The organism is Tenacibaculum sp. 1B UA (genome assembly GCF_033978845.1).
Taxonomy (GTDB): domain Bacteria; phylum Bacteroidota; class Bacteroidia; order Flavobacteriales; family Flavobacteriaceae; genus Polaribacter.
Map to the genome: position 1 here is coordinate 57672 of NZ_JAKVUA010000010.1, position 57671 is coordinate 115342.

At 31.5% G+C, this 57671-nt stretch carries 50 protein-coding genes and 2 pseudogenes (2 of these 52 cut by a window edge); 29 read left to right on the forward strand and 23 right to left on the reverse strand.

Going from position 1 to position 57671, the window contains the following annotated elements:
* The 7 genes from MK851_RS09275 to MK851_RS09305 form a co-directional block, all read left to right on the forward strand.
* Nucleotides 1-299 carry the final stretch of an ABC transporter ATP-binding protein gene (locus tag MK851_RS09275; protein ID WP_303506153.1) on the forward strand. The gene continues 598 nt to the left of window position 1, outside the view, so 299 of the gene's 897 nt are visible here — the last part of the coding sequence; the start codon falls outside the window, past its left edge; the stop codon is at nt 297-299.
* Nucleotides 300-311: 12 nt separating this feature from the next.
* A complete protein-coding gene (locus MK851_RS09280) occupies nt 312-1160 on the forward strand; it encodes an ABC transporter permease (protein ID WP_303506151.1) in 849 nt (282 codons plus the stop codon).
* A gap of 50 nt (nt 1161-1210) precedes the next feature.
* The gene (locus MK851_RS09285; protein WP_320243377.1) at nt 1211-4060 is read left to right on the forward strand and encodes a T9SS type B sorting domain-containing protein; all 2850 of its coding nucleotides are present in this window, start codon (nt 1211-1213) and stop codon (nt 4058-4060) included.
* Between the two features lie 10 nt (nt 4061-4070).
* The gene (locus MK851_RS09290; protein ID WP_320243379.1) at nt 4071-6683 is read left to right on the forward strand and encodes a T9SS type B sorting domain-containing protein; all 2613 of its coding nucleotides are present in this window, start codon (nt 4071-4073) and stop codon (nt 6681-6683) included.
* Nucleotides 6684-6766: 83 nt separating this feature from the next.
* On the forward strand, nt 6767-9496 hold the full coding sequence (locus tag MK851_RS09295) for a T9SS type B sorting domain-containing protein (RefSeq protein WP_320243381.1): 2730 nt from the start codon (nt 6767-6769) through the stop codon (nt 9494-9496).
* 37 nt (nt 9497-9533) lie between these two features.
* Nucleotides 9534-11522 (forward strand): excinuclease ABC subunit UvrB, encoded by a 1989-nt coding sequence (uvrB, locus tag MK851_RS09300; protein WP_320243383.1) that lies wholly within the window; start codon nt 9534-9536, stop codon nt 11520-11522.
* Between the two features lie 101 nt (nt 11523-11623).
* Nucleotides 11624-12196: a hypothetical protein gene (locus tag MK851_RS09305; protein WP_320243385.1), complete on the forward strand. Its 573-nt coding sequence runs from the start codon at nt 11624-11626 to the stop codon at nt 12194-12196.
* Here the strand turns inward: MK851_RS09305 and MK851_RS09310 are convergent.
* Entirely contained in the window at nt 12193-12756 is a 564-nt protein-coding gene (locus MK851_RS09310; protein ID WP_320243387.1) for a hypothetical protein, read from the reverse strand. The genes MK851_RS09305 and MK851_RS09310 overlap by 4 nt on opposite strands.
* Nucleotides 12757-12848: 92 nt before the next feature.
* Complete coding sequence (gene sucC, locus MK851_RS09315) at nt 12849-14045, reverse strand: ADP-forming succinate--CoA ligase subunit beta (RefSeq protein WP_303506141.1); 1197 nt, start codon at nt 14043-14045, stop codon at nt 12849-12851.
* 242 nt (nt 14046-14287) lie between these two features.
* Here sucC and MK851_RS09320 point away from each other — a divergent pair, with 242 nt between their 5' ends.
* The 7 genes and pseudogenes from MK851_RS09320 to MK851_RS09350 all read left to right on the forward strand — a co-directional run bounded on the left by MK851_RS09320 (nt 14288) and on the right by MK851_RS09350 (nt 20131).
* Nucleotides 14288-15034: a carbohydrate binding family 9 domain-containing protein gene (locus MK851_RS09320; RefSeq protein WP_320243389.1), complete on the forward strand. Its 747-nt coding sequence runs from the start codon at nt 14288-14290 to the stop codon at nt 15032-15034.
* Nucleotides 15035-15068: 34 nt separating this feature from the next.
* Nucleotides 15069-16820, forward strand: a complete 1752-nt coding sequence (locus MK851_RS09325; protein WP_320243391.1) for a DUF5916 domain-containing protein — start codon at nt 15069-15071, stop codon at nt 16818-16820.
* A gap of 89 nt (nt 16821-16909) precedes the next feature.
* A pseudogene (locus MK851_RS09330) lies at nt 16910-17566 on the forward strand (ABC transporter ATP-binding protein); the annotation flags it as partial.
* A 260-nt stretch (nt 17567-17826) separates the two neighbouring features.
* Complete coding sequence (locus MK851_RS09335) at nt 17827-18378, forward strand: CPBP family intramembrane glutamic endopeptidase (protein ID WP_320243393.1); 552 nt, start codon at nt 17827-17829, stop codon at nt 18376-18378.
* Between the two features lies 1 nt (nt 18379).
* Complete coding sequence (locus MK851_RS09340; RefSeq protein ID WP_320243395.1) at nt 18380-19144, forward strand: TIGR02757 family protein; 765 nt, start codon at nt 18380-18382, stop codon at nt 19142-19144.
* 31 nt (nt 19145-19175) lie between these two features.
* Nucleotides 19176-19736 carry a PAS domain-containing protein gene (locus tag MK851_RS09345; protein WP_320243397.1) on the forward strand — a complete coding sequence of 187 codons (561 nt, stop codon included), beginning with the start codon at nt 19176-19178 and terminating at the stop codon, nt 19734-19736.
* 11 nt (nt 19737-19747) lie between these two features.
* Nucleotides 19748-20131, forward strand: coding sequence for a DUF6122 family protein (locus MK851_RS09350; RefSeq protein WP_303506127.1), 384 nt, complete (start codon nt 19748-19750; stop codon nt 20129-20131).
* On the opposite strand, the gene MK851_RS09355 is transcribed toward MK851_RS09350, so the two are convergent.
* Both MK851_RS09355 and rimO read right to left on the reverse strand, forming a co-directional pair.
* Nucleotides 20120-20869 (reverse strand): diphthine--ammonia ligase, encoded by a 750-nt coding sequence (locus tag MK851_RS09355; RefSeq protein WP_320243399.1) that lies wholly within the window; start codon nt 20867-20869, stop codon nt 20120-20122. The two genes, MK851_RS09350 and MK851_RS09355, sit on opposite strands and share 12 nt — an antisense overlap.
* Nucleotides 20870-20968: 99 nt before the next feature.
* Entirely contained in the window at nt 20969-22321 is a 1353-nt protein-coding gene (gene rimO / locus MK851_RS09360) for a 30S ribosomal protein S12 methylthiotransferase RimO (protein WP_303506123.1), read from the reverse strand.
* Nucleotides 22322-22511: 190 nt separating this feature from the next.
* On the opposite strand from rimO, the gene MK851_RS09365 reads away from it, so the two are divergent.
* The 4 genes from MK851_RS09365 to MK851_RS09380 all read left to right on the forward strand — a co-directional run bounded on the left by MK851_RS09365 (nt 22512) and on the right by MK851_RS09380 (nt 25070).
* Nucleotides 22512-22745 (forward strand): hypothetical protein, encoded by a 234-nt coding sequence (locus tag MK851_RS09365; protein ID WP_320243402.1) that lies wholly within the window; start codon nt 22512-22514, stop codon nt 22743-22745.
* Complete coding sequence (locus MK851_RS09370) at nt 22745-23293, forward strand: hypothetical protein (protein WP_320243404.1); 549 nt, start codon at nt 22745-22747, stop codon at nt 23291-23293. Before MK851_RS09365 ends, MK851_RS09370 begins: the two co-directional genes overlap by 1 nt.
* Nucleotides 23294-23324: 31 nt before the next feature.
* Entirely contained in the window at nt 23325-23900 is a 576-nt protein-coding gene (locus tag MK851_RS09375; protein ID WP_320243406.1) for a Crp/Fnr family transcriptional regulator, read from the forward strand.
* A 66-nt stretch (nt 23901-23966) separates the two neighbouring features.
* Nucleotides 23967-25070, forward strand: coding sequence for an SMP-30/gluconolactonase/LRE family protein (locus tag MK851_RS09380; RefSeq protein WP_320243408.1), 1104 nt, complete (start codon nt 23967-23969; stop codon nt 25068-25070).
* An 84-nt stretch (nt 25071-25154) separates the two neighbouring features.
* On the opposite strand, the gene MK851_RS09385 is transcribed toward MK851_RS09380, so the two are convergent.
* On the reverse strand, nt 25155-26801 hold the full coding sequence (locus MK851_RS09385) for an amidase family protein (RefSeq protein ID WP_320243410.1): 1647 nt from the start codon (nt 26799-26801) through the stop codon (nt 25155-25157).
* A 111-nt stretch (nt 26802-26912) separates the two neighbouring features.
* Complete coding sequence (locus MK851_RS09390) at nt 26913-27269, reverse strand: winged helix-turn-helix transcriptional regulator (RefSeq protein ID WP_115902211.1); 357 nt, start codon at nt 27267-27269, stop codon at nt 26913-26915.
* 96 nt (nt 27270-27365) lie between these two features.
* Between MK851_RS09390 and MK851_RS09395 the strand changes: the two genes are divergently transcribed.
* Nucleotides 27366-27965 (forward strand): nitroreductase family protein, encoded by a 600-nt coding sequence (locus MK851_RS09395; protein ID WP_320243413.1) that lies wholly within the window; start codon nt 27366-27368, stop codon nt 27963-27965.
* A gap of 64 nt (nt 27966-28029) precedes the next feature.
* Here MK851_RS09395 and ftsY read toward each other — a convergent pair whose 3' ends face one another.
* From ftsY to MK851_RS09430, 7 genes are all read right to left on the reverse strand, one after another.
* Nucleotides 28030-28983: a signal recognition particle-docking protein FtsY gene (gene ftsY, locus MK851_RS09400; RefSeq protein WP_303506112.1), complete on the reverse strand. Its 954-nt coding sequence runs from the start codon at nt 28981-28983 to the stop codon at nt 28030-28032.
* A 237-nt stretch (nt 28984-29220) separates the two neighbouring features.
* The gene (locus MK851_RS09405) at nt 29221-29373 is read right to left on the reverse strand and encodes a DUF4295 domain-containing protein (protein ID WP_115902213.1); all 153 of its coding nucleotides are present in this window, start codon (nt 29371-29373) and stop codon (nt 29221-29223) included.
* A 28-nt stretch (nt 29374-29401) separates the two neighbouring features.
* Nucleotides 29402-29584, reverse strand: coding sequence for a 50S ribosomal protein L33 (rpmG, locus tag MK851_RS09410; RefSeq protein WP_093113661.1), 183 nt, complete (start codon nt 29582-29584; stop codon nt 29402-29404).
* Between the two features lie 27 nt (nt 29585-29611).
* Entirely contained in the window at nt 29612-29851 is a 240-nt protein-coding gene (gene rpmB, locus MK851_RS09415) for a 50S ribosomal protein L28 (RefSeq protein ID WP_115902236.1), read from the reverse strand.
* A 164-nt stretch (nt 29852-30015) separates the two neighbouring features.
* Complete coding sequence (locus tag MK851_RS09420; protein WP_320243419.1) at nt 30016-31260, reverse strand: competence/damage-inducible protein A; 1245 nt, start codon at nt 31258-31260, stop codon at nt 30016-30018.
* A gap of 41 nt (nt 31261-31301) precedes the next feature.
* Entirely contained in the window at nt 31302-31910 is a 609-nt protein-coding gene (locus tag MK851_RS09425; RefSeq protein WP_320243421.1) for a fumarylacetoacetate hydrolase family protein, read from the reverse strand.
* A 100-nt stretch (nt 31911-32010) separates the two neighbouring features.
* Nucleotides 32011-32850: a 1,4-dihydroxy-2-naphthoyl-CoA synthase gene (locus MK851_RS09430; protein ID WP_320243424.1), complete on the reverse strand. Its 840-nt coding sequence runs from the start codon at nt 32848-32850 to the stop codon at nt 32011-32013.
* A gap of 93 nt (nt 32851-32943) precedes the next feature.
* On the opposite strand from MK851_RS09430, the gene MK851_RS09435 reads away from it, so the two are divergent.
* Complete coding sequence (locus tag MK851_RS09435; RefSeq protein ID WP_320243426.1) at nt 32944-34185, forward strand: alpha/beta hydrolase; 1242 nt, start codon at nt 32944-32946, stop codon at nt 34183-34185.
* Nucleotide 34186: 1 nt separating this feature from the next.
* Here MK851_RS09435 and MK851_RS09440 read toward each other — a convergent pair whose 3' ends face one another.
* From MK851_RS09440 to MK851_RS09455, 4 genes are all read right to left on the reverse strand, one after another.
* Entirely contained in the window at nt 34187-34597 is a 411-nt protein-coding gene (locus tag MK851_RS09440) for a DNA-binding protein (RefSeq protein ID WP_320243428.1), read from the reverse strand.
* A 1-nt stretch (nt 34598) separates the two neighbouring features.
* Nucleotides 34599-36254 (reverse strand): 2-succinyl-5-enolpyruvyl-6-hydroxy-3-cyclohexene-1-carboxylic-acid synthase, encoded by a 1656-nt coding sequence (gene menD, locus MK851_RS09445; protein WP_320243430.1) that lies wholly within the window; start codon nt 36252-36254, stop codon nt 34599-34601.
* Between the two features lie 109 nt (nt 36255-36363).
* A complete protein-coding gene (fsa, locus tag MK851_RS09450; RefSeq protein WP_303506088.1) occupies nt 36364-37017 on the reverse strand; it encodes a fructose-6-phosphate aldolase in 654 nt (217 codons plus the stop codon).
* Nucleotides 37018-37131: 114 nt separating this feature from the next.
* Complete coding sequence (locus tag MK851_RS09455) at nt 37132-37932, reverse strand: SDR family oxidoreductase (protein WP_320243432.1); 801 nt, start codon at nt 37930-37932, stop codon at nt 37132-37134.
* A 92-nt stretch (nt 37933-38024) separates the two neighbouring features.
* On the opposite strand from MK851_RS09455, the gene MK851_RS09460 reads away from it, so the two are divergent.
* Both MK851_RS09460 and MK851_RS09465 read left to right on the forward strand, forming a co-directional pair.
* On the forward strand, nt 38025-39695 hold the full coding sequence (locus MK851_RS09460) for a M1 family metallopeptidase (RefSeq protein ID WP_320243434.1): 1671 nt from the start codon (nt 38025-38027) through the stop codon (nt 39693-39695).
* A 21-nt stretch (nt 39696-39716) separates the two neighbouring features.
* Entirely contained in the window at nt 39717-40124 is a 408-nt protein-coding gene (locus MK851_RS09465) for a hypothetical protein (RefSeq protein WP_320243436.1), read from the forward strand.
* 58 nt (nt 40125-40182) lie between these two features.
* Here the strand turns inward: MK851_RS09465 and MK851_RS09470 are convergent, their stop codons facing one another.
* The 5 genes from MK851_RS09470 to MK851_RS09490 all read right to left on the reverse strand — a co-directional run bounded on the left by MK851_RS09470 (nt 40183) and on the right by MK851_RS09490 (nt 49245).
* Complete coding sequence (locus MK851_RS09470; RefSeq protein ID WP_320243438.1) at nt 40183-42027, reverse strand: DUF349 domain-containing protein; 1845 nt, start codon at nt 42025-42027, stop codon at nt 40183-40185.
* 86 nt (nt 42028-42113) lie between these two features.
* On the reverse strand, nt 42114-42875 hold the full coding sequence (locus MK851_RS09475) for a shikimate dehydrogenase family protein (RefSeq protein ID WP_303506082.1): 762 nt from the start codon (nt 42873-42875) through the stop codon (nt 42114-42116).
* Nucleotides 42856-43863: a DUF368 domain-containing protein gene (locus MK851_RS09480; RefSeq protein ID WP_320243440.1), complete on the reverse strand. Its 1008-nt coding sequence runs from the start codon at nt 43861-43863 to the stop codon at nt 42856-42858. The genes MK851_RS09475 and MK851_RS09480 overlap by 20 nt, the downstream gene beginning before the upstream one ends.
* A 39-nt stretch (nt 43864-43902) precedes the next feature.
* Nucleotides 43903-44826 (reverse strand): DUF368 domain-containing protein, encoded by a 924-nt coding sequence (locus MK851_RS09485; protein WP_303506078.1) that lies wholly within the window; start codon nt 44824-44826, stop codon nt 43903-43905.
* 12 nt (nt 44827-44838) lie between these two features.
* Nucleotides 44839-49245 (reverse strand): translocation/assembly module TamB domain-containing protein, encoded by a 4407-nt coding sequence (locus tag MK851_RS09490; RefSeq protein WP_320243443.1) that lies wholly within the window; start codon nt 49243-49245, stop codon nt 44839-44841.
* A gap of 182 nt (nt 49246-49427) precedes the next feature.
* On the opposite strand from MK851_RS09490, the gene tsaD reads away from it, so the two are divergent.
* The 7 genes and pseudogenes from tsaD to MK851_RS09525 all read left to right on the forward strand — a co-directional run.
* On the forward strand, nt 49428-50456 hold the full coding sequence (gene tsaD / locus MK851_RS09495) for a tRNA (adenosine(37)-N6)-threonylcarbamoyltransferase complex transferase subunit TsaD (RefSeq protein ID WP_320243445.1): 1029 nt from the start codon (nt 49428-49430) through the stop codon (nt 50454-50456).
* A 65-nt stretch (nt 50457-50521) separates the two neighbouring features.
* On the forward strand, nt 50522-52327 hold the full coding sequence (locus MK851_RS09500) for an LTA synthase family protein (RefSeq protein ID WP_320243447.1): 1806 nt from the start codon (nt 50522-50524) through the stop codon (nt 52325-52327).
* A gap of 56 nt (nt 52328-52383) precedes the next feature.
* On the forward strand, nt 52384-53049 hold the full coding sequence (locus MK851_RS09505; RefSeq protein ID WP_320243449.1) for a M15 family metallopeptidase: 666 nt from the start codon (nt 52384-52386) through the stop codon (nt 53047-53049).
* 70 nt (nt 53050-53119) lie between these two features.
* Entirely contained in the window at nt 53120-53794 is a 675-nt protein-coding gene (locus tag MK851_RS09510) for a hypothetical protein (RefSeq protein ID WP_320243451.1), read from the forward strand.
* 143 nt (nt 53795-53937) lie between these two features.
* Nucleotides 53938-54933, forward strand: a complete 996-nt coding sequence (pdhA, locus tag MK851_RS09515) for a pyruvate dehydrogenase (acetyl-transferring) E1 component subunit alpha (RefSeq protein ID WP_303506065.1) — start codon at nt 53938-53940, stop codon at nt 54931-54933.
* Nucleotides 54934-54936: 3 nt separating this feature from the next.
* Complete coding sequence (locus tag MK851_RS09520; protein ID WP_320243453.1) at nt 54937-56568, forward strand: pyruvate dehydrogenase complex dihydrolipoamide acetyltransferase; 1632 nt, start codon at nt 54937-54939, stop codon at nt 56566-56568.
* Between the two features lie 386 nt (nt 56569-56954).
* Nucleotides 56955-57354 (forward strand): annotated as a pseudogene (locus MK851_RS09525) (TrmH family RNA methyltransferase); the annotation flags it as partial.
* Nucleotides 57355-57625: 271 nt separating this feature from the next.
* Here the strand turns inward: MK851_RS09525 and MK851_RS09530 are convergent.
* Nucleotides 57626-57671, reverse strand: partial view of an NAD(P)H-dependent oxidoreductase gene (locus tag MK851_RS09530; RefSeq protein ID WP_320243455.1) — the 3' portion only. Its footprint extends 551 nt past the window's final position; only the last 46 of its 597 coding nucleotides appear in the window; its start codon lies off the right edge, out of view; the stop codon is at nt 57626-57628.

Below are 57671 nucleotides of genomic sequence, written 5' to 3' on the forward strand. Positions count from 1 at the left end.
TAGTAATTAGAAATGGTGTAAAACTATATAGCGGTAGAGTTGATGAAATGAGTGCTTCAAATGGTTTTTTTGAGCTTCAAGCAGATAATCAAGATACACTTATTCAACTTTTAGAAAATCATCCAGCAATAGGAAAAATAAAAGAAGAAAATGGAATTTTAATAGCAAGTCTAGCATCAGAATTATCAGCATCAGAAATTAATACATTTTTATTTGATAAAGGTGTTTCTCTTTCTCATTTAGTAAAACGCAAACCTAGCTTAGAACAACAATTCTTAGACCTAACCAACAACCAATAAACCTACAACACCATGTTACGACTTTTAAATATAGAAATTCATAAATTAAAATATAACAGAGCTAGCAAAATTCTTTCTATTATATATTTCGCTTTATTGACCTCAATTGCTTTAATTGCAGCAATAAAATTTGATATAGGCCCTATTAAGTTTCATTTAGCTGAACAAGGAATTTTTAATTTTCCATATATCTGGCACTTTAACACCTATATGGCCGCTATTTTTAAATTCTTTTTATTACTAGTTATTGTTTCTATGATGGCTAACGAATACAGTTATAAAACTTTAAAACAAAATTTAATTGATGGATTAAGCAAAAAAGAATTTATTCTTTCAAAATTTTATACTGTTATAGCTTTTTCTCTTATTTCCACCGTTTTTGTTTTTGCTGTTTCATTAATTCTTGGTGCTATATATTCTGATTTTAATGAAATTTCTATCATATTTTCAGACTTGGGTTATTTATTTGCTTTTTTCATTAAACTTTTAGGCTTTTTCTCTTTTGGTTTGTTTTTAGGAGTCTTAATTAAACGATCTGCCTTTGCTGTAGCGGCTATGATTGTTTGGTTAATTGTAGAAAGTTTAATTAAAGGATATTTATATTGGACATTTAGAAATATAAAAACTGGTGTTGATGAAGCAGTCAACTCAATTATGCAGTTTTTTCCTCTAGAGTCAATGGCTAACTTAATTAAAGAACCTTTTACAAGATTAGGTGCAGTTAAATCAGTTGCAAATCAAATAGGAGAAAACTTCACGAAAGATTACTCTGTTAGTTTATTTAACATCGTAATTGTATTAATTTGGACAACTATTTTTATTTATTCATCATATGCTTTGTTAAAAAAACGAGATTTATAGAGGGTTTTATGTAGTTTAGTTGTTTTATTTATATAATTAATTCCATTTAAATGAAAAAACAACTACTTCTAGCACTTTTTTTTATAGTTTCTATTTCTTCATATAGCCAAAAAGAAGCAAATATTTGGTATTTTGGGAATAATGCAGGACTGGATTTCAACTCAGGAAATCCAGTAACATTAAATGATGGGCTACTAAAAACAGACGAAGGTTGTTCAACCATTTCAGACGAAAATGGTAACTTATTATTTTATTCAGATGGAATTAATGTTTGGACAAAAAACCACGAGTTAATGCATTATTCTAGTGGTGGTTTAGCAGATAACCTTCAAGGAAACCCATCAAGCTCACAATCAGGTTTAATTGTCCCTAACCCTGAAGATAAAAACCTTTATTACATATTTACCGTGGGTACCAACTTTATAGGAAACCTTCCCTACCCAGATAATCCTGGATTTAAATTTTATACTATAGATATTTCAAAAGGTAATGGTGGAGAAATTATTTCTGGCCCTACCAACCTATCTAATGGACAAGATAGAGAATGGTCTGAAAAAGTTACTGCTGTACAAGGAAAAGATTGTAAAGAAATATGGGTTTTATCTATAGTACAAAATACCTTTTACGCCTATAAAATTGATAAAAATGGAGTAGATTCAACAAACCCAATAATCTCAACTTCTTCATATTTTTTAAGAGATAAAAGAGGATACTTAAAAGTATCTCCCGATGGAACTAAGGTAGCATTAGCTGATTTTACTAATGACGGAAGTGGAAGATTAGTATTATACGATTTTGATAATGCCACGGGTAAAGTAGATTCTAATGGTCTAATTCTTACAGATGGCCCAATTGATGGGGCCCCTTATGGCGTTGAGTTTTCACAACAATCAACAAAACTATATACTTCTTTATATCATGAAAACAGTAATTCTTTTAGAATTTTTCAATATGATTTGTTAGACTCTAATATTCCACAAACTAAAACTCAAGTTCATCAAGAGCAAGGTTATAGAGGAGCCTTACAACTGGCCCCTAACGGAAAAATTTATGCTTCCATTCCTGAAAGAAATCATTTAGGAGCCATAGAAAACCCCGAAGACAATGCTACAGACATTCAGTTTACATCAAATGCTGTTAGTCTTGGCGGGGCAAGGTCTTCACAAGGTTTGCCTCCTTTTATCCAATCATTTTTTGCCCCTGTAAAGCTAATAAACCTTGCTAATAATGAAGTTTTAAACAATAGCAATCAAATTTTTTGCATTGGAGAAAGTTATCAAATTCAACCAGAAAAGAACAACCCTAGTGATACATATACATGGTTTAAAGATGGAACAGAAGTAGCTAATACAAGGGTTTTAACAATTGACAATATTAATTATGGCAGTGGTTTGTATGAAATACAAATAGAATCTAACTCTTATTGTAAAAAAACATATACCGGTAAAGTTCAAATTACATTTGAACCAAAGCCTACAATTAACACATTACCTCCATATATTCAATGTGATTTTGATAACAATACCATTGATGGATTTACAACTTTCAACCTAGAAATACTAGAAAAAGCATTAGTAAAAAACCTTTCTGAGGTTACAATAGATTTTTTTGAAACATCTGACACTAGTTTTTCAACACCTCTTAACAAAAATAACTATACTAATTTAGCAACCACAAATCATTCTATAACTGTAAGAGTTACAAACAATACTACACAATGTTACCAAACTGATGTTGTCAATTTACAGGTAAACCCTACAGGGTTAACTTCATACACCAATGAATACATTCATGAATTAGATCAAAACGCATCTAATCCTGATGCTAAATTTAGTGTTGGTACTAACAACGGTTTTTTTGATTTTTCTTTAAAAACTCAAAAAATAATTAATAGCTCTGGAGGAACATTGTCTGATACTACTCATGATTTCCAATATTATAGAACAGCAAAGGACGCATCATTACAAACAAATCAAATTGTACTTCCATACCAAGATGACTTATTTACCGATAATTCTGATGTATATGTTAGAATTTCAAACAAAGGAGCTACATCTTGTGAAGCCGTTGGGAGTTTTAAAATTTTTGTAGAAAAAATTCCTGTACCACAAGGAAACCTTAATGACTTAATTTTATGTGTCGATAATCCAAGAACAAACCCTCAACCAAAGAGAATTCATTTAAATGCTGATACAGGGAATCCAACCGACACCTATAAATGGTACTTAAATAGCAAATTAATTTCAGGTGAAACATCTCCTACTTACAATGCTAATGCTTCTGGAGAATATAAAGTCGAAGCTTATAGAAAACATCCTAATATTTCTACCTCATATCTAGGATACAACACATTTTTTGTAAAAGAGTCTAACCAAGCATTAGTTATAAACATTAAATCAGTAGACGATCGAGATAATCCAGAAAGCAATAAAATTGAAATCACTGTTGATGGAATTGGTGACTACGAATATGCTTTAAATAGCACAAATCTTAGCGACTTTGTTAAAGGAAATGAAAATCTAACATATACCTTTACTGATATTCCTCCTGGATTAAACTCAATTTCTATTAGAGATCGAAATGGATGTGGAATTACTACATCAAACCAAATTTCAACTATTTACTTCCAACGTCACTTTACACCAAACGGTGATGGGAATTTTGACACATGGAAAATATTAGGAGTAAACAATAACTATTACGATGTTGTAAAAGTCCAAATATTTAATCGTTACGGAAAACTCATTAATGAAATTACTGATAAAAATCACCCAGGTTGGGATGGTGTATACAATGGCACGACCTTACCTACAAATGATTATTGGTATAACGCTGAGCTAATTGATTCCAATGGAAAAATAAGAAAAAAGACTGGGCACTTCTCTCTACTTAGAAAATAAATCACACACTATGAAAAAATTAATTATCTTAAATTTATTGTTTACTTACGTATCTCTATTTTCTCAAAATGATTGTTCTGATGCTATTGTTGTTTGTGGTAATAGTGGTTTTCAAAACTTAAACGCGACAGGGGTAGGTATTCAAGAACTTTCAGGATCTAATACTTGTTCTAGTCAAGAGAATAATAGTTTATGGATTAAAATTAAAATTGATAAAGGAGGTACATTAAGCTTTACCCTAACCCCAACTAATGCTGACGGTAGTCATAATACTGACATTAACATCGATTTTGATTTTTTTATATTTGGTCCAAATGTAAATTGCGGAAACATAGGACAAGCCATTCGATGCTCTACAACAAATCCAGCTGCAAGTAACCAAGGAAATAACCTAACAGGTATTAGGAGTTCTGAAACTGACATTTCTGAAGGGCCTGGTTCTCTAGGTAATAGCTTTGTTAGTGCATTTGATGTAAATGATAATGATTCTTATTTTCTAGTTATTGATAGACCTATAGGTAACAGTAGCTTTAAAATTGATTGGACAGGTACAGCTACTTTTAACAAACCTCCTACAATCAATCCTCCAACAGTTGGTCAATCGTACGACTTGGAAGAATGTGATAGTGATGGTACTTTTGACAACAGTACAAATTTTGATTTGACTATCAATAGTAACTCAATACTAAATGGACAAACAGATCTAAAAATTAGCTACCATCTAAGTAATAATGATGCTCAAACCAACACAAACCCTATAGTAACTCCAAATGCTTTTAAAAACACAAGTAACCCTCAAAAAATATTTGTGAGGTTAACAAACATAAACTCTGAATGTTTCTCTGTAACCGATTATGATATTATTGTAAACAATAATATTAATATTACTCAACCATCAGATTATGTTGTATGTGATGATACTGATAGTGGAAATAATACTGATGGTTTGTATAGTTCATTTTTATTATCTTCTAAAGACAGTGAAATTTTAGGAACATTAGACCCCAGTGCACATATGGTGAGTTATCACCAAAATCTTTCTGATGCACAAGATGATTTAAACCCTATAAATAAAAACACTCTTTTTACTAATACAACAAAAGGCACTCAAACAATCTTTGTAAGAGTTGAGAATAATGTTGGTTGCTTAAATACTGCATCCAGCTTTAACCTAATTATAACACCTATTCCTGATTTTGTTACAATACCACCATATCAACAATGTGATTTTGATGCCAGCCCTACTGATGGTTTCACTACATTTAATTTAAAAATCAAAGAGGCTGAAATATCAAACAATGCTACAAATATAACAGTATTGTTTTTTGAAAATCAAACTGATTTTAATAACAACATACCTATAACATCGCCACAAAACTATATTAATACAACTCCATTTAGTCAAACACTACTTGTAAAAATTATAGATAACACAACACAATGTTTTAATACAGGAAGCCTAGGCCTAACTGTTAATTCCTCAGGCTTGAGTACATTTAATGATATGTATTCTTGTGAGTTAGACACTAATGCTTTAAACCTAAATGCTACTCAAAGTATAGGAAGTCAAAATGCCTTTTTTGATTTCGACATGAAAAGGGATGATATTATTACAAAATCTAACGGTGCTTTAACTAACACTACACATTTGATTGAATTTTACAAAACAGCTATCGATGCTTCTTTACAAATAAATAAAATTATCTCACCTTATAACGATGATTTGTTCACCGATAACTCAGAAATATTTGTAAGAGTTATATCAAGACACAATAATGCTTGCGAAAGCATAGGTAAGTTTAATGTATATGTTGAAAATCTTCCTAAGCCTCAAGGGAATTTAAATGATCTTATTTTATGTATTGACAACCCAAAGTCAAACCCTCAACCACATACAATCCCTTTAAATGCTGACACAGGAAACCCAACCGACACTTATAAATGGTATTTAAATGGAAACTTGATTTCTAATGAAACATCAAATATTTACAACGCTAATTCTGCAGGAAAATATAAAGTTGAGGCCTATAGGAAATACCCTAATATTTCTAAATATTGCATGGGATATAACACATTTCTTGTTAAAGAGTCCAACCAAGCATTAATTGTAAACATTAAATCAGTAGACGATCAAGACAATCCTGAAAGTAATAAAATTGAAATCACTGTTGACGGAATTGGTGACTACGAATATGCTTTAAATAGCACAAATCTTAGCGACTTTGTTAAAGGAAATGAAAATCTAACATATACCTTTACTGATATTCCTCCTGGATTAAACTCAATATCTATTAGAGACCGAAATGGATGTGGAATTACTACATCAAACCAAATTTCAACTATTTATTTCCAACGCCACTTTACACCAAATAGTGATGGGCATTTTGACACATGGAAAGTTTTAGGAGTTAATAATAATTATTATGATGTTGTAAAAGTCCAAATATTTAATCGTTACGGAAAACTCATTAATGAAATTTCCAACAAAAATGACTCTGGGTGGAATGGGGTTTATAATGGTACTATTCTTCCTTCAAACGATTATTGGTATAACGCTGAATTAATTGATTCCAATGGAAAAGTAAGAAGAAAGACCGGACATTTTTCGCTACTTAAAAAGTAGACTTTCTCTCTTTATTAAGAAATTTTAACATATAAATTACATAGATTTTCCTAAATTGCGAGTTAGCAAACAGTTAACTAGCTATGAATAAATTATTTTTTTTGTTATTATGTTTTTTCTCTTTTTTTTGCTTTTCTCAAAGAGAAGCTGACAACTGGTTTTTTGGAGATAAAGCAGGGATACACTTTAATTCAGGAGTTATTGATGTTACAAACAGTAGCCAAATGACTACTAAAACTGGGTCTGCTAGTATTTCCAATAATCAAGGAGATCTACTTTTTTACACAAATGGTCAAACCATTTGGAATAAAGAGCATAAAATAATGGAAAATGGAGATGGTATAGCTGGAGAGCCAGAGTTAATTCAGCCCTCCATAATAGTTCCCAAACCTAATAGTAGTAGTATTTATTATATTTTTTCAACTAGAAAAACTAAAACTGATAAACCTTTATTTTTTCCTGGAATTTATTATTCTGAGATAGAAATATCTAGCACTTACCCACTAGGTAAAGTAACAAGAAAAAATGTACGATTAGAAAACTCTACAGCCCAAAGAATTACTGCTGTACATCACAAAAACGGGAAAGATGTATGGGTTATTTCTTACGGAACTGATTCGTATGGAGGTCCTGATAATATTTTTTTTGCTTTTAAAGTAACTGAAAAAGGCATTAACCTCCCTGTAAAAAGTAGATTAAATGAAATAAACCCTATTTTTACAATTGGAGAAATGAAAGCTTCTCCTGATGGAAGTAAAGTTGCTTTGTCGACCAATTCTTTTCTTTACATCTATAATTTTAATAATACTACAGGAATTCTTACTAGGTTTAAATATTTAAATTTACGACTAAATTTTACTGATGGATATAGCTCTAACGGTTTAACTTTTTCTCCTAATTCAAAATTCTTATATTATCCTTCTTATTTTTTTAGTAGTAATGAACGTAGTTATAACATTATGCAAATGGATTTAAATGACCCCAGAGAAGGTTATTTTGGAGTCTCTGTTTTTAAAACTAATCCCAATAGGTCAAGTGCTTCTGCTCAATTAGGGTCAGATGGAAAAATTTATATAGCACAAGTAGAAAATAAAAACCTTTTTGATGAGAATGGATATTATACAGGCTTTGAAACATTTCCTAAAAAAACTTTAGGAATTATTAATCAGCCTAATAAAAAAGGAGAAGCTTGTGATTATAAACACGATGCTATAAATTTAGAAAATGGCCTATCTTACTATGGTCTTCCTAATTTTATTCAATCTTATTTTAGAAATAGAATTATTGTTGATAATGGATGCGTTTCGGACTTTTTTGAGTTTAGTTTAGACGCTTATGATACTATTCTTTCAGCTAATTGGGATTTTGGAGACGGATTTACTTCAACAGCATTAAACCCTTCTCATAAATATACTACACCAGGTAAGTACATAGTTACGTGTAAAGTAGTTTTAAATTCAACAAAAACAACTTTTTTTAAAGAAATTATAGTCTACTCTCTTCCTGAACTGATAAGTGGTCAAAAGCTAATGCAATGTGATAACGATAACGATGGAATAAGTTTATTTAACCTATATAATATAGATAAAAAAATATCTAATAACAATACTTTAAGTTATAAGTTCTATAGAAGTAAAAAGGATGCAGAAAACGAAACTAACGAAATCTCTAACCCTGAAAACTTTAACAACGAAAGTAACCCACAAACTATTTTTGTCAAAGCTATAAATAATAATAATTGTATTAAAATCGAAAGTTTCATTATTGAAACTTTATTTAAGTCTTCTATTCCTATCTCTCCTATTGTTACTTGTAAAAATCCAGACTATGAAACTAATAAAGGGGATTTTGATTTACAAAGAAAAAAAGATGAAATTATTAATCAATTATCATTATCTAGCTCAAATAGCTTAACTTTTTACGCAACTTTTGATGATGCACAAAAGTCTTCTAATAAACTACCTAGTATGTTCAATTCTACTTCTACAACCATTTGGGTAAAAATAGAAAATGAAAACGGATGCTTTGGTATATCTCCTATAGATTTAATTGTTAACCATCCTCAAATTAACTTACAGGACAATTATACCATTTGTATTAGCCCCTCAGATCACCCTGCTATTATATTAACTGCAGACTCTTCTAACGATCGGTTTGAATGGAAAGATGAAAACAACAATACAATTAGTACCAGTAATAATTTCACTTTAACCAGAGAAGGTGAGTTTTCTTTAACCATTTACAAAATAGTAAACGGTATAGAATGTTCAAACTCTAAAAATTTTACAGTTAACTATCCTCCAGCTCCAGATATTTTAAATGTTGAAGTAAATGTTCAAAGCGAAACCGACAACAGTGTTTATATTAGTATTGATGGAGGTAGTAGTTATGAATTTTCTTTAGATGGTACTACTTATGTTGGAAATGGAACTTCTCACTCTTTTAACAACGTGCAACCAGGTATTGCTACTATTTATATCAGAGACCTTAATAAATGTGAAAGCCCAACGAAAGCTTCAGCAAGTATAGTTGGTTATCCTAAGTTCTTAACTCCAAATGCCGATGGTTTTAATGACTATTGGAAAGTATATGGGGTAAGTTCAAATTTTTTCAAAGAAATTGATATAAAAATCTTTAATCGCTTTGGTAAAGTCTTATATGTTATAAATGATAAAAACACAGAGCTTGGTTGGGATGGAACTTATAACAACATTAAACTCCCTTCTAACGACTACTGGTTCCATGCCAAATTAAAAGATCTTAACGATAATGTAATAGATAAAAAAGGGCATTTTACACTCAAAAGAAATTAAAATTCATCACATAAATAACTATCCGTATTTTTGTTGAATGAACTTTGAATTACACTCAGAATTTAAACCTACAGGAGATCAACCACAGGCGATTAAACAATTAGCTAATGGAATTTTAGCCGATGAAAGATATCAAACTCTTTTAGGGGTTACGGGGTCTGGTAAAACATTCTCTGTAGCCAATGTTATAACTGAAGTACAACGACCAACACTTGTTTTGGCCCACAACAAGACCTTGGCTGCTCAGTTGTACTCTGAGTTCAAACAGTTCTTTCCAAACAACGCTGTGGAGTATTTCGTTTCATATTATGATTACTATCAACCAGAAGCTTATATTCCTGTAACAGGAACCTACATTGAAAAAGACTTATCCATCAACGATGAGATAGAACGCTTACGAATTAGCACCTCTTCTTCCCTACTTTCAGGACGTCGAGATGTGTTAGTAGTAGCCTCGGTATCTTGTTTGTATGGTATTGGAAATCCGACTGAATTCAAAAAAAATGTTATTACTATTGAAGTTGACCAACAAATTTCTCGTACCAAATTTTTACATCGCTTAGTTACCAGTTTATATGCTCGTACAGAAGTTGAAATAAAGAGTGGAACGTTTAAGGTAAAAGGTGATGTTGTTACCATTTATCCTTCTTATGGAGATAATGGATACAGAGTTCACTTTTTTGGAGATGAAATAGAAGAAATCGAAACCTTTGATATCGAAACTAACGAAATTATTACGCGATTAGACAAGCTGAATATTTACCCTGCTAATTTATTTGTAACCTCTCCTGATATACTACAAAATGCCATTCATCAAATTCAAGATGATATGGTGAAACAAGTAGATTATTTTAAAGAAATAGGAAAACATTTAGAAGCAAAACGTTTACAAGAACGTACTGAATTCGACCTAGAAATGATTCGTGAGTTAGGCTATTGTTCTGGAATCGAAAATTATTCTCGTTACTTAGACGGAAGAGAAGCAGGTACCCGGCCTTTCTGTTTGTTAGATTATTTTCCTGATGATTATTTAATGGTGATCGATGAAAGCCACGTAACTGTACCACAAGTTCACGCGATGTATGGTGGAGACAGGAGTCGTAAAGAAAACTTAGTAGAATACGGATTCCGCCTACCAGCTGCTATGGACAATCGTCCACTAAAGTTTGAAGAATTTGAAGCTTTACAAAATCAAGTGATTTATGTATCGGCTACTCCTGCAGACTATGAACTACAAAAAACCGAAGGTTTGTTTATAGAACAAGTAATTCGACCTACGGGATTGTTAGACCCAGAAATTGATGTTCGTCCTAGCTTAAATCAAATAGATGATTTAATTGAAGAAATTCAAATCCGTGTAGAAAAAGACGAACGTACTTTGGTTACTACACTAACTAAGCGAATGGCTGAAGAATTAGCTAAATACTTAACTAGAATTCAAGTACGCTGTCGTTACATTCACTCTGATGTAGATACCTTAGAACGTGTAGAAATTATGCAAGATTTGCGTAAAGGATTATTCGATGTACTTATTGGAGTTAACCTTTTAAGGGAAGGATTAGACCTTCCAGAAGTATCGTTAGTGGCTATTTTAGATGCTGACAAAGAAGGTTTTTTACGTTCACACAGATCATTAACACAAACCGTTGGACGCGCTGCTCGTAATGTAAACGGTAGAGCGATTATGTATGCTGACAAAATTACCAACAGTATGCAACTCACCATTGACGAGACCAATCGCAGACGTGAAAAACAAATTAATTACAATACCACTCACAGAATTACTCCAACACAAATCAATAAAAAGATAGACAATACGCTATCTAAAAATGCTATTACCTCGTATCATTATGATAATGTGGCACAAAAAGCTGCTGAACAAGAGTTGGAATACTTACCTAAACAAGAAATAGAAAAACGTATTCGTACCAAACGCAAGCAAATGGAAGAAGCTGCTAAAGCTTTAGACTTTTTAGTTGCTGCACAACTCCGTGATGAGATTGAGGTTTTGAAAGAGAGTTTGTAAATAAGTTTGGTTTGACTCTTATATTCAAAACCAGTAACTTTGTTATCGAATGATATACATCATTAAAACAATGGATATTTTAACTGTTTTTTTAAATTAAAGTGAAAAACAAAAAGACAATACCAATACTTGGTCTTTTACTTCACTCTGCCAAAGGTTTTTATGATTTAGGATTTAACTGTGCTTATAACCTAAACAAGAACAATGGAATAAGTGGATTTCAAAGAATTCCTGCTGGTGCAGTTAATATGTCCTTTGCTGCCGAACTATTTTTAAAAGCCATTCATTTAATTGTTAAAAATAAATCTATTAAGGGACATGAACTTCTAAAACTATTCAAAGATTTACCTCAGAACACCAAAACGGATATTGAAAAAAGATTTAATTACCACTTAAAAAACAATAATGAGGCTAAACTACTCCCATCACATAAACTTGTTGTGTCTGTATCAGACACAAAAACAAATCAAGATAATTCAGACAACATTAACCTTTTAGAATTTCTCACAAAACATAATTTAACATTCCAAAACTGGAGATATATGCATGAAGTAAAAGACACCGGATATAGCTATGTCGCAGATTTTAAAACTATAGACTGTTTTTTAAAAAGTTTAATTGATTTCATAAATTCTAATCCTAAAAAAACAGATTTAATTCTAAATAAAAATTAATTCGCACTTCCCCAAGGAGCAGTTGGTGTCTCAATTTCCGTAGTTAAATCAAACTTCACAGAAAATAATCTATCTGTTCCTATTCTACGTAAATTATATGTAAAACTTGTTTCATCAATCGTAACCCACCAAACATTATTAGAAGCATACGAAATTAAATCGGCTGTATATTTATCCGCAGGAAAAAACTGAATATTAGGTAATCCCATATTAGGGTTGATTCCTCCATATTGTGTAATTTTATCTTCGGTACCATCTTTATGTCGATGATCGTGTTTCAGCTTTATTAATTTATCGGGACTCATAGTAAAAACCCAAGTACGAGACTTATCTTCTCCTAAAAAAAAAGGTATTCTAACCGTATTCTCTTCACAAAAGCGAACATGCATTACTAATTTTTTGCCTGTAAAACCATCTCCTTCTTTTCCTCCTGCTATTATTGTTCCTTCAAAAGCTTTTCCGCAATGAGTTTTTAGTTTATTCCAAAATAATTCAGAATTCGTTTCTTCTTGTGCTATTAGCTGTAAAGGAAGTAAAATAAGGATTAATAATATTCTCATTGTATTCTATTTATATTTTAGCAAGATAAAACAAAAAACCTCACTATAACAGTGAGGTTTTTTTATATTCTAACTAAGAATTAAAAGGTAGTTTAAGCGTTTAAAACTTCTCCTACTTTATCGGCTGCTTCTTGGAACTCAGTTGCTGAGATAATTTCCATTCCGCTGTTGTCAATTAATTCTTTTGCTTCTTTAGCATTTGTTCCTTGTAAACGACAAATAATAGGCACATTAATTTTGTCTCCCATATTCTTATAAGCATCTACAACACCTTGAGCAACACGATCACAACGAACGATTCCTCCAAAAATGTTTACTAAGATAGCTTTTACATTAGGATCTTTTAAAATAATTCCGAAAGCAGTTTCAACACGTTGTGCATCTGCAGTACCACCAACATCTAAGAAGTTAGCTGGATCACCACCTGCTTGCTTAATTAAATCCATAGTTCCCATTGCTAAACCAGCTCCGTTTACCATACATCCAACGTTACCATCTAAATCTACATAGTTTAATCCTGCAGCTTTCGCTTCAACCTCAATAGGGTTTTCTTCACGTAAATCACGCATTGCTGCATAATCTTTATGACGGTATAATGCATTCTCATCTAACGATACTTTAGCATCTACTGCCATAATTTTATCATCAGATGTTTTTAATACTGGGTTAATTTCAAACATCGAAGAATCAGACTTGATGTATGCAGTATATAAAGCAGTAACAAATTTTACCATTTCTTTTAAAGCTCCACCGCTTAAACCTAAGTTAAAAGCAATTTTACGAGCTTGGAAAGGCAATAATCCTGTTGCAGGATCAATTTCTTCTGTAAAAATTAAATGTGGAGTTTCTTCTGCCACTGTTTCAATATCCATACCTCCTTCAGTAGAGTACATAATCATGTTTCTACCAGTAGCACGGTTTAATAAAACTGACATATAAAATTCATCTGGCTCACTATCACCAGGATAATATACATCCTCAGCAATTAACACTTGGTTAACTAACTTTCCTTCTGCTGAAGTTTGAGGAGTTACTAACATCATTCCTAAAATATCATCAGAAATGCTTTTTACTTCGTCTAAGTTTTTAGCTAACTTAACTCCACCTCCTTTTCCACGACCACCTGCGTGTACTTGAGCTTTAATTACGTGCCAACCTGTACCTGTTTCTTCTGTTAATTTCTTTGCTGCTTCAACAGCTTCTTCTGGAGTATTTGCAACAATTCCGCGTTGAATACGAACGCCAAAACTGCTTAATATTTCTTTACCTTGATATTCGTGTAAGTTCATTAGATATGAATTTTTAAAGTCGAACAAAAATACAAATTCAATTTATAATACCTTATAAATTGTACTTTAATTTATGATTAAAATCAATTTTATTCAATTTTTGTTTTTACATTTTTTTAACACTTAAACATGTAACATTCTTTTTTTTAACAGGTCTTTACTGTAATTAACGTGATTTTGTGATTTATTAACCCAAATCATAATAATTTAGCTCAACAACTAATACTATATCTCAATCAACTATGCTTAAAATTTTAGCATTTCTTACAATCTGTTTCTTCTTTATAAAAATCACAACTGCTCAAACTATTAACCAAAATAGAAAAAAACTAGACGTAGTACGTGTAGATTCACCACCAAAAATTGATGGAAAACTAGATGACACCGCTTGGCAAAATGTTCCTGTTGCTAAAGATTTTGTGATGATGCGTCCTGACAATGGAAAAGAAGAACCTAACACTCATAAAACAATAGTAAAATTGGTGTATGATGACAATGCTATTTACATCAGTGCCAAAATGTATGATCCTGATCCTTCAAAAATACCTGCTGAGTTTACCAACAGAGACAATATTTGTAATAGCGACTTCTTTTTAATAACCATTAACCCTAACGATGATGGACAAAATCCTTTTGAATTTATTGTAACCAGTTCTGGTGCGCAAGCAGACTCAAAAGTATCAAACGGAAATGAAGATTTTAACTGGAGCGCTGTATGGGATAGCGATTTTAGTATTAACGAAGACTCTTGGGTTGTGGAGATGAATATTCCTTATAGAGCTTTACGTTTTGCCAATGTTCCTGTTCAATCATGGGGAATCAATTATCACAGAAAGGTTCTAAATTTGAATGCTCAATTTACTTGGAACCATATTGATAATCAACAAGGGAATTGGACACAATACGATGGTTTGTATAAAAACTTTACCAATATAAAACCTCCTACTCGATTAAATTTTTATCCATACATCGGCAACTACAACCACTAAAGATGATAATACCGTTTTTGACTGGAGCGTAGGTATGGATGTGAAATATGGAATTACTGAAAACTTTACACTAGACGCAACATTAATTCCTGATTTTAGTCAAGTAGGTTTTGACAATGTTACCTTAAACCTCGGCCCTTTCGAACAACAATTTACAGAACAACGTCAATTTTTTACAGAAGGAACCGACCTCTTTACCAAAGGTAATTTGTTTTATTCTAGAAGAATTGGTGGAAGACCAATAGATCAATTTTTTGATGAACGAAAAGATGATGATGAATTTACTGATGGTAAAAAAGTAAATAATGAAGTTATAGATATTCCTGATAAAGTTCAAATGCTAAACGCTATAAAAATATCAGGAAGAACCAAAGGAGGTTTAGGAGTTGGCTTTTTTAATGCTATTACCGAAAAAACAGAAGCTACTGTTGAAAGAACTGAACAAACAATTAACGGGTTGGATACAATTAGCAATGTGAGTACTTATAAAACTACAGTAAATCCGTTTTCTAATTACAATATTATGGTGTTAGACCAGCAATTTAATCAAAACTCATCTGTTACCTTAATTAACACCAATGTAACTCGTGATGGACGATTTAGAGATGCTAATGTTACTGGGTTACTATGGCATGTAGAAGATAAAGAAAGTAGATACAATGTAGACGGTAGTTTTAAAATGAGTACTATCTCTGACGATGAAGACAACCCTAATACAGGTTACACTTTCGATACTAGTATAGGAAAACAATCAGGGAATTGGCGTGGAGAAATTGGGTATAATTTTGAAAATAAAGACTATAACCCTAACGACATGGGAATTCTATTTAGCAATAACGAACAAGTTATTTACGGTTTTATCGGTTACCAGCTGTTAAAACCTAAAGGACTATTCAATAATTATAGAGTTAATATTTTTTATGATGTTAACTTCTTACACAATCCAGGAACCTACGTAGGTACAAATGCTAGTTTATCTTTTGGTGCTGACACAAAAGAACGATTTAGCTTCGGAGGAAATTTGAATTATAGTACAGAACGAAAAGATTTTTTTGAACCAAGACAAGGAACTACTAGTGGAGTTTATTTTAACAGACCTGAAAGACTAAATGTGAATCACTGGGGATCTACTGATTATAGAAAAAAGTTCGCTATAGACTACGATTGGTATTATATTTTTTATAAGAACAATCCTAAAGAAGACTATGGGTTCAGAATTTCTCCTAGATATCGTTTTACCAACAAGTTTTCTTTAATTTATGGTTTCAGGTATGGTAAAACAAATAACGGTCAAGGCTATGTTACAAAAATTGATGAAGATGATGTAGAAGAAAAACCTTCATTAGCTCCTTTAAAAGATCATATTATTTTCGGGCAACGAGATTGGGCTACTTATGACAATTCTTTAACTGGGAAATATACGTTTAGCACAAAATCAGCAGCGTCGTTATCGTTTAGGCATAACTGGAGTAAAGTTCCATATCAAGAAAAGTATTTTAGCTTAAATGAAGATAACGGAGAACTTACTTCAAATAATTATCAAGGAGAACACGATAAAAATTTTAATAGTTGGAACTTAGACTTAAATTATCAATGGCAATTTGCTCCTGGTAGTCAATTGATTTTTTTCTACAGAAACTCTATAAGACCTGATCATGATTTTGCCCCTGCAAATATTGAGTTTAAAAACAATATCTCTAAACTCTTTGATCAAAGCATGCAGCATAGGTTTTCAGTTCGCTTGGTTTATTTTATTGATTATAACAACATCAAAAGCATAATTTAAATACACGTTTATGTATTATTTTAAATCAGGTAAGCTCTAAAGTTTATCTGATTTCTTTTTTATACATTCGTTACTTAGAAAATAACACTATGATTGTTGCTAAAAACATCCACAAACATTACGGAGAGGTAGAAATTTTAAAAGGCGTTGACCTTCATATAAAAAAAGGAGAAATTGTAGCTATTGTTGGTCCTTCTGGAGCTGGTAAAACAACCTTATTACAAATTTTAGGAACTTTAGATAAACCCTTAAAAAATCAAAACTACGAATTGTTAGTCGATGGTGTTTCTATCAAAGGTTTAAACGACACAAAAGTTTCTGCTTTCAGAAATAAACACATCGGATTCATTTTTCAATTTCATCAGTTATTACCAGAATTTACTGCCTTAGAAAATGTTTGTATTCCTGCCTTTATAGGAGGAAAAGGAAAAGCAGAAACCGAAAAAAGAGCCAAAGAATTACTAGCCTTTTTAGGATTATCACATAGAGAGAACCATAAACCTAATGAACTTTCTGGTGGAGAACAACAACGTGTAGCCGTTGCCAGAGCTTTAATTAATGAGCCTTCTGTTATTTTTGCTGACGAACCTTCAGGAAACCTTGACTCTACTTCTGCTAAAAACTTACATGAGTTATTTTTTAAGCTACGTGACGAGTTCGGACAAACTTTTGTGTTAGTTACGCATAACAAAGAGTTAGCGAAAATGGCTGATAGAACACTTACCATGAAAGATGGAATTATTGTTGATTCTAAAAACATATTTTTTGACAATCCTATTAGTAAAAAGAAACCAGCAACCAATATTACGAACAAAAAGAACTATTCATATTCAGGTCAATTACTTGCAAGAATTTCAGGTGCTTCAATTGTTATAGGTATTTTTAATATTATAGATGGAGGTACTTATACATCAATAATTGGAATATTATTTATTTTTATTGGAATAGTTGCTGCTTTTTTCTCAAAAAAATTATATCGTAAAAATTAAGCTTATTCATTCTTGACATGAAAGAAACTTTTCAAGAACTTGTTACTTATTTAAAAAACCCTGTCTTAGAAAAAGATACTAACCAGAATAGTACGTATCGATTTCAAAAATTCTTTCATCTATTGATCATAAGTATTATTACAGGTGCTGTATTGTCTCCTCTTTTTATTCTTATTCAAGAATTGGGTTGGGTAAATATGAATGAGCATGCTATGGAGGAACTACTAAAAGCACACTCTAAATGGTTTATTGCTTTTCTTGCTATTATTTTAGCCCCTTTGTTCGAAGAATTATTTTTTAGAGCTCCTATCACCTTATTTCATGGCAAAAAAACATTTAAAAAAGCCTTCTATATCTTTGCTATACTTTTTGGTTTAGTACACTTAACCAATTTTGGTATTACCACAAATGTCCTTTTATTAGCTCCAATATTAGTTGCTCCACAAACTATTTTAGGCGGCTATTTAGGATTTATTAGAGTTCGTTTTGGCTTACAATGGAGTATCTTATTACATGCTTGCTATAATGCTTTCTTTGTTTTGCTTAGTTTTGCAGGAGATTTAGTATAAAATGAACAAAACTGAACTTAAAGAATTTTTAGACGAAAAGGTTGTACGATACAACAATCCTGATTTTATTGATAGTGATCCTATTCAAATTCCACATCTATTTTCGTTGAAAGAAGATGTTGAAATTGCTGGTTTTCTAGCAGCAACTATTGCCTGGGGAAATCGTAAAATGATTATTAACAACTCCCATAAAATGATGAGCTTAATGGGAAACTCACCTTACGATTTTGTACTCAATCATACTGAAAAAGATTTAGCTAGTTTTGATGGATTTGTTCACAGAACTTTTAATGCAGATGACTTTAAATTTTTTATTCAATCATTAAAAAACATCTATCAAAACCATGGTGGATTGGAAGCTGTTTTACAACCTAAAGGTAATGCCGATAATTATCAGTATGCTATTCATCATTTTAAACAAGTTTTTTTTGAAATACTACACCAACCAAGAACTTTAAAACATGTTTCCGATCCGTTGAAAGGTTCAGCATCGAAGCGAATTAACATGTTTTTACGTTGGATGGTACGCGATAATACTACTGGAGTCGATTTAGGTATTTGGAAAAAACACTCACAGGCTAACCTACATTTACCCTTAGATGTTCACACAGGAAATGTTGCTCGAAAACTGAGAATCCTTACTCGAAAACAGAATGACTGGAAAGCAATTCAAGAACTTGACCTAACGTTAAGAAAGTTTGATAAAAAAGACCCTGTTAAGTATGATTTTGCCTTATTTGGTTTAGGCATTTTTGAAAAGTTTTAATTTTTCTAAAAAAAGTAGTTACTTAGTTGATATGAAAAATAGTTTTGATAAAATGATGTCTTTAGATATTTATGTGTCTAATTTGGAAAAAGAAGAGTATACTAAAATTGCTACTGACCTTGAACCTTCTTCAAAGAAAAGTGTAAACCTTTTAAGTTGGGGTATTCAAGATTTGTTTTTTGAAAAAGAGTTATATAGTGACTTAAAAATTATAAAAACGCTATCTAAAAACCTTAACTGGAAAAACAACATATCACATATTATAAAAGAGAACTATTATGAATCTTTAGTTCTTACCGATAGGAATAAAAAAATAGTTTGGGTGAGTGACGGTTTTACAAAAATGACGGGATATAAAAAAGAGTTTGCTTTAAACAAAACTCCACGTTTTTTACAAGGTGAAAAAACCAAGGAAACTACTAGAAAAAGGATTCAAACGAAACTACTAAAAGGAAAGCCTTTTAAAGATATAATTGTCAATTACAGAAAAGATAACTCTACCTATAAATGTGAATTACACATTATTCCACTGCATAACAATAACAGCTCAAAGGTCACACATTTTTTAGCTTTAGAAAAAGAAGTAGTTTAATCTTAAAATAAATGCAAGCATTTATTCATTATTTTTTACATTTTGGTTTTCCCATAATCATAGCCTATCTATTTTTTAGAAATAACTGGAAAAGAATTGCTCTAATTTTGCTTGCTACTATGTTAGTAGATCTAGATCATTTATTTGCTAACCCAATATTTGATTCTAACCGATGTAGTTTCGGGTTTCACATACTTCACTCTTATTATGCTATTGGAATCTATATTGTTTTACTCTTTTTAAAAAGACCTTATAATATTATAGGTTTAGGATTATTGCTGCACATGCTAACCGATTTTATCGATTGTTTATTTATGTACAACGCTTGTAATTCTTGCTTAGAAAATGCCCCAGCAAAAAGTTTATTAGAACCAATAAGCAAATTACTTTTTTAACAGTAAATCACAGTACCAAAAACTTCTATCATAGTTTTTAGTAGCTTTTTTTTCTGATTTCTTTGAATCCTGATAACAGTTGTCATCATCGTTTTTATGCAAAGTATACGATTTCAACACCTTCTCTCCTATTTCAAAGGCTACAGGTTTCTTAAAAATAGGTCCATCATAACAAAAAGTATGAAACTCACCATTTTCTCCGCAAACATCTACTCCCTCAGGAAGCTCATTTATAAAATCATCATCAATAACCCTACCTACAAACTCTTCTCCCAACAATTTTGCATTGACACAAACGGTAATTGTTTTAAAACCTAAACTCAGAAATTCACGTAATAACTCCTTAGTATCTTGCTTCCATAGCGGATATACTCCTGTAATTCCTACTTCTTGTAATTTTGAATCACGATACGCTCTTAAATCTTCCAAGAAAATATCACCAAAAATGCCATTTACAAGACCTACATCTTTTAGCTCAGCAGTTTTCTCTTTCACTCTCTCATTATACAAATCCATCGTAACCTCAGCAGGAAAGTAAATTTTTTCTAATGGAATACCAATACTTTCAGCTTGTGCATCTAGTAAATCTTCATGCAACCCATGCATTGAAACACGTTGGTAATCTTGATTTACATTCGTAATCAATTTTTGCACATCGTATTCCTTTTGTTTCAATATTTTGTATAATGCTAATGAAGAATCTTTCCCAGAGCTCCAATTAAAATAGGCTTTTTTCATGTGACAAATATGCATAAAAAAATCCTGCAATAGCAGGATTCATTTTTATTTCGTTTTCAGTAAGATTCCTCTCTTCATTCTGAATGACATTTGTGAAAATTACTTTCTCTTTTGATTTAAGGGAACTGGTCTTTCTTGTTTTACTACAGGTTTTCCATGTAAATCAAAATCTCCTGCTTCAAAAATTTCAATATCAATAAATTCTCCTAATTTGATATAATGTTCACGTGCATCAACAATTACATCATTATCTACATCTGGTGAATCAAACTCAGTACGTCCGTAGTAATATCCACCATCTTTTCTATCAAATAAACATTTAAAAGTCTTTCCTATTTTTTCCTGATTTAATTCCCAAGAAATTTGCGATTGCACTTCCATGATTTCATTCACACGTCTAAACTTAACATCAGCAGGCACATCATCTTCTAAAACATATGCACCTGTGTTTTCTTCGTGTGAATATTCAAAAGCTCCTAAACGTTCAAAACGCATTTCTTCTACCCAATCTTTTAATTCTTGAAATTGCTCTTCAGTTTCTCCAGGGTATCCAACAATCAATGTCGTACGAATTGCCATATTTGGTACTGCTTCACGGAATTTATGAATCAACGCAGTGGTTTTTTCATGCGTTGTACCACGCTTCATTGACTTTAAAATCTCGGTGTTGATATGCTGCAGCGGAATATCTAAATAATTACAAACCTTTGGCTCATTTTTCATTACTTCTAACACGTCCATTGGGAAACCTGTTGGAAAGGCATAATGCAAACGAATCCATTCTATTCCATCAACTTTCGCCAACGCTTGCAGTAAATCTGCCAACGCACGTTTTTTATAAATATCTAATCCGTAATAGGTTAAATCTTGTGCGATTAGCATGATTTCTTTAATCCCTTTTTCAGCTAACTTGGTAGCTTCTGTAACCAAATCTTCAATTGGGGTAGAAACATGCTTACCACGCATTAACGGAATAGCACAAAACGAACACGGACGATCGCAACCTTCAGCTATTTTTAAATAGGCATAATGTTGCGGAGTCGTTGTTAAACGCTCACCGATTAACTCATGCTTATAATCTGCTTCTAAAACTTTAAGTAAATTAGGTAGATCGTGAGTACCAAAATACTGATCTACATTGGTAATTTCAGCTTCTAAATCTGGTTTATAACGCTCACTTAAACAACCAGTAACAAATACTTTATCTACTTCACCTGCTTCTTTACGTTGCGCATAATGTAAAATAGTATCTACACTTTCTTCTTTAGCTTTACCTATAAAGCCACATGTATTAATTACTACAATATTACCATCGTCATTTTCATCTTCATGAACCACGTCTTTACCATTGGCTTTTAACTGTCCCATTAACACTTCACTATCGTAAACGTTTTTAGAACAACCTAAGGTAACTACATTGATTTTGTTTTGTTTTATTGTTTTGGTACGCATATCAAAATTTTGGGGTACAAAGATACGTTTTAATTGATCTTTTTTTACTTTAAACCCTTAAAAATTAGCTTGATTCTTAGGATTGTTTTAGATAACTTCGCTTTCAGTTGATATAAGTCATTAAAACGAACTTATACTCTACATTGTAGCTAGTTAAAAATAATAACTCTGAATTTAAAACTTAAAAAGAATGAAACCAATAGAAGTAATTAAATTAATATTCGGGATTATTTTACTGTTAATAACATCTATCGTAGGAGTAATATTTTTATTTGAGAGTTTAGGCTTTTCAACAAAAACAATCAATCACAAAAATATTTCTTATATATTCTCCAAAGGTGAGTCTAAAGATATTTTTATTTTTTTAGGTTTTTGTGTATTAGCTGGTGCATATTTAATAACATCTATTAAATCAAAAGACTAATGAAGTTTAAAGTCATTGTAATATCGTTTATTTGTTTACTTTTTTCTTGTTGTTTTAGCCCTGACTATAAAAAATCTGAATTAGAAAAATATACCTTGAACTACAAAAATGGTAATAAGTACTGTGAAGGGACTTATTTAGTTTACAAAAAAGGAGAAAAAACAAAAAAATATAAAGATGGAATTTGGAAGTTTTATACTATTGAAGGAAACCCTGAAAAAATAGAAGAATATGATTTTGACGACTTGATAAATTACAAAGAGTTTAATGAGAAAGGAAAGATAATTGTTTCAAAAATAATTTCAGACAAAACAACTACATTTTCTAGATTTTATGAAAACGGGAATATAAAATACGAAAGTGTTACTGAATATGAAACTGACGAAGATTATGAGGTTGATGAAGATGGAACTCATTATTATAATACTGAATATAGTTACAAAACAATAAAAACATATCATAAAAATGGGCAACTGAAGTCTTTGAGAAATGATGAAGGGATTACCAAAATATGGGATAATTTAGGTAATTTGATTTTGGAATTTTAACATAAAAACTACACTAATCACTATCTACATAATGAATGAACTCAAAAGATTGTTACACGATTTAATCGGACTCACAGAAGATGAATTTCAAACGTTTCACAATCAATTAGAAAGAAAAGAATATAAAGCTAAATCCTTATTAATTGAGGAAGGAAAAACAGTAAAAGATTTATACTTTGTCGAATCTGGGCTCTTTAGAACATTTAAAAACATAGAAGATAAAGAATTCACTACCTATTTTGCTTGTGATAAGCATTTTATAACTGTTTTTGATAGCTTTATATACCAAACTCCTTCTTCTGAATTTTTAGAAGCCATTGAAGATAGTGTAGTTTATAAGATATCTTTTGATAATTTGACTCAATTATATAAAGAGTATCCTAATTTTGAAAAGTTTGGACGTGTTTTAGCTGAGAGAAATCACCTTTGCGCCCAACAAAGAACATTAACAATGCAAACAAAATCAGCCAAGAAAAAGTACTTAGATTTTATAAAAGATTACGATAAAAAAATTGTTTTAAAAGCTCCTCAATACCAAATAGCTAGTTTTCTTGGTATAGCTCCTGAGTCGCTTAGTAGAATTAGAAAAGAGGTTGTCATTTCCTAACATTTATCAAGATAAAAATAGTTTATCATTATTTTCTTTGTCTTTATAAATCATAAAATAAATACAATGAAAACAGTATCGATAGTAAAATATACTATACTCTTAATCTTGCTCATTTTTATAGCTAGTGTTTCGTTTAAATCATGTTCAATAAATCCAGAAGCTTGGTCTCCTCCTACACCACCAAAACTGGAAGGCGTACTTCTTGAAAATGACCTGCTAAGTTCAACCCAGCACATCAATTTAGATGGTTGGTACGGTCCAGAAGATATTGCCGTGGATAATCAAGGAAACTTATATTGTGGGGTGCACATTTCAGAAACAGATTTTTCAGATGGTAGAATTTTAAAAATTGATACTTCTGGAAAAGCCTCTGTGTTTTGTAATACAGAATCTTGGGTAGCAGGATTACATTTTGATAGCAATCAAAACCTTATTGCTTGCGATTTAGAAAGAGGTTTAATCAGTGTTGATAAAAGCGGAAAAATCACAACCTTAGCTAGTGAAGATGAACACGGAAACAAGTTTTTAATCCCGAATGATGTTGACATTGCTTCTGATGGAACTATTTATTTTACCAATACTTCTTCTAAAATTCCTTTTAGCAGAACACATATTTGGAAACTATTAATGGAAGCAAAACCAGACGGAGGTCTTTATAGCTACAACCCGAAAACTAAACAAGTAAAAACACTTATAGAAGGCACCTATTTTGGAAACGGTGTTGCGGTTTCTCAAAATGAAGACTTTGTTTTAATGGTAGATTTAACTAAATATAGAATTCTTAGATACTGGTTAAAAGGCAGTAATAAAGGAACAACGGATATTTTTCTAGATAATCTACCTGGTTTCCCAAATGGAGTCTCTAGAAGAGCCGATGGGAGCTTTTGGCTTGGTTTTTCTACTAAAAGAGATCCTTCTTTAGATGGAATACACTCTAAACCACTTGTAAAAAAATTAGTTTATGGTCTTCCGCTTTTTTTACAACCCAAAGTAGCTCGTTATGGAATGATTATGCATTTGAGTGCAAATGGAGAAATATTAAAAACGTATTATGACGCTACTGGTAAAGTTGTATCAGAAGCAAGTTCTGTTGAAGAGCATGATGGTTATCTTTATCTCGGCGGGGATGTATCTGGTCATATTGGAAAATACAAATTGGAGAATTAAAATTCTTCAGAATAATACTACAACAAAAAACTCCCATTTTAGGGAGTTTTTGTACTATTTGTTTTTCTTGACAATCTATTTTTATTATTGATAATTAACAGGTATTTTTCTTGCTTTCGTTAGTTGTTCAAATGCATACCCTAATTGTAATAAGTCTTTTTCGGTAAAGGGTTTTCCTATAAAAGTCAAACTAATTGGTTCTCCTGACTCTTTATACCCCATAGGAACTGTTAAAGTTGGATATTTTGCTACAGCAGCAATACCTGAATGATAATTGTTTATTGATACAATAGCATCTAAATTTTGTTCTATTAAGTCTTTTAAAAACTTTTTCCCGTTAAAACTTAAGCTATCTTTTATTACTTCTAATTGAGTTAAGTTAGTAGTATCCTTTACTATTCCTTCAAATAATTGTTGTCCATACGGTGCTCTTTTAATTGAATCCTTTTTATTGAATACTACTACATCTTCTATATCTTTTATTGTTAGTTTTTTATTTCCATAAATAGATAGATACTTAGATAAATCGTGTTTCATATCTATATTTAACAGTATTAAAAATCCATCAAACGATATTTCAGGTGGTGTTAACTCAATAATTTCTGCACCAGTTTCTTGTAGTTTTTTTATATTTTCTTTGTAAATAGAATCTGTTAAAATAGGTTTTAACACTCCTATTCTTTTTCCTTTCATTGTGTAGTTTTCTTTAAGCAATTCTTTAGAATTAAAACCTTCAGTTTTTAAAGAGGAACTATCTTCATTATCTTTCCCTAACATTGCTTCAAATAAAATAGCGTTATCCACAATACTTTTCGTCATCGGACCAGGCGTATCTAGTGTGCTTGAAATTGGAACAATTCCTGAGCGACTTAAAACGCCAATTGTTGGTTTTAATCCAACTACTGAGTTTTGACTTGATGGTGAAGTTATTGATCCTGCTGTTTCTGTCCCTACAGCTACCACTGCATAATTTGCCGCAACTGATACTCCACTTCCTGAACTAGAACCCCCAGTTTCAAAAATTTTTCTTTTATAAGGATTTAAAGTTTGTCCTCCTGTAGCGCTGTAACCTAGTGGACAGTCTTCACAAAAGAAATATGCCCATTCACTTAAATTCACTTTCCCTAAAATCAAAGCACCAGCTTCTTTTAACTTTTTAACAATAAAAGCATCTTTATCAATTGAATTGTTTTGCAAGGCTACAGCTCCTGCAGTAGTTATCATTCCTTTTGCATCAATATTATCTTTTATTAAAATAGGGATTCCATTCAAAGAGAATTCTCTAACTTTTTTTGATTCTTTATCTTTTGCTCTTGCTGCTTCTAATACCTTTGGATTTAGGGATATTATTGCATTCAAGTACTTGGTACTATCACTTTCAAACTTTCGAATTCTGTACAAATAAAACAAAGTTAATTTTTCGTAGCTAAGTTTCTTTTCTGCAATGCTCTTTTGAATAGACGGAATATCTTTTTCTAACACCAATGGTTTTAATTCATTATACTGCTCTTCAGAAAAATTTGATAAGTCCTTTTCAAAAGGTGTAAACTCTTTATTCAAGTCTAAAAATTTAGATTGAAGTACTTGAAACTTCATTCTCTTTTTCTCGTGTTCCTGTTGCTTTTCTATTTCAGAAGATTCATCGTATTTCTTAAAATACACCTTTGCTGGTGTTTGCTTACATGCACCTATTAATAGAATTGTTATTAATAAAAAAACTGCTTTTCTCATTTGCCAAGTATTTGATAATCAAATGTAATTATAAAAATTGAAAAGCTTCTTTTAGGATAACAAAACTACCCTTCAGTCTAAATTCTAATAACTGATGATGTTTAAACACTATTATTTGGAATGATTTTTTACAGCAAAATCTCCCCAGTCTGCGATAGACTGAATTATTGGAATTAAACTTTGTCCTAAATCTGTTAAAGAGTATTCTACTTTTAAAGGTGGTTTTGATGTATACACTTTTCTTTTAATTACACCATCTTCTTCCAAGGCTTTCAACTGTAAGCTTAAAGTTCGTTCTGTAACCATTGGAATCTCTTTTCTTAACTCACTGTAACGAAGTGTTCCTTTTATTAAATGAAAAAGAATTACTGTTTTCCATTTCCCTCCAATTACTCCCATAGTAAGACTAGTGCAACAAGGAAATTCTTTCCCTTTAAATGTAAATGTTTTAGATGTTTGTCTGTCCATAATTTATACTATCCTTTTTGACCGTTATTGCAAAGATAAAATACTATAATTACTTTTGCTACTATAATATCTATAGTTTAATTAAAAAAATAGAATATGAGCTTTATATCATCAATGCAGCAACGTTATACTACCAAAAAATACAATGCTTCAAAAAAAATTGAATCTAAAAAAATTAAAGAATTACAACAGGTATTACAATTAAGTCCTTCATCAATAAACAGTCAGCCTTGGAAATTTACTTTTGTTTCTGATGCTGATACTAAACAACGCCTTTCAGAAGTATCTTGGTTAAACACAAGTAAAGTTCTTGAGAGTGATACTGTTGTAGTGTTCAACCGAATTAATGATATTGAATTATTTGAAAAACAAATTGAAGAAGAACTACCTGAAGGAGCTGTCGGTTATTATAAAGAATTTATAAAGCCAAAACCTGAAGAAGAGATTAAAGCTTGGTTTGACAGACAAGTTTATTTAGCTTTAGGTGTTTTTTTAAGTGCGTGTGCAGAAATGGGAATTGATGCTACTCCAATGGAAGGTATTGAACCCGAAAATTATGACAAAATTTTGAATAACGAAGGTTATGCAACCCTTGTTGCTGTAGCTATAGGCTATAGAGATAACGAAGATTTTAATCAACCAGATAGAAAACCAAAATCAAGATTAGTATTTAACAAGGTTATTGAAACAATTTAAAATAAAAAAACTCCCAAATTGGGAGTTTTTACTTTGTTATATATTCTTTCACAGTAAAAAGATATTATTTAAAAAACGAGTCTACAAATTCGTGTTTGTTAAATACTTGCAAGTCGTCGATACCTTCTCCTACTCCAATATATTTTACAGGAATTTGGAATTGATCTGAAATACCAATTACTACTCCCCCTTTTGCAGTACCATCTAATTTAGTTACTGCTAACGATGTTACTTCTGTTGCTTTGGTAAATTGTTTTGCTTGTTCAAATGCATTTTGACCAGTAGAGCCATCTAACACTAATAATACATCGTGTGGAGCATCTGGAATTACTTTTTGCATTACACGTTTAATTTTTGTCAACTCATTCATTAAATTAACCTTGTTATGTAAACGTCCTGCTGTATCTATGATAATTACATCAGCATCTTGATTAACCCCTGATTTTACAGTATCAAAAGCTACGGAAGCAGGGTCTGATCCCATATCTTGCCGTATGATAGGTACATCTGTTCTGTCAGCCCAAACTTGTAGTTGGTCTATCGCTGCTGCTCTAAAAGTATCAGCTGCTCCTAGCACCACTTTTAAACCTTTCTTTTTGAATTGTGAGGCTAATTTCCCAATCGTAGTTGTTTTTCCTACTCCATTCACTCCTACTACCATTAACACATATGGTTTTTTATTAGCAGGAATCGTAAAATCAGTTTCATCTCCTGTATTCGTTTCTGATAATAAACCTGCAATTTCTTCACGTAAGATTTGGTTTAATTCTTCAGTTCCTAAATACTTATCACGAGATACACGATCTTCAATTCTATCAATAATTTTTAGGGTAGTTTCAACTCCTACATCAGACGACACCAATACTTCTTCTAAATTATCTAGCACATCATCGTCAACCTTTGCTTTACCTGCAACTGCTTTTGATAATTTAGAGAAAAAACTTGATTTGGTTTTTTCTAATCCCTTGTCTAAGGTTTCTTTTTTCTCTTTCGAGAAGATTTTTTTAAAAAAACTCATTCTTAAATTTTATAATCGCTTATATAGGTTAAAAACTATACCAAATTTTTGATACGGTCAAATTGTCATTGTACAATTACAATTCGCGTTAGGGATTATCTCGGCATCCTTTTTTTGAAGAAAAAGATATAGCGAAAAGCCCAACCCGAAGAGTAACGTTCAAAAATACAGATTTTTAATACATAAAAAAAGCTACTCTCTGATGAAAGTAGCTTTTCTTTAAACTGTATACAAGAATTACTTTTTTGCTATAAAGTCGTTTACTTGTGCTGGATCCATAATAGCTTCAACAAAAGTGTAAGCTCCAGATTTAGGAGACTTTACCATTTTGATAGCCTTGGTTAATCTTTTCGAACCTGTTTGTAACGATGCTACTGATTTCTTTGCCATTTTATATTAAAGTTTACGCCGTAGCTTATTATTTAATTTCTTTATGAACTGTCATTTTCTTTAAGATTGGATTAAATTTCTTTAATTCCATTCTATCAGGAGTATTCTTTTTGTTCTTTGTTGTAATATAACGAGAAGTTCCTGGTTTACCAGAAGCTTTGTGCTCAGTGCACTCTAAAATTACTTGAACTCTGTTTCCTTTTTTTGCCATCTCTCTAAAATTTTATCTAGTAAGGAATTATTTAGTTAAGAAACCTTTTTCTCTAGCTTCTTTAATAACCGCAGAGATTCCTTTTTTATTAATATTTTTTAATGCAGAAGCAGATACTTTTAAAGTTACCCATTTATCTTCTTCTGGAATATAGAAACGCTTATTCATTAAATTAGCGTTAAACCTTCTTTTAGTTCTATTTAAAGCGTGAGATACATTATTACCTACCATCGCTTTTTTTCCTGTTAATTCACAAACTCTAGACATCTTCTTGACAGTTTTTAGTGTTATTTCTAAACGAGGTGCAAATTTATGCAATTTAATTTATTGCACAAAAACATTCTCGATTAAATTTCTAATTATTTTAATCTTTTCAAAACTAGGTTCAGCATCTAACCTATTCGGAAGCGTAACGGCGGCAAAAATACTAATTATTTTAATATAGTAGCCTGTAAAAGTTCTAAAGATTTAGTTACAGTTCTATTAATAACCTTTTCCCTTGGTTGTCCAAAATTAAATTCATAAACCTCTACTCCATCCTTAGTAGCAATAGCGATATACACTAGACCTACATTCTTATCGTTGTGATCAGTTGTTGGCCCTGCGTTTCCAGTTACAGCTATAGCGTAATCAGTTTGTAGTTTCTCTAAACACCCTTTTGCCATTGCTGAAGCTACTTCTTTACTTACTACTGTAAACTCATCAATTGTTTCTTTAGAAACATCCAATAACTGCTGTTTTAAAGCTGCTGTATAGGTTACAAATCCACCCATAAAATATAAGGATGCTCCTGAAACAGCAACGATAGTTGATGCTATTTTCCCTCCTGTTAAACTTTCTGCTGTAGCTACAGTTTTACCATATTTTTTTAACAGTTTACCTACTTCTTTTTCTAATGATGTTTCATTATCGTCTCCAACGATAATTTCTGGAATTAAAGTGTATAGTTCAGTAACTTGCTTTTCCATTTCTTGCACTAGCAGTTTTTCATCATTTCCTTTAGCTGATAATCGCAAACGTACACTTCCATAAGACGGCAAATATGCTAACTTTATAAAATTAGGTAAATTATCTTCCCAGTCGGAAATTCTTTCAGCAATAATTGTTTCCCCTGTACCAACCGTCATAATGGTTCTATGTAATATGAACGGTAATTTAAAAGTAGATTGAAGCTTTGGAAGTACGTCATACTTCATCAATCCTTTCATTTCATAGGGAACTCCTGGAAGTGATACAAAAACCGTATTATTTTCATAAAACCACATTCCCGGTGCTGTTCCTAAACGGTTCATTAATAAAGTTGCTTTGGAAGGAAGCTGCGCTTGATATCGTTGAATTTCGTTAAATGGATGATTCACTTTTTTGAATAGATATTTAATGTTATCAATAACTTCGGGATATTCAACTATCTTTTCATCTTTAAAGTATGTTGCAATCGTTTTTTTGGTGATATCATCTTTGGTAGGTCCTAATCCTCCAGTAATAATAACGATATCTGCTCTACTTTCAGCTTCTTTTAAAGCATTTAAAATATGCTGTTCTTCATCTTGTATTGATGATATTTGATAAACTGAAACTCCTATTTTATTTAACTCTTGACCAATCCATTGAGAATTGGTGTCTACAATTTGTCCGATAAGAATTTCATCTCCTATCGTAATGATTTCTGCATTCATTTATATATCTAAAAAAGAATCCCGCCGAAGCGGGATATATTTTATTTTACTTTTATTTGAAAAGCTTGTTTTCCTTCAATAGTTCCTGTTAAAATATCATTTTCTGCTACTTTCCCAACTCCTGCAGGAGTTCCTGTAAAAATGATATCTCCTTTTTTTAAGGTAAAATATTGTGACACATAACTAATCAATTCATCAATTTTCCACAACATACTAGAGGTATTTCCATCTTGCACCACCTCATCATTCTTCTGTAATTGAAATGATAAGTTTTCTAAGTTAAATTCTTCTTTAGGAAAAAACTCTCCCACAACAGCACTACCATCAAAAGCTTTTGCTTTTTCCCATGGTAATCCTTTCTCTTTACACTGTGACTGTACATCACGTGCTGTAAAATCAATTCCCAATCCAACAGTGTCATAATACTTATGTGCAAATTTTGGAGAGATATGTTTTCCTACTTTGTTTATTTTTACCAGTACCTCTACTTCATAATGAATATCATTTGAAAACGGTGGAATAAAAAATGGCATTTTTTTAGGAAGAATAGCTGAATCTGGTTTTAAGAAAACCACTGGGTTTTCTGGTCTTTCATTTGCTAATTCTTCTATATGTTTTGCGTAATTACGCCCTATACAAATTATTTTCATAAGCCCCTTTTAATTTCCCCAAAGGGAAAAAATCATACTCTTTTATTTTTATAATTTACTCAAACTAATCCCCTCCCTTTGGGAGGGTTAGGGTGGGATTTTAAGGTATCCAAGTTTTAGGGAAGTTAGGTTTACGTTTTTCTAAAAACGCATCACGTCCTTCTTTAGCTTCATCTGTCATATAGGCTAAGCGTGTAACTTCTCCTGCAAATACTTGTTGACCTACCATTCCGTCGTCCGTTAAGTTCATTGCAAACTTTAGCATTTTAATTGAGGTTGGTGATTTTGCTAAAATTTCTTGTGCCCAATCAAAAGCTGTTTGCTCTAACTCGTCATGAGGAATTACGGCATTTACCATTCCCATTTCATACGCTTCTTGCGCTGAATAATTCCTTCCTAAAAAAAAGATTTCACGTGCTTTCTTTTGTCCTACCATTTTAGCTAAATATGCTGAACCGTAACCTGCATCAAACGAAGTTACATCGGCATCTGTTTGTTTAAAAATAGCATGTTCTTTACTCGCTAACGTTAAATCACAAGTTACATGTAAACTGTGTCCTCCACCTACTGCCCAACCTGGAACTACACAAATCACTGCCTTTGGCATAAAACGTATTAAACGCTGTACTTCTAAAATATTCAAACGGTGATACCCGTCTTCTCCAACGTATCCTTGGTGTCCACGTGCATTTTGATCTCCTCCAGAACAAAAACTCCAAACTCCATCTTTAGTTGATGGACCTTCTGCAGATAATAATACAACTCCAATATTAGTATCTTCATGTGCATCTTGGAATGCGTCTAGTAGTTCAGAAGTAGTTTTTGGTCGAAATGCATTACGTACATTTGGTCTGTTAAATGCTATTCTCGCAACGTTGTGTGACTTTTTATAAGTAATATCTTCGTACTCCTTGGCAACTTTCCAGTCTGGCTGTATCATAATTTTAAAATATTGTCGTTATTTAGTTGTACAAAAATAACATAATAACTTTATTTTCTTTTCTATATTTGAACGATATAATTTACCCCTAATATGAAACAAGTATATTTATTATTTACCTTATTAATTAGCACTAGTCTTTTTTCTCAAAAAATTGTTACTCAAAAAGTCAATTCGAAAGAGCTAGGAAAAGATAGAAACATAAAAATCTACCTTCCTAAAGGGTATGATATAGACGAAACCACTAACTACCCTTTGGCTATCGTTTTAGGTGACGAGTATCTTTTTGATTTATACGTAGGAAATGCTAAGCTTTATGCTAATGTTGATAAAGCTCCGAGACAAATTGTCGTTGGAATTGATATGAAGAATACTTATGGAAAAGATATTTCTATTATACCTTCTAACAATGCTTTAACAAGTTCTGGAGTACATTTTTTTAATTTTATTAAGCACGAATTAATTCCTTTTATGGAAGGAAACTACAGAACTTCTCCTTTTATGACAGTTGTTGGTGAAGGAAAGGGTGCTAATTTTATTACTCATTATTTAAAGGATGAAAAACCTGTTTTTAACTCATATATCTGTATTACACCTGATTTACCTCAATTTGCTCCGGCAATTTTAGAATCATATTCTCTTAGCAGGCTGGGTTCTATTGATAATACCTACTTTGTATACATAAGTAATAACAAAAAATATATTGACCCTAAGCAATACAATCGTTTTAGTGAAATTAGAACTTTGTTAACATCATATGAAGCTAAAAACTTTAATGTTACTTTTGATGAGTTTGAATCTTCTCCTAGCTATTTAGCAATGATTGGAGAAACTATTCCTAGAGCTTTTACACAAATGTTTAGTTTATATTCTAAGATTACTAAAGAGGAATTTGAGGCTAATGTGAAAGATTTAGCTCCTTTAGATGCTATTAAATATGTTGAGAAAAAATATTTAGATATTCAATATTTGTATGGTTCTAACTTAAATGTTCGTTTGGATGATATTTTTGTTATTGAAGACATCGTTATTGATAGACAAGATGGTGATTATTTAAGAGTTTTAGGTGATTTTGTAATGATAAAGTACCCTGATTCTCACATGGGTGATTTCTACATTGGTAAATATTACGAGTTGGGGAAAGACTACGAAAAAGCTGATTTTTATTATAAAGCTGCTTATGGGAAAATGGATCCTTCTAACCCTAACGCCGATGCTTTTTATGAAAACATTAAACGTGTAAACGATTTAATGGGAAGTAAAAAGAAAGAAGAAATTAAAAATAGTGACGATGAGGAAATTATTGAAGAACAAGAGGAAGAAGGACAAGAATAGGTTATTTTAACACTATTCTGTCTTCTTGTAATTCTATTTTTTTACTCTTATACAAGCTGCCAATAGCTCTTTTGAATGCTTTTTTACTCATTTGTAAGTGAAATTTGATTGATTCAGGAGAGCTTTTATCTGTTAACAGCAAAAACCCTTTGTTTTCTAGCTTTATCAATATTTTTTCCACATCTGAATCAATTACATTTTCAAACCCTTGTGGGCGTAGTGATACATCAATTTTTTCGTCTTCACGAATCTTCTTAATGTAACCTACTTTTCGCATTCCTTCTTCAACATCACTAAAAACCTCATTGTTATACAACAATCCCTCGTACTCTTCATTAATTAAAACCGAATAACCTAAAGCGGTTTGAACACCAATTACTAAATCTACCTTATCACCTTCTTTTAATTCCATCTTATACGTTTTTAAAATAGTTTTTTAAAACTACGTCATTTATTTCTTTTGGAGTAAAAACCTCCATTATTTTTGGTTGATTCGATTCTTCATAAAACGAAATCAAACTATTTTGTAAGCTTTTTAAGTCTTTTACCTGAACATATTCAAAACCATACATTTTTGATAAATGTTCGGCTGTTAAACCGTGTGGTGTTTCAAAGTATTCAGTAGCGTTCGTTGATAGTGGACCTGGGATATATCTAAAAATACCGCCTCCAGCATTATTCAAAATAATAATTCTAAAATTCTTAGGAGTATTAGTATTCCACAACGCATTACTATCGTAAAAAAAGCTTAAATCTCCTGTTATAAATACTGTTTGATTCTTTGAAACAAATGCAGCTCCAATAGCTGTACTTGTACTTCCATCAATTCCACTAGTTCCCCTGTTACAAAACACTTGTAATGTAGCGTTTACATCAAACAATTGCGAATATCGAATAATCGAACTGTTGCTAATTTGCACTTGTGAGTTATCAGGAATACTATCTAAAATAACTTCAAAAGATTTTAAATCTGAATACTCACAGTTTTTTAAGTACTCTTCATGTTTTATAGCTCTAAGTTCTTTTTCTTGTAACCACCTTGTTTGATAATTACTTTGAATATCTTTCTTTTTACCAGAAAGCACTCTTAAAAAGGTTACAGGATTCGTTTGTACAAATTCCGACAAACAATGATAAGTATCCATTCCTTTTAACTCATCAACATGCCAGTGATGGTTTGGTTGTAACTTTCTTAAAAACTGTTTTATTCTTTTAGAAATCACCATTCCTCCTAAAGTAATTAATACTTCAGGTTGTAGTTTTTTATATTCTTCTTCCGTTAACTTAGATATTAGCTTGTCAATACTATTGATAAACTTCGGATGATATACATTTGATGTTGTTTCTGTTAATACTAAAACAGAAGTATCTTCTGCATAGACATCTAATATTTTTTGAAGTTCAACATCTGGAAAATTACTTCCTACTAAAATCATTTTTTTAGTTGAATAATTCCAAATAGAAGAAAGTATCTCGTAGTCCTTATGAGATTTCTCGACTTCTCTCGAAATGACACTTGAAAAATCAAAAACTTTTAGTTCTTCTACAGTTTCATATAAAGGTTCGTCAAACGGAACATTGATATGAACTGGTCCTTTTTGGTTTATAGAAGTTTGTAATGTTTCAACCAGTAAATCGGTATTATTTTTCAACTTACTTTCTTCCTCAATCAAATTAGCTGAAGACAAAATATGATTTTCAAATACATTTTCTTGACGAATGGTTTGTCCGTCACCAATATCAATTAAGTGTTTAGGTCTATCTGCTGAAATTATAACTAGCGGAATTTGGCTATAAAAAGCTTCTGCTATAGCAGGGTAATAATTTAACAAAGCAGAACCAGAAGAACATACGATAGCTACAGGTTTTTGCTTTTGTTGTGCTATTCCCATTGCAAAAAAGGCTGCACAACGTTCATCTACCACACTTAATGCTTCAATTGTTGGATGATTTGAAAATCCAATAGTAAGCGGTGCGTTACGAGAGCCTGGAGAAATAACAACGGTATCAATATTAAATTGATGACATGCTGAAATTACTAATTGTGCGAGTTCTTTTTTTGGGAACATTTCTTTTAAAGTTAAAAAATGTCATTTCGAAAAAAACGAAAAACCTTTTTGAACAAATAGATTTCTCACTTCTGTCGAAATGACATTGTATTATTTCCAACTAAGTTGGTTAGTTTCCTTTTTTATAATCTGCTAAGAATTTAGCTAAACCAATATCAGTTAATGGGTGTTTTAACAATCCTTCAATAGCACTTAATGGTCCAGTCATAACATCAGATCCAATCTTAGCACAATCAATAACATGCATTGTGTGACGTACAGATGCTGCTAATATTTGCGTTTCAAACATATAGTTATCATAAATCTGACGGATTTCAGCAATTAGGTTTAAACCATCTGTAGAAACATCATCTAAACGACCAATAAACGGAGACACATACGTTGCTCCAGCTTTTGCTGCTAACAATGCTTGACCTGCTGAAAACACTAATGTAACATTAGTTTTAATTCCTTTGTCAGAAAAATATTTACATGCTTTAATCCCATCTTTAATCATAGGTAACTTTACTACAATTTGAGGATTCAAAGCAGCTAACGCCTCTCCTTCTTTTATCATTCCATCAAAATCAGTAGAGATTACCTCAGCAGAAACATCACCTTCAACAATTTCGCAGATTGCTTTGTAGTGATTGATAATATTTTCTTCTCCCGTTATTCCTTCTTTAGCCATTAATGATGGGTTGGTTGTTACTCCATCTAAAATACCTAAAGCTTGTGCCTCTCTAATTTGATCTAAGTTAGCTGTGTCTATAAAAAATTTCATCTGTATATTTATTATGTAGTTGTGTTCTAATTCTTATTATTTTAAAAGGGCTAACCCCTCTATAAAACAATTTTATATGTCGTAATTTTCTTCAATTACTATTCTTCTGCGAATTTACAATTTATAATGATTCATTAGAAGCTTTTCATAAACTTTATCGGGCAGTATTCTTTTTAACACAATTGAAAACTTCTCCATAAATCCACCTACTTTATAATGTATTTTAGGATTTTTATTTTCAATGATCTTATAAATAGCTTCCGCCATTAGTATTGGGTCTGCTCCTGAATCTACATGAGTATCCATCAAAGCTAAGTTTTCAGCATATTTTTCTTTGTAGGCAGAGTTTTCAAAAACTGGTGTATGGTATCTTCCTGCTGCAATATTCGTAGCAAAATCTCCTGGAGCTACGTTTACAACATTAATTCTGAAGCTTTTCACCTCCATACTCAATGCTTCTGTTACTAACTCTAAAGCTCCTTTACTTGCAGAATAAATCCCTCTAAATGGTAATCCCATATATCCAGCAATTGAAGTTGTATTAATAATAGTTCCTGATTGCTGCTTTCGCATATGAGGTAATACCGCTTTAACAACATCAATTACTCCAAAGAAGTTTGTATTAAAGTTTTCCTTCATTTCTTCTGTTGGTGTATCTTCAATAGGCCCTGTAATCCCTTTTCCGGCGTTATTAATTAACACATCTATCTTTCCTTCTACATCAATCACTTTTGCCACAGCCTCTTTTATAGAGTCTTCATTAGTTACATCTAACGCTACCATTTGAAATGGAACATTCACTTTTTGAGGATTTCTACTTGTTCCGTAGACTGTAAACCCTCTATCGTATAAATATAAAGCTATTGATTTCCCTATTCCTGAGGAAGCTCCTGTAATGAAAACTATTTTTGACATTGTTCTTATTTTAAGCAAATATCTTAAAGTTACCATCAATAAAAAAACTTTAAAAACTTATCTTAGCGTTTTATCTTTCAAGAATAAACACTATGTATAAAAAACCATTTTCTTTATCTGTTTTTATGACATCTTTGGCTATTTTAATTGTCGGATGTTCTTCTTCAACAGCTCAAAAAAACACATCTTTATTTTCATATACTGAAAAGTTTACTCGTCAAGATTCTTTACGTGGTTCTATTACTCCTGAAAGATTGTGGTGGGATTTAACCTATTATCATCTTAACGTAGCTGTGAATCCTGATAAAAAATTTATTGAAGGAAAAAACACGGTACAATACAAAGTTTTAAAACCTCATCAAGTTTTACAAATAGATTTACAACCTCCTTTAAAAATTACTAAAGTCACTCAAAACAATGAAGAACTACAAGTTGTTTCTGAAGGAAATGCCCATTTTATTCAACTAAAATATCCTCAAAAGAAAGGATCAATAAATTCTATTGATGTGTATTATGAAGGAAATCCTAAAGAAGCTATCAGAGCTCCTTGGGACGGTGGTTTTTCTTGGAAAAAAGACAGTAATGGGAATCATTTTGTAGCCACATCTTGTCAAGGGTTAGGTGCTAGTATTTGGTGGCCAAATAAAGATCATATGTATGATGAAGTAGATTCTATGGCTATTAGCGTTCGTGTACCTAAAAACCTAATGGATGTTTCTAACGGACGTCTACGTAACATCGAACAACATAATGATAATACTACAACATATCATTGGTTTGTTGATAACCCAATTAATAATTATGGTGTTAACGTTAATATTGGAGATTATGTTCATTTTTCTGAAAAGTATAACGGTGAAGATGGAGAGCTAGACATGAATTATTATGTATTACATGACAACCTAAAAAAAGCTAAAAAGCAATTTAAAGATGCTCCTAAAATGATGAAAGCTTTTGAGCATTGGTTTGGTAAATATCCTTTTTACGAAGATGGCTTTAAGCTGGTAGAAGTTCCGTATTTAGGAATGGAACATCAAAGTTCAGTTACCTATGGTAATCAATATAAAAATGGATATTTAGGTAGAGATTTATCTGGAACTGGTTGGGGGCTAAAGTTTGATTTTATTATTATCCATGAAGCGGGTCATGAATGGTTTGCTAACAATATTACCAATGTAGATATTGCTGATATGTGGATTCATGAAAGTTTTACTGCGTATTCAGAAAACTTATTTTTAGATTATTACTACGGTAAAGAAGCTTCTGCAGCATATGTTATTGGAACTCGAAATGCAATTCAAAACGACATTCCAATTATTGGCAATTATGATGTAAATGATGAAGGTTCTGGTGATATGTATTATAAAGGTGCCAACATGTTACATACTATTCGTCAGTTAATAAACAACGATGAAAAATGGCGACAAATTTTACGTGGATTAAATGCTGACTTTTACCACCAAACAGTAACTACACAAGAAGTTGAAAAATATATGATTGAAAAATCAGGAATTGATTTAAGTAAAGTATTCGACCAATATTTACGTACAGTGAAAATTCCTGAATTTGAGTACAAGGTTGAAAATAATACTTTAAAGTATCGTTGGGGTAATGTGGTAAAAGGGTTTAACATGCCTTTAAAAGTAATTATTAACGGAAAACCTGAGTTATTAAATCCTACTGAGAATTGGCAAGTAAAAACTATTAAAGGAGGCTCTATTAAAGTTGACAAGAATTATTATGTTAACTTTAAATCCGTTTAAAATAGCTGTATTTTACCTTTTATGATTAAACAGTTACTAAAAAGCCTTACACTTAACCCTAAAAAACTGTTCTTAATTGACGGATTAGGAGCAGTTCTATCAGCTTTTTTATTAGGAGTAATATTGGTAAATCTTGAAAGTATTATAGGCATCGCACCTTCAACACTTTATTTACTAGCTGTATTACCTATATTTTTTGCTGTCTACGATTTTTACAGTTATCAAAAAATACACAATGAACTAAAACCTTTTTTAAAAGGAATTGCCATATTAAATCTGCTATATTGTTGTCTTTCTATTGGAGCAGCATTCTATCATTATAAAACAATCACAAGTATAGGGTGGATATATATTTTAGTTGAAGTCTCAATTATTATCATTCTATCTATAATTGAACTTACCATAGCAAAAAGATTTACCAAAAATTAGACATAAAAAAACTCGAACCTTATCTGGTTCGAGTTTTTCTTTAACTATATATTATTACTTAGTAATCTAATCTTCTTAAATAATCTAGTTTTTCTTGCCAAAGATCTAATTGATCTTTAAACTCTTGTATTCCATTGCGAACGTTTTGTACTAAAGGGTTATCTTCTGTAGCGTTTGAAATAAAACTTAAATTATTTTCTAACTGTTGCATCTCACGTACAGTTTCATCTATTCTCTTTCTAATAAAGAACTGTTCACTATCTAGTTTTCTGTAGTCTTCTTGTGATAAATATGTATCAATAACACCTTTAAACTTCATCATTTCAATATCAATTCTACTCATATCTAGCTTATCTAGGTGAGCATCCATTGCTTTATTGAATTTTTCGTCTAAGTAGCGTGCATTTCTTGGCAACGCTCCTAACGCTCTCCAATCAGCTAACGTTTTTTCTACATCTTCTTCGTTAGATATTTCAGCCGTTTTAATTTGCTCTATAAACTCTTTTTTAGTTTCTACTACAGCTAACTGCTCTTTATTCTGCTCATTTTTACGAGCGTGTAGTCTGTCAAAATAATGATTACAAGCATTTTTAAAACGTTTCCAAATATCATCAGAAAACTTTCTAGGTACATGCCCTATTTTTTTCCAATCAGCCTGAATACGTTTCATAGTATTAGTAGTTTCGCTCCAATCTTCACTCTCTTTTAAACTTTCAGCTAGTTCTACCAACTCCATCTTCTTCTTTAAATTCTCATTTTGAGAACTTTTTTCTTCCTTATAAAAAGCATTTTTCGCTGTATTGAATTTTTTTGTAGCTACTTTAAATTCTTGCCAAACTGCTTCACTTTTACTATAAGGCAGCTTTCCTATGTCAAAGTATTTTTTACGCAGTTTTTCTATTTCTGCAATACTTTTTTGCCAATCGTTATGTGTTTTATTATTTGATGTATCGTATGCACTTATTTCTGCAGCAACTGCCAATTTTGCATCAATCATTTCTTGATGCTTTGACTTTAATTCTCTGTAGTGCTGATGACGTCTGTCGTGAATTTTCTTAGTAGCTTCACTAAACCTGCCCCAAACATCTTCTCTGTGCTCTCTTGATACAGGTCCTATATCTTCTTTCCACATACGATGTAATTCTTGCAACTCTTTAAAAGCTACATTAACATCTTCTACTTCGTTTAAGGCCTCTGCTCTTTCAATTAATCGTAGTTTTTCTTCTAGATTATGTTTGAAATCTAACTCTCTAAAATCTTTGTTTAAATGTAGTAAATCATAAAAACGCTCTACATGGTGGTGATAAGTTCTCCATGTATCATTATACTTTGTTTTTGGCACTGCTCCAATACTTTTCCAACGATTTTGAATTTCTTGAAAATCGTTATACATTGTTTTAGAGTCAGCGGTTTTGATTAAAGATTTTAATTCTTCAATCAAGTTATTTCTTCTATCTAAATTTTCTTTTAATTTTTTTTCTAACTGAGAATAGTATGCGTCTCGTTTGGCTTTATATTCACCTAATAAATTATTGTATTCTGTTTTTACTGGGCTAGAAAATTGAAAGTCTATAGAATTTCCTCCATCGGCTAAAAATGCTCCTTTTTTCTTTGCTAGTAAAGCTCCAAACTTAGAATTAAATGCTGTTTTAATAGCATCTACATTTGATTTTAGTTGCTGAATTGGGTGGCTTTTAAGCAATTTTTTTAATTCATCTACCAATTTTTCTAACTCCATCGAAGCATAATCAAGCATGGGGATTTCGTGCTTTTCATCTGCTTTTTCAGATTCATTGGCTACTTCATTTTCAACCTCATTAACAGCATTTTCAGTTTCTTCATTTGTCTTCGTTTGCTTTTCTGTAATTGGCTTTTCTACTTTCTCTTCGTTATTTTCTAACATATCTACAATGTTTAAGTTCCTTTGATTTAGATTATAAAGATAAGGATTCTTAGAGAATAGCAAATTTTATTTTAGTTTTTAAAATTTTAGCTATTGTTCCATATTTTCCAAGCTTTCTCTGCTTGAAGTTCTAACATCTCTAATCCGTTTTTTATGGTTGTTCCCTGTTTTTTTCCTTTACGTAAAAAAGTGGTTTCTGATGGATTGTATATTAAGTCATATAACAGGTGTTTGTCTGACAAAAATTCATACGGAATATCTGGGCAGTTCTCTACATTTGGGTGTGTACCTAGAGGTGTACAGTTTACAATAACAGAGTATGACTCAGTAAGTTCTTTAGTAATATCTTGATACGAAATCTGTTTTTTTCCTTCAGGAGTTCTCGATACATATTTATACTTCATCCCTAGACTTTCAAATGCAAAAGCTACTGCTTTTGAAGCACCTCCTGTTCCTAAGATCAAGGCTTTTTTATGATGTTTTTTTAGCAATGGTTTTAGTGACTTTTTAAAACCATACACATCAGTATTATATCCTTTTAACCTTCCTTTTTTAGTAATTTTAATAGTATTGACCGCTCCTACTTTTAAGGCTTTCTTATCTATTCTATCTAAAAAATTAAAAACATCTAGTTTGTACGGAATGGTCACATTCATTCCTTTTAACTGCTTTTTATTTTCTTTTATTTTTTGAGGAAGTTCGTGTATAGATTGAATATCAAAATTGATATACTCATGATTTTTTAAATCTAATTTTTCAAACTTTTCGGTAAAATATCCACGAGAAAATGAGTACGAAATGTTCTTTCCTACTAAAGCATATAAATGCTTATTTTCTTTTTTGGTCATAAAAATCAATAATTAATATTAATGCAACTCCAATAATAATAAATCCTATTGAAATCCATGTTTCTTGATTGTTAAAATTCGGAATAAATCTTTGGTAATTTTCTATAATTTTATTTCCGCTTTGATCTAACAAAAATGCACCTTCTTCTTTCTTATAAATAGTTTCTTTCCATGGCCAAACAACCCCTAATGATCCTGTAATAAAACCTATGATAATTGCTGTTACAATTTGATGCCATCTTTTTAAAACATAACCCAAAACATGTGAAATAGACACAAGACCAAACGCTGAACCTGCTGTAAAAACTCCTATAATTTTTAAGTAACGTACTTTTACCTGATCATTTAATACTTCAAAGTTTCCAGACAATAGGTTGGCTATTACATTCCCTAGCACATTTACACTATCTACCAACAGCATCACATAGTTCCCTAATAATATGAGAATAAATGAGCCTGAAAGCCCTGGTAATGTCATTCCTGAGACTCCTATTATCCCACATAGAAACACAAACCACAAGTTGTCATTTTCTGTTGCTGGTGTCATAAAACTTATGGAGACACCTACTGAAACTCCTATTAGTAACCCTAAAATAGTTTTAGGTTTCCAATCTCCAAAATCTTTTGATATGTAGTAAATGGAGCCTATAATCATTCCAAAGAACCATGACCATACATATAGTTGATAATTTCTTAAGAAGTAATCTAAAACAAGAGAAACACTGAAGTAGCTAAACATACTTCCTCCCATTACCCATACTAAAAACTGTAAATTGGTATAACTAGCAAAACTTTTAAAACGACCGTTAAGCAACAATTTAAAAGCTTTACCATTTATTCTTTGAAAAGTATAAATAAGTTCTTCATAAAACCCCATCACAAAAGCCACCATACCACCAGAAACTCCCGGCACTTTATTAGCTCCTCCCATTATCAATCCTTTTAAAAAAAAATTTATTTTTTGTGATAGCGTGCGCTCTTTATACATGCTCATGCTGTTTAATTAGAACGCTAAGTTAGTTATTTTCTAATGCTTTTTTACTGCTATTTTTTCTAGTAATAAAATAAGTCCGAAACCAATTAAGGCCAACACAGTTGCATACATTAATTGAGGGTTTCCATCATAAGAAAACGGAGAAATAGATAACTCATTAAAAGGAACTTGTTCTCCATGAGAATTGGTTCTATAAGTCAGTACTTTTTTCCATGGCCAGATTTTATTTAATGAACCTATAATAAACCCTGTTAACACAACTAGCGTATAATTTTTATAATTTGAAAACAAGTATTTCAAAACTCTTGAAAACGTTAGCAAGCCTACTATTGCTCCTAAAGCAACAAATGTTATAGTTGTAAAATCACGGTTATTTACAGCTGCTAAAACTGGTTTATAGGCCCCTAATAACACCAAAATAAAAGACCCTGAAATACCTGGTAAAATCATTGCACAAATTGCTATAGCGCCTGCTAAAAACATAAACGACATTGATGAATGTTCTGAAACTAGTGGGTTTAATGTTGTTATATAGTAAGCGAGTATCGCTCCTAAAATTAATAGAACTCCTGAAACAAGATTCCATTGAGTTACCTGTTTTGCTATATAAATAACGCTTGCTAATACTAAGCCAAAGAAAAAAGACCATACTAAAATTGGGTGATTTACTAATAACCAAGAAATCATTTTTGCTAACGAAACGATACTAATAAAAATCCCAACAAAAAGAGATACTAAAAAATTACCGTTTACCTGTTTCCACGCTGATTTAAAACCTTCTTTTTGTAAGGTTTTAAGTAATTTTATATTGATATTACTTATAGAGCCTAATAGCTCTTCATAAATCCCTGAAATAAAAGCGATGGTACCTCCTGAAACACCTGGAACTACATCTGCAGCTCCCATAGCCATTCCTTTTAACATGATTACAAGGTAATCCTTACTTGTTCTACTCATAAAATAGTTTGGTTATTTTTTCTCTTTAGATTTAAAGTTTATCAGCCCTTTTTTCTTTTTTGGCGGAATACTATCTTTTAAAGTATCTCTTTTTACTCTTTTTTTATTCAACCCTAATTTTCTTCCTAAGTCGCGCAAGTTATTAAAATTAACTTGGTATGAGATACCTATTCCTTGCGTATACCCTTCTTCTTCGGTAGAATATTGCACTTCATTTTGACGGTTAAATACCGTACCTCTTAAGTTACCTTCTTCATTTAAAAGAACTTCTACTTTTACTTCTCCAACAACACTAGTTTGTGTATTAGTTCCTACTGGCACCCCTACTTTACCATTAACCAACACTCTATCAGTTAACTGCGTTGACACAGACACATCTACTTGATCATCCGAATTAAGGTTATCAACATTTCCCCTATCTCCTTGCGTATACCCAACTCCTAATTGAAATTTGTTTCCATCGCTATTTAACATATTTGTTAAAATACTTGAGGCAATTTCAGAGGCTGTTCCTGTAATTCCTGAACTTGCACTATTACCAATAGCATCCGCATTATAAAATGTACCAAAAGCTAATAAAAACGAGAAATGTTGCATTTTTGTATTTAAATCATTCTCGTTTAATAAAAACTCTAACTCTGAACTTACTGTTGAATTTGCATTTGGTATTTTAATATCAAACTCTTGTTTTGAACTAAATAATCCTCCTGTAATTTTTGTGTATAAGTCAATTGGAATTTTACGATTTGAATTGATGTTATCTAGTAATTGTGCTGGGTTTGCTTTGGTTCTATAAACTGCTGTTATATCTAAATCAGCTTCATAAGGATCTCCATTCCAAGAAATAGTTCCTCCTTTTTGTACTATAAAAGGCTTTGTTATTCCTGCATACTTGAAGTTGTAAAAACCATTATCTACCGTAAAATCTCCGAACATATTAAATTTCCCTCTTGTATCAATATCTATTCTAAGATTTCCTTCACCACTTCCTTTTAATTCACTTCCCGAAACTTTATCAATTACTACTTGAGCTACAGCATCTTTTGTTACAGCTAAATCTAATCTTAAATCAAGTCCTTTTATATCACCAATAACTTTCCCTTTTGATCCCTCTTCTTCTTCTCCTGTTTTAAATCGGATTAACTTATAATTATCTATTGTTTTAACATCACTTAACGGGATTACAAAAAGAGTTCCTTTATTTGTTCTTCCATTAACCTCTATATCTAAATAGCTGGTAAGTCCTCTAATTTTTGCTTCACCATCTAAGAACCCAGTTCCGTAATATTGAGATTCTTCCGTCTCTTGTGTATCTAAAATCAATAAATTTTGAGTATTAATATCAAAATTCAAGAACCAGTCTTCAAAATTTTGATGTACAATACTTCCTGATAAATCCCCTTGTGTTAGGTATTTTGTATCCTCTAATATTATGTCTTTAAAAACAAATTCTTGTTTATCTAAAACTACGCTCGTGTTTCCTTTTAAATCAAAATCTACGTTTAAATACGGAAAAGCTAATCCCGCATTTTCAAAGTTTAGAACTCCATTAAAATCTGGGTTTCTTAAATAACCTTTTGCCGTAAAATCTCCCGTTACTTTTCCTCTTAATTTAGATAAGACACCTTCTCCTAACGGTCCGAAAGCTCCAATATCATACTCTTTCAAGTAAATATCTAAATCTATAATTGGTCTTTCTCTTGAAAAGTCAACTTCTCCTGTAGCTGAAATGTTTTTTGCTTTTTCACTTTCTAAATATAAGTTGACGTCATATTTTTCGTAGGAATTATCTCCTATAACATTCAACGCTAAATTTCCTTGTGAGTAATTGTTTATATAAAAATCCTCAACATACAAATTCCCTTTAGGAGCTACTATTTTATTTTCTTGTTTGAACTCTAATGTACCATTTAGTTTTCCATCTAGTTTTAAACTATCAACTGGGGGTAAAAAGCTAGCTAGTTTTACTTTATTAAAGTTAGCTTGTATGTCTTTGTAGGTACTATCTCTTACAATTCCTTTAAAATCTATTTTTTGTTCTCCTGACTTAAAAACAAATGGACTAATTGTAAAATCATCCTTTTGCAAATCAAATGTCACTTTATTATTCTTATCGTCATTAGGATTTACTTCCCAATCAAAACCTTTGTAATATAATGTCGATTTTTGAATTCCTACAACAGATTTTTGTAGCTCATTAATTGTATAAAAAAAATCTAAATTAAAACTCTCGCCATAATCTTTCCCTCCTTTAAAAACCGATTTAAAAAATAATGTATCATTTTGAGTACGGTTTAACAGGTTTAGCTTTTCAATATTATAATACTTTGTATTGACTTTTTTTGCTGTTAAGTGAGTGTTATATAGTGGGTTTTTATTATCCAGCCTTAACACTACTCCTTCAATTATATTTTTATATGCATTTATTTCTGGAGACTCAAATGTAAGTTTTAGTGAGTTTTTATCTGAATTAATGCGTCCTTTTAATCTTGTATTTTTTCCTATTGAAATATTTGGTAAAAACACATCGATAATTTGATTATAAATTGTGAAATCAAAATCTAAAAATTGATTTGGTGCCACTTCGTGAGGGCGGTAGTTCGTATATACGCTACCTAAAGCGTTTTGGGTTATTGGCAGTAATTCTTCAAAAGAAAACTTACCTTTTACACTTCCTTTTACAATATCTTCTGAGTTTACTTCAATCGTTTTTATACTATCTTTTACAGATGAGTTTACTTCAAAACTCTTAAAAGGATAGCTCTGTTTTTGATTTGTGTATACTAGGTTTTTAAAAGTTGCTTTTCCTACAATATCATCAAATGTATTCCCTGAAATATTTAAGTTAATATTCCCTTTTAACTCAGAGATACTATCACGAGTGAATAAGTTTGTTTTTTTCAAATCAATTCTATCAACATTCGCAATAAAGTCAAATTTGTTAATTTCTGATGAAAAATCGGCTAACCCTTCAAATTTTAATTTAAAATTATCATCTTCTGCATTTAGCAAACCATCAAACTTTTTGTTTTGAAACTGTCCGTTTACCTGTAAATTTTTATACTCATATTCATTAAAAAATAAACTACTTACTTTTCCTATAATTATGGTATTAACATTATCAACATTAAACCCACTACCATTTACATCTGCTTTTAATGAAACGGTTCCTAATACAGGGTCATTTGCAAAAACACCAAGATCAAAATTTTTAAACTCAACCTCACCTGTGTATTTTGCTGCATCAATATCATCAATATTTGTTAACTGTAAATCAGAAATTGCAGTCCCTATCTCTGATTTTACTGATACAGTAGCATCCATTTGTTGTGGTGTTACTCTCACTATTCCATTCAACGTAAAATTACCTAGTCTTTGAAATTCCGTTGGCAACGTTCTTCCTAATAAATTTGGTAGTACATTTCTTAATTGGTAATAATTTGCGGTAAGATTATCTAAGTCTGCATCAAAAACAAAACCTCTACTGGTTTTAACAGCATTAACAAATCCCATATTTCCAATAATTCTCATACCTCCCTTTGAATGTACTCTTACATTATTAGCACTGAAATTATTTAGTACACCATCAATATCTCCGCTTATATATAGAAAGTCCTGCCCACCAATTTCATTGTAAAGTTTATTTAAATCTTTTACTGAAACTACACTTTCTTGAAACTTTGCTTTTATTCTTACCTTATCATTAAAGTTCACAAAGTCTTTTCGGTTGTAGGTAAACTTAATTTTAGCTTGAAGCTTGGTTTTATTGTCTGTTTCTAATGTTGTGTTCTTAAAATCCATAAAGGACCTTGTATACGTGAAGTCAGTGGATAAATTCGACACATTTACTCCTCTATTTCCTGTAAAAAACATGTTCCTTATTTTCATAGAAACATCAGGTCCGACAATTGAAAAATCATTTAACTCAGCCCCAGCATTGTATGCTGCAAACTCAAGAGGATCTCCTTTATTCTCATCTAGTAATTTAAAAGTTAAACCATCTAAGGAAATTTTATCACTTTTTAGAATAAACGGTGCTGCTAAACTATCTCTTGGTTTTCCATCTTCAAAACTATCTATGAAAATAGACATATTATCATTCTTTTCACCTTTATATGTCTTCATATAAAAATGAACTCCACTTAAAGAAGCTTCTTCTAAATCTACTTGATTTTCTAATACACGCTTAGCGTTTGATAAGGAAGTGCTTAAATTATTTACAAATATTAATGTGTCTTTGTGGTGGTCTCTAATCTCAATATCTTTTAACTGAACACTTCCAAACCAAGACAAATCAACCTTTTTTACAACAATATTGGTGTTGAATTCTTTATTTACCCAATTAGTTGCATACTTAGCAAGTTGACTTTGTACAATAGATAATGATAGTAAAATAAAAAGCAAGAGTAAAAAAAGCACAGCGTACTTTATTATTCTACCTACTATATTCCCTAATCTTTTTATAACTTCCCTTATTTGTAATCCTGTTTAACAAAAGTAATCAGCAAACTGCAAAAATGCTGCCTTATTTTAAAGAAATCTTATTTTTAACGAAAATCTAACGTAATATCAATATTTTTGCAACCTAAATCCGAAAAGATTTGAGTACAGAAAACATCTATATTTTAGGTATTGAAAGTTCTTGTGATGACACAAGTGCTTCAGTAATTTGTAACGGAAAAGTGTTAAGTAATGTTGTTGCAAACCAAGAAGTGCATGCTAAATACGGTGGTGTGGTTCCTGAGCTAGCTTCAAGAGCCCACCAACAAAACATTGTTCCAGTTGTACAACAAGCTATTGAACAAGCTAGCATAACTAAACACAATTTAAATGCTATTGCCTTTACTCGTGGCCCTGGATTAATGGGCTCTTTATTAGTTGGTACTTCTTTTGCTAAATCTTTAGCTTTAGGGTTAAACATTCCTTTAATAGATGTGAACCACATGCAGGCACATATTTTAGCTCATTTTATTGATGAAGAAGGAAGTAAAATACCTCCATTTCCTTTTGTTTGTTTAACTATTAGTGGCGGGCACACACAAATTGTAAAAATTACCAATCATTTTGAAATGGAAATTTTAGGTGAAACGATTGATGATGCGGTTGGAGAAGCTTTTGACAAATCAGCAAAAATATTAGGATTACCTTATCCTGGTGGACCTTTAATTGATAAATATGCTCAATTAGGAAATCCTAAAGCTTTTAAGTTTACCAAACCTAAAGTGGGTGATTTAGAATTTAGTTTTAGTGGATTAAAAACTGGAATCTTATATTTTATACAAAGGAATGTAAAAGAAAACCCTAACTTTATTAAAGAAAATCTTAACGATATCTGCGCTTCTATTCAATATACTATTATTGAAATATTAATGGATAAGCTTAAAAATACTGTAAAACAAACTGGCATCAAACACATAGCAATTGCTGGTGGGGTTTCTGCTAATTCAGAAATACGAAAACGCTTAACTTTAGCTGAAAAACACTGGGGGTGGACAACTTACATTCCTAAATTTGAATACACCACCGATAATGCTGCTATGATTGCCATAGCCGGATATTTAAAATACTTAAACAACGATTATTCTGATATTTCTGTAACAGCCAAAGCTCGTTTAAAGGTTACAGAATAAATCTCTTTTTTACTACAATGACTAACTTTAAAAACAGATTTCTTTTTAGTGTTACATATTATTTTTTGTGGGTAGTATATTTTTTACTCGCTCGCTTTTTATTTTTAATATATTATTTTGATAAAACTTCAGAGTTAAGTTTTTTTACCACTTTAAAAACATTTTTATACGGTATTCAATTAGATTTTTCTTTTGCAGCTTATTTAGCTGTCATTCCTTTTTTAATCATCTTGCTTTCAATCTGGATTCCTAAGAAAATTATTGGTTATATTATTAAAGGATATACCTTCCCAATCCTTTTGGTTATCAACTTATTTATGTTAACAGACATGTCTTTGTATAAATTTTGGGGGGTCCGTATAGATGTTACAGTTTTAAATTACATCAACACTCCTAAAGCTATGCTAGCTTCAGTGAGTACTTTACAGTTAGTTGGCGGAATATTTGCTTGGGTATTACTTTCTGTAGCTACTATTTACTTTTTTAACAAGGCCTTAAACAAAACTCTTAGCAAATTAAGCAAAAGACATTTTTTAGAAGCTCCTATATTTTTACTTTTAATTGCAAGCTTAATTATTCCTATGAGAGGTGGTTTTGCTAACATTCCTATTAACCAAAGTAATGTGTACTTCTCTAAGAATATGTTTGCTAATCATGCTGCAGTAAATTTTATTTGGAATTTCGCTAATACGATTAGTCATAAAACTGATGGTAAAAATCCATATACACATTATAAAAGTGATATGGCTAAAAACATCATCAATAACACTAAAAATCAACTTTTAACAGCTAATACAGACTCTATTTTAAACACTCAAAAACCAAATGTTATTATACTTATTTGGGAAAGTCTTTCAGCAAAAGCTGTTGGTGCTTTAGGCGGCGAACCTGATGTTACTGTAAATCTAAACAAGTTAGCTAAAGAAGGGATTCTATTTACCAATTTCTATGGAAATGGAGACAGAACAGATAAAGGAGTTCCTGCTATTTTAAGTGGCTATTATCCTCAGCCAACAAAAAGCATCATGAAAATTCCATATAAGGCAAGAAAACTACCTATACTTACCAAAGAAATGAAAAACCTAGGCTATAATACTAGTTTTTATTATGGTGGAGATAGTAATTTTGGAAACATGATTACCTACTTACGTAATGGTAAAATAGATAAAATTGTAGATGGAACCGAATTTGATAAAGAAAATTGGAATTCAAAATGGGGAGCTCACGATCATATCTTTTTAGATCGATTTATGAAAGACTTATCAGCTCCTACCCTAAAAGAACCTTTTTTTGAAATAGCTCTTACACTTACTAGTCACGAACCTTACGAATTCCCTGGCAAATACAAGTTTGGTAAAAAATCAGTAGAAAATTTATACAGAAGCGCACAAGCTTATACAGACAAGGCTATAGGTAAATTTATTAACGAAGCTAAGAAACAGCCTTGGTGGGATAATACGTTAATTGTTATTTTATCTGATCACGGACATCCATTACCCAAACATAAAGGATATTTTAATTCTCCTAAAAGATTTCAAATTCCAATGGTTTGGTTAGGTGGAGCTCTTAATAAAACAGGAATTACTATTGATAATTTTAGTGCTCAAAGTGATTTAGCTTATACTTTAACAGATATGTTAGGAGGAAATCCAAAGCAGTTTCAATTTGGAAAAAATATTTTTAACACCTCTGAGAATCAATATGTGCATTATGTATTTAATAAAGGTTTCGGAACCATTTCTAAAAATGGAACTTTTGTATATGATTATGTAAGCAACAAACCTGTTATACAAGAAGGTAATTATCAACCTTTAGACTCATTAGGAAGAGCTATTAGTCAGAATGCTTATCAAGATTTTTTAGACAAATAAAGTTAATCTTTCACTAAGAAAGAAACTGTTAAAATCCATTTTATTACTTTTACCCAATGAAATGGATTTTAACGTTACTTTTGCTTACTTCCTTAGCAATTCAATCTCAGAATTTACCCAAAGGTTTTTCATATATCAAAGATGTTGCTCCAACAGTACAAGGTGAATTAAGATACTGCCATGAAAATAACTTTATGGGAACTCCAGTGAATGGTTATGAAGAAAATATTCTTATAGCAACTACTCCTACCGCCAAAGCTTTAAAAAAAGTCCAAGATGAATTGGCTACTAAAAACCTAGGATTAAAAATATTTGATGCTTATCGTCCGCAAACAGCAGTAAATCATTTTGTAAAATGGGCAAGAGTACTAAATGACACCTTAATGAAAGAACAATATTATCCTGAAGTTAACAAGCGTTACTTATTCAAACAAGGGTACATTGCTTCTAAATCAGGCCATTCAAGAGGAAGTACTGTTGACTTAACTATTGTTAATTTAAAAACTGGGGAAGAGCTAGACATGGGAAGCCCATTTGACTTTTTTGGCATATCATCTCACATCATGTACGAAAACCTAACCGATGAGCAAAAAAAGAACAGGACATTGTTACAAAAAACAATGCGAAAATACGGCTTTAGGTCTTATATAAAAGAATGGTGGCACTTTACATTACGTGGAGAGCCTTTTCCTAAAACTTATTTCGACTTCCCTGTAAAATAATTAGTTTTAACTCTTTATTTAGATACAGCTATAAAAATCGGCATTATATTTGTTAAGTTCTATTTTTATTATGAGAAAAAACATACATTTATTTTTTATCCTTTTTTTATGTAGCATAACAACCAAGAGTTTTGCACAATTAGACGGTTCTACTGGTGGTAAAAATAAAGGAAACTCTTCATTTGGAATCATCACCGCACCGGCTAAAAAAATTAAAAAACCTAAAACGTTAGACTTTAATAACACAAATGGCTTTAAAACAGCTAATTCTGAACTTCAAAAAGAGCTTCAAAAAAAACAAGCTCAAAAAGATTTAGAAAACAAAGGAATTTTAACTAAAGCCAAAATAGCAGAAGAACAATACTTAAAATCGTTTAAGCAGGTAAATGGAATGTATCAATATCCTGTTATTGATCAGGATTTAGGGAGTTTTAGTACTAAATCAAAAAGTGTTAACATCATTTGTAGAGACTATCAATATCCAGACGGTGACAAAGTTACCATCTATATAAATGATGTACCTGTTGTTAGTAACCTTACACTAAAACAACGTTATCAATCTTTTAATCTTCCTCTAGACGAAGGAATTAACACTATAAAAATTGTTGCATTAAATCAAGGAACCTCAGGTCCTAATACTGCTGCTTTTAAAATTTATAACGACGCCGGCATGTTAATTTCATCTAATGAATGGAATTTAGCCACAGGTGCTAAAGCCACAATTATCGTAGCTAAAGAACAGTAATTACATCTCTTTTCCCCTTCTTAAACCTTTCTTTAACTTTTAGTAATAAGTTTTTTTAAATTACTAAAAACTACTTATTTTTGTAGCTACGTTTTGCTATAAGCAAAGCAAACAAACATTTAAATAAACAACTAAAGTATATAATGAAGAAAATCACCAAAGAAACCTATATCAATTGGTATAGAGATATGCTATTTTGGAGAAAGTTTGAAGACAAGCTAGCTGCAGTTTACATTCAACAAAAAGTTAGAGGTTTTTTACACTTATATAACGGTCAAGAGGCTGTTTTAGCAGGTTCATTACATGCAATGGATTTGACTAAAGATAAAATGATTACTGCTTACCGTAATCACGTTCAACCAATCGGTATGGGTGAAGACCCTAAACGCGTAATGGCAGAACTATATGGTAAAGCTACTGGTACTTCTCATGGTATGGGAGGTTCTATGCATATTTTCTCTAAAGAATACCGTTTTTATGGTGGTCATGGAATTGTAGGTGGTCAGATTCCTTTAGGAGCTGGTCTTGCTTTTGGTGACAAATATAAAGGTAGTGATGCCGTAACTTTATGTTATTTTGGTGATGGGGCTGCACGTCAGGGTTCTTTACATGAAACCTTTAACATGGCAATGAACTGGAAATTACCTGTAGTGTTTATTGTTGAAAACAATGGATATGCCATGGGAACCTCTGTTGAAAGAACTGCAAACCATACTGATATTTGGAAGTTAGGACTAGGGTATGAAATGCCTTGCGGTCCTGTTGATGGAATGAATCCTATCAAAGTCGCAGAAGCTGTAGATGAAGCTATTCAAAGAGCCCGTCGTGGTGATGGCCCTACTTTCTTAGAAATGAAAACATACCGATATAGAGGTCACTCTATGTCAGATGCTCAACATTATCGTACAAAAGACGAAGTTGAAGAGTATAAAAAAATAGATCCTATCACTCAAGTTTTAGAAGTCATCAAAGAAAAAGAGTATGCTTCAGAAGATGAAATCAAAACAATTGATAAAGAAGTAAAAGATTTGGTTAAAGAATGTGAGAAATTCGCAGAAGACTCTCCATATCCAGAACTAAACCAATTATATGATATGGTATATGAACAAGAAGATTATCCATTTATAAAATCTAAGTAAATTATGGCTACAATTATAAACATGCCTCGCTTAAGCGATACGATGGAAGAAGGAGTGGTAGCTTCTTGGTTAAAGAAAGTAGGTGATAAAGTTGAAGAAGGTGATATTTTAGCTGAAATTGAAACCGATAAAGCTACGATGGAATTTGAATCTTTCCACGATGGTACTTTATTACATATTGGTGTTCAAGAAGGAGAAACAGCTCCTGTAGATAGTTTATTAGCTATTATTGGTGAGGAAGGAGAAGATTTTTCAGCATTATTAAATGGAAATAGTACTCCTGAAGCGGAAGTTAAGGAAGAAGCTCCTAAAACTGAAGAAAAAAATACCACTACTACAAACTCAACGATACCTGATGGAGTAAAAGTAGTAACAATGCCTCGTTTAAGTGATACAATGACTGAAGGTACCGTTGCCTCTTGGTTAAAAAAAGTGGGAGACAATGTTGAGGAAGGTGATATTTTAGCTGAAATCGAAACTGATAAAGCCACAATGGAGTTTGAGTCTTTTAACGAAGGAACTTTATTACATATCGGTGTTCAAGAAGGTGAAAGTGCTCCTGTAGATAGTTTATTAGCTATTATTGGTGAAGCTGGTACTGATGTTTCATCATTAGTAGAAGCTCATAAAGCAGGTACTTTAAATAATGACTCTTCAGAAAAACAAGAAGAAGCTCCTAAAGCAGTTGAAGAAAACAAAACAGAAACAGTAGCTACTCCAGTAGCAACTACATCAAATAATAAAGGTGGACGTATTTTTGCTTCTCCTTTAGCTAAGAAAATAGCGAAGGATAAAGGAATCAATTTAGCAGACGTTAACGGTTCAGGAGAAAATGGTCGTATTATCAAAAAAGATGTTGAAAACTATACTCCTGCTGCTAAAGTTGAAGCTCCTGTAGCCACAAGTGCAGCTACAACTCATTCAGCAGTTACAAACTTTACTACTGCAGGAGGAGAATCTGTAGAGGAAATTAAGAATTCTCAAATGCGTAAAGCTATTGCTAAAGCACTAGCTAATTCTAAATTCTCCGCTCCTCATTTCTACTTAAACATAGAGGTAGATATGGACAATGCTATTGAATCTAGAAAGATTATTAATCAGATGCCAGAAACAAAAGTATCTTTTAATGATATGGTGGTTAAAGCTTCTGCTATGGCATTGAGAAGACACCCTCAAGTTAATACTACTTGGAATGATGATGTAACAATATACAATAAACATATAAATATAGGTGTAGCCGTTGCTGTACCTGAAGGTTTAGTTGTACCTGTTCTTCGTAATACAGATTACATGAATATCAATCAAATAGATATTGAAGTTCGTCAACTAGCATCAAAAGCTAGAAGCAAAAAACTAACTCCTAATGAAATGCAAGGAAGTACATTTACCGTTTCTAACTTAGGAATGTTTGGTATTGAAAGCTTTACTTCAATTATTAACCAACCTAATTCTGCTATTTTATCGGTAGGTGCAATTGTACAAAAACCAGTAGTTAAAAATGGAGAAATTGTAGTTGGTAACACCATGAAATTAACTTTAGCATGCGATCACAGAACAGTTGACGGTGCAATTGGTGCTCAGTTTTTACAAACCTTAAAAACTTATTTAGAGAATCCAGTTACCATGTTAGCATAGTTTTTTAATAAAATTATAAATAAAAAAGCTCACCTATGGTGAGCTTTTTTTATGAAGTAAACTACCTCAGAGTAAGTTCACAAGGTATTTATAGAAAAAAAACGAGGCAAGCCTCTGGGTATTAAACCCTTTGGCGGTACCAATAAATATACGCTACTATATGGTAACTTCATATACCACTATATCATTACACCATAACAGTAGTGTCGAGTGACTTCATACACTACTGTATGAAGCTTAATACAAACTAGTACACCCCATATTTTGGTTTTGTTTGAAGATTCAAACAGTAGCACCTAGTGTTAAACAACAATAGTGTTTGGTGTTTAGCAACAGTACTGTTGCTTGCCTAACAACAGCAATAGCTAGTAATTATTCTTTTTGTAAGTATAAACAAAATTCTACATAAGGCTGATAACTGCATAGAAAAAACAAAAGAAGTATATATACCAAAAACGGAGTTATTCAATCCTAACATTATACGTTCTAGTGTGGGTTGTGTATTTACCAATCAGATAGCGACAAACACTTCTGAAGACATTATAGCGTACTTAAAGAAACACAACATACTAACCCTACAAAACTCAAACGAATGCCATAAAAACGATTATACTAAGGCTACTGCTTTGGTAGTGGGTACTGAAGCTACAGAGTTAACGCAAGTTTGGCGAGACAAAGCTACTCAGAATATCAACACCCCATGCAAGGAGAGATAGATTCTATGAATGTATCGGTACCATATCCATCTTAACTTTTGAGGCAAAACGACAACGTAATTTTGTATAATTGAATTTAATTACAAGCACTTACAAAATTTTTATGTATTACAGTAATAAGGTGGATTTAATTATGTCTATATTCTGTATATAAATACAGCCTTAAAATTTAAATCCCTTCTTAAGTATATACGAAATAAGGACAAGTATACATTTTATAAAACACTAGCATTTAAAAGGCTTTCGTGATACAACACACTTAAAATAGATCTTACTTGTCTGAACCCTAAAATGTCCATATATTTGGGTGTTGTACTGCATTTCGCAACCAAACTAGACAATTACAGATTAATCATTAAATCATTTAAAAAAGTACTGTAATTATTC

Bases quoted from the DNA above. Each gene is read 5' to 3' on its own strand.
- MK851_RS09280 (WP_303506151.1), top strand. From the start codon at position 312: ATGTTACGACTTTTAAATATAGAAATTCATAAATTAAAATATAACAGA.
- MK851_RS09285 (WP_320243377.1), top strand. From the start codon at position 1,211: ATGAAAAAACAACTACTTCTAGCACTTTTTTTTATAGTTTCTATTTCT.
- MK851_RS09290 (WP_320243379.1), top strand. From the start codon at position 4,071: ATGAAAAAATTAATTATCTTAAATTTATTGTTTACTTACGTATCTCTA.
- MK851_RS09295 (WP_320243381.1), top strand. From the start codon at position 6,767: ATGAATAAATTATTTTTTTTGTTATTATGTTTTTTCTCTTTTTTTTGC.
- uvrB (WP_320243383.1), top strand. From the start codon at position 9,534: ATGAACTTTGAATTACACTCAGAATTTAAACCTACAGGAGATCAACCA.
- MK851_RS09310 (WP_320243387.1), bottom strand. From the start codon at position 12,756: ATGAGAATATTATTAATCCTTATTTTACTTCCTTTACAGCTAATAGCA.
- sucC (WP_303506141.1), bottom strand. From the start codon at position 14,045: ATGAACTTACACGAATATCAAGGTAAAGAAATATTAAGCAGTTTTGGC.
- MK851_RS09320 (WP_320243389.1), top strand. From the start codon at position 14,288: ATGCTTAAAATTTTAGCATTTCTTACAATCTGTTTCTTCTTTATAAAA.
- MK851_RS09325 (WP_320243391.1), top strand. From the start codon at position 15,069: ATGGATGTGAAATATGGAATTACTGAAAACTTTACACTAGACGCAACA.
- MK851_RS09335 (WP_320243393.1), top strand. From the start codon at position 17,827: ATGAAAGAAACTTTTCAAGAACTTGTTACTTATTTAAAAAACCCTGTC.
- MK851_RS09340 (WP_320243395.1), top strand. From the start codon at position 18,380: ATGAACAAAACTGAACTTAAAGAATTTTTAGACGAAAAGGTTGTACGA.
- MK851_RS09345 (WP_320243397.1), top strand. From the start codon at position 19,176: ATGAAAAATAGTTTTGATAAAATGATGTCTTTAGATATTTATGTGTCT.
- MK851_RS09350 (WP_303506127.1), top strand. From the start codon at position 19,748: ATGCAAGCATTTATTCATTATTTTTTACATTTTGGTTTTCCCATAATC.
- MK851_RS09355 (WP_320243399.1), bottom strand. From the start codon at position 20,869: ATGAAAAAAGCCTATTTTAATTGGAGCTCTGGGAAAGATTCTTCATTA.
- rimO (WP_303506123.1), bottom strand. From the start codon at position 22,321: ATGCGTACCAAAACAATAAAACAAAACAAAATCAATGTAGTTACCTTA.
- MK851_RS09365 (WP_320243402.1), top strand. From the start codon at position 22,512: ATGAAACCAATAGAAGTAATTAAATTAATATTCGGGATTATTTTACTG.
- MK851_RS09370 (WP_320243404.1), top strand. From the start codon at position 22,745: ATGAAGTTTAAAGTCATTGTAATATCGTTTATTTGTTTACTTTTTTCT.
- MK851_RS09375 (WP_320243406.1), top strand. From the start codon at position 23,325: ATGAATGAACTCAAAAGATTGTTACACGATTTAATCGGACTCACAGAA.
- MK851_RS09380 (WP_320243408.1), top strand. From the start codon at position 23,967: ATGAAAACAGTATCGATAGTAAAATATACTATACTCTTAATCTTGCTC.
- MK851_RS09385 (WP_320243410.1), bottom strand. From the start codon at position 26,801: ATGAGAAAAGCAGTTTTTTTATTAATAACAATTCTATTAATAGGTGCA.
- MK851_RS09390 (WP_115902211.1), bottom strand. From the start codon at position 27,269: ATGGACAGACAAACATCTAAAACATTTACATTTAAAGGGAAAGAATTT.
- MK851_RS09395 (WP_320243413.1), top strand. From the start codon at position 27,366: ATGAGCTTTATATCATCAATGCAGCAACGTTATACTACCAAAAAATAC.
- ftsY (WP_303506112.1), bottom strand. From the start codon at position 28,983: ATGAGTTTTTTTAAAAAAATCTTCTCGAAAGAGAAAAAAGAAACCTTA.
- MK851_RS09405 (WP_115902213.1), bottom strand. From the start codon at position 29,373: ATGGCAAAGAAATCAGTAGCATCGTTACAAACAGGTTCGAAAAGATTA.
- rpmG (WP_093113661.1), bottom strand. From the start codon at position 29,584: ATGGCAAAAAAAGGAAACAGAGTTCAAGTAATTTTAGAGTGCACTGAG.
- rpmB (WP_115902236.1), bottom strand. From the start codon at position 29,851: ATGTCTAGAGTTTGTGAATTAACAGGAAAAAAAGCGATGGTAGGTAAT.
- MK851_RS09420 (WP_320243419.1), bottom strand. From the start codon at position 31,260: ATGAATGCAGAAATCATTACGATAGGAGATGAAATTCTTATCGGACAA.
- MK851_RS09425 (WP_320243421.1), bottom strand. From the start codon at position 31,910: ATGAAAATAATTTGTATAGGGCGTAATTACGCAAAACATATAGAAGAA.
- MK851_RS09430 (WP_320243424.1), bottom strand. From the start codon at position 32,850: ATGATACAGCCAGACTGGAAAGTTGCCAAGGAGTACGAAGATATTACT.
- MK851_RS09435 (WP_320243426.1), top strand. From the start codon at position 32,944: ATGAAACAAGTATATTTATTATTTACCTTATTAATTAGCACTAGTCTT.
- MK851_RS09440 (WP_320243428.1), bottom strand. From the start codon at position 34,597: ATGGAATTAAAAGAAGGTGATAAGGTAGATTTAGTAATTGGTGTTCAA.
- menD (WP_320243430.1), bottom strand. From the start codon at position 36,254: ATGTTCCCAAAAAAAGAACTCGCACAATTAGTAATTTCAGCATGTCAT.
- fsa (WP_303506088.1), bottom strand. From the start codon at position 37,017: ATGAAATTTTTTATAGACACAGCTAACTTAGATCAAATTAGAGAGGCA.
- MK851_RS09455 (WP_320243432.1), bottom strand. From the start codon at position 37,932: ATGTCAAAAATAGTTTTCATTACAGGAGCTTCCTCAGGAATAGGGAAA.
- MK851_RS09460 (WP_320243434.1), top strand. From the start codon at position 38,025: ATGTATAAAAAACCATTTTCTTTATCTGTTTTTATGACATCTTTGGCT.
- MK851_RS09465 (WP_320243436.1), top strand. From the start codon at position 39,717: ATGATTAAACAGTTACTAAAAAGCCTTACACTTAACCCTAAAAAACTG.
- MK851_RS09470 (WP_320243438.1), bottom strand. From the start codon at position 42,027: ATGTTAGAAAATAACGAAGAGAAAGTAGAAAAGCCAATTACAGAAAAG.
- MK851_RS09475 (WP_303506082.1), bottom strand. From the start codon at position 42,875: ATGACCAAAAAAGAAAATAAGCATTTATATGCTTTAGTAGGAAAGAAC.
- MK851_RS09480 (WP_320243440.1), bottom strand. From the start codon at position 43,863: ATGTATAAAGAGCGCACGCTATCACAAAAAATAAATTTTTTTTTAAAA.
- MK851_RS09485 (WP_303506078.1), bottom strand. From the start codon at position 44,826: ATGAGTAGAACAAGTAAGGATTACCTTGTAATCATGTTAAAAGGAATG.
- MK851_RS09505 (WP_320243449.1), top strand. From the start codon at position 52,384: ATGAAATGGATTTTAACGTTACTTTTGCTTACTTCCTTAGCAATTCAA.
- MK851_RS09510 (WP_320243451.1), top strand. From the start codon at position 53,120: ATGAGAAAAAACATACATTTATTTTTTATCCTTTTTTTATGTAGCATA.
- pdhA (WP_303506065.1), top strand. From the start codon at position 53,938: ATGAAGAAAATCACCAAAGAAACCTATATCAATTGGTATAGAGATATG.
- MK851_RS09520 (WP_320243453.1), top strand. From the start codon at position 54,937: ATGGCTACAATTATAAACATGCCTCGCTTAAGCGATACGATGGAAGAA.